Below are 41,498 nucleotides of genomic sequence, written 5' to 3'. Positions count from 1 at the left end.
TTTAATGCGTGTTGTAGCAGGCTCATACAGCAAAAAAGGGAACATGATGAACATGTTCCCTTTTACTGGATTTGCAGTCGCAAGTCTTAACTGACTGGCATTAGCCCGGTTGGGCGGTTTTCTTATTTGACGACGGGCAGCTGGCTGCTGTGGCTGGCTTCTTCCAGCCCGCCCAGGTTTTGCAGCCGGGTATAGCCCAGCTGTTGCAGCGCTTCCAGCGCCAGCGCCGAGCGGCGACCGCTGCGGCAGTACAGGCGGATCGGCGTGTGCTTGTCCGGTACCCGGGCGGCGATTTCCTGTGCGACGCGGTCTACCGGCAGCAGCAGCGCACCTTGCAGATGGCCGCTGGCGTACTCCTCCGCCGTGCGCACGTCGATCAGTACACCCGGCTGGCTGACGGCCGCTGCCGCCTTGACGGGCGGTGTCGCCAGCACAGGCATAGCTGCTGTCAGCAGCAGGCCCAGTGCGGCGGCGCTCAGCAGCGTTTTCATGCTCAGCAGCCCTGGCTCAGCGCGATGTCCAGCGCCAGCGCTTGGTGCTGGGCGGCCTTGTCGGCTTTGTCCAGCTTGCCGAACAGCTTGGATAGCTCGGCGTGGGCGCACAGCGTGGGTTGCAGCGATACGCTGGCTTCCAGATAGCTTTGCGCTTTGCCCCACAGCTGTTCGGCCAGTGCCAGCCGGCCCAACGCCAGCAGCAGCATGTGGTCGCGCGGGCGCGATTTCAGCCAGTTTTCGGCGTCGCGCATCAGCGCCAGGCGGCGCGGGCTATCGATATGCTCGGCCAGCATGCCCAATTCGCGTGCCAGCTCCGGTGTAGCCTGCTCTTCGTCTGCCAACGCTGCTGCAATCAGTTCCGCGGCCAACGGGTAGGTATCCAGCGCGATCAGGTGGCGCGAAATGTCCACCACCAGGTCGGGGTTCTGCTTTTCCACGCCGGGGATGCGTTTCAGCCAGTCGCGCACTTCGCGCTCGCTGCCCAGCCCAACCAGCTGCTGGCGGTAGGCGGCCAGGCGGTAGCGGCGGGCCTGGTCGGCTTCCAGGGCATCGGCCTTCAGCAGCTTTTCGGTGAGTTGCAGCACCTGCTCCGGCTGCTTCAGCAGCAGGCGGATTTTCAGCTCCAGCCGCAGGGCGGAGGTGAGGTTGCTGCTGATGCCGCGGGCGCGTTCGATGGCAGCCAGCGCTTCCAGCGGCTGCTTGGCGTCCATGCGGATCTGGGCTTCCACCATGTGGCGCGCCAGCTGGATGCGTTCCGGCATGCTTTCCAGCCGCGACAGGTAGCCGTCGCGCTTGGCGTTGTCGCCCACGCTGGCGGCGGAGCGGGCCGCGATCATCAGTGCCAGCGCGCGGTTTTCGTCGGCGTACTCGTCGTCGATGGATTTCAGCGCTTCGCGCTCGGCACGCTGGTAGCGGCCTTCAAACATCGAGATGGCGGCCTCGCGCAGCGCATGGCGGGCGGCGCGCAGCTTTTTCTGGCGCTGGAAGGCGCGCACTTCATGCGGCAGGTTGGCCGCAATGCCCAGCAGGCGCAGCACGCCGTAGGCCAGCAGGATCAGCACCACCACGGCGATGATCAGCAGGTTGAACGACACTTCCATGCGGTACGGCGGCACGAACAGGATGGCGTAGCCGGTATTCAGCGTCGACGCCAGGCCAATCAGCACCGCCAGGGCAAACAGCCCGACAATCCAGAACACGAATCTCACGGCTTACTCCACGGTGTTGCCTTGCGCGTCGCGCACGGCTTTCAGGCTGGCAGACAGGTCGGGCAGGCTCACTTCCAGACGCGCTGCGGCCAACTCGGCCAGCGTGGCTTGCCATTTCTGCGTGGCTGGGGCGTCGCGGTCGAAGTAGCGGGCGCCGTACTGGGCGGCGGCAGCCAGGTCGGCCTGGTAGGTGGCGCCGTCGCGTTGGGTCAGCGCCAGGCGCGCATCCAGCAGGCGCAGCTTGATGTTTTCACGCAGGAAGAAGGCCTGCTCCGGCGACAGTAACAGTGCTTCCGGTTTGTCCATGCGGCGGATGCGTACCATCTCGCCCAGGCTCTGCGTCACGTCGGCCAGCAGACGTTCCCACCACGGTGCGCTGGCCGGCAGTGCCGGGCGGGCGCTGGTGGTGGCCAGGCGGTGATGGTCGATTACCAGTGGCAGTGTTTCGGCGCCCAGCATCAGGCTGTCCAGTTTCAGCGTCAGGCCTACGGTGTCGAGATAGGGCAGGGCTTTCAGTGTTTCCAGGTCTTTGGCGACGGCTTTTTTCACCGGAATCAGTGCCGGGTTGTCGAAGCGCGACAGGCGGTTGTCCACCATTTCCAGCGCGGTGATGGCACCGCTGACGTTACCGGCCAGTTGAAGCTGCTGGCTAGCTACGGCTAGCGTGTGTTCTACCTCGGACAGCAGCCAGTCGCTGCGGTTTTTGGTGAGCTCCTGATACATGGCGCCCAGCGTGGCGTACTGACCGGCCGATTCGTTGACGCGTGCTTCCAGCAGCGCCAGCTTGGCTTCGGCGGCGCGGGTAGCAGCGAGTGCCTGTTCGGCTTGGGTCTGGATGGCTTTGGTGCTGCCGCCGTTTTCGGCCAGGCGGGTAGCCAGCGCCTGTTTGGCGTCGTTCAGTTGCTGGCGGCTGTCCAGGTAGTGCCAGCCGGTCACGCCCAGCGCGATCAGGGAAACAATCAGCGCGAGGTTGACGGATTTCTTGGCAGGCAGCGCGCTGCCCTTGTCGACTGGAGTGGCTTCGCTCATGGGATGTCGTGTCACCGCAAGGTTGCCGCATTATGGCGGCAGGGTTGCTGGAGCCGGCGTCAGGCGCCGTAACTTGAAAGGCATTGTAACGTTCTGTCGATGGGGCTGCCAGCCGCTTGACGCCACATGTCGCCTTGCCCGGCAAGGCAAGTGGCCATACAGCATGCCCCGACAGGGATGTCCGGGTAGACCTGGCGCGGGGAGCTCAGTTCGCCAGCATGGCCGCCAGCGCGCCGGCGCTGCCGTCGCACAGCGCCAGGTTGGCCACGCCGTGCTGGCGCAGGCGCAGCGCGATGCGTGGGTGCAGCGTAAAGAACGGCAGGCTGCGCAGCAGCGTAGCCTGCTCGGGGCTGGCCTGGGCAAACAGCGCGTCGGCAATGTCGCTGGAGGTCACCACCAGGCCGGCCAGGCCGCCGCTGCGCAGCAGGGCAATCAGCCGTGCCCAGTCCGGCTGCCGTGGCTCGCGCCGGTAGACGTCGGCGTGGCGCGGTAGCGCACCGCGCGCGGCGAGGGTTTCCCCGAGCTGGGCGCGTCCGTCGTGGCCGCGCACAATCAGGATGCGTTGGCCGGCTACCTGCTGCATCGGCGCCAGTGCCAGCAGCGCGTCGCTGTCGTTGCCATCGTCCGGGTACAGCACGCCGCGGCCACTGACGGCTTGCAGCTTCTGGCCACTGCCGCGGCCAACGGCCGCCAGCTTGACGCCGGGGGGTAGCTTGTCGGCCAGCACCGGCCAGGCGATGTCGATGGCCGACGGGCTGACAAAGACCAGCCAGTGGCTGACGCGCGCCAGCGCCGGCAAGGCGGCCAGGCCGTCGGCGTCGGCCACGGTGTCCAGCACGCAGAACGGCTCGGACGCCACGCCCAGCGACGCCAGCGCCGTCTGCAGGCGGGCAGCCTGGGCCGGCGGGCGCAGCAGCAGCAGGGTGCCGGCCATGGTTTAGCGGTCTGCCTGCTCGGCCACCACCGCTTCGATCAGCTCGGCGGCGTTCTGGTCCAGCAGCTTCTTGGCGACGGCGCGGCCCAGCGCGTCGGCGTATTCGCGCGGTGCGCTGGCGCTGGCGGTCAGCATTTCGGAGCCGTCCGGGTGGGCAACAAAGCCGCCCAGCGTGATCAGGTTGTCGGTAATGGTGGCAAAACCGCCGATCGGAATCTGGCAGCTGCCGCCCAGCACGCGCGAGAACGCGCGTTCGGCGGTGACGCAGGCGTGGGTGTCGGCGTCGTTCAGCGGCGCCAGCAGCGTGTACAGGTCGGCGCGGTCGGCGCGGATTTCAATGCCTAGCGCGCCCTGGCCCACGGCCGGCAGGCTTTCCGACGGCGCCAGCTCCTGGCGGATGCGCTCGCCTAGGCCCAGGCGTTTCAGGCCGGCGGCGGCCAGGATGATGGCGTCGAACTCGCCGTCGTCCAGCTTGCGCAGGCGGGTTTGCACGTTGCCGCGCAGCGGCTTGATCACCAGGTGCGGAAAGCGGGCGCGCAGTTGCGATTCGCGGCGCAGGCTGGAAGTGCCCACCACGGCGCCGTGCGGCAGCTCGTGCAGGCTGGCGTAGCGGTTGGATACCAGCGCGTCGCGCGGGTCTTCGCGTTCGCAGATGGCGGCCAGGGCAAAGCCTTCCGGCAGGTTCATCGGCACGTCCTTGATGGAGTGCACGGCGATGTCGGCGCGGCCTTCTTGCAGGGCCAGCTCCAGCTCTTTCACGAACAGGCCCTTGCCGCCGATTTTGGACAGCGTTTTGTCGAGGATCTGGTCGCCCTGGGTGGTCATGCCCAGGATCTCCACCGTGAGCTGCGGGTACAGCGCCTCGAGGCGGGCTTTGATGTGTTCGGCCTGCCACATGGCGAGTTTGCTTTCGCGGCTGGCGATGACGAGCTTGTTCATGAACGGGTCCTGCACGAAGAAAAGGATGGCCGGCATTCTAGCACGCACACGGCGGCCAACCTTGATACAGGGCAGGGTGTGTGTAGCTGCAACATTACCTTGTAGTTTAACTACACGGTACGCCGCTTTTGCGGCAGGATTACAGCAATAAAACCAGCAGTAGCGGCATGGTCAGCATGGCCGCCAGCGTCGAGGTGGTCACCACTGCGGCGGCCAGTTCGCCGTCGCCTTGCATGCGCACGGCCAGGATGTAGGCCGAGGTGGCGGTGGGCAGCATGCTCATCACCAGCGCGGCCTGGCGATAAATACCGCTGACGCCCAGCAGGCCGGTGGCCAGCACGGCGATGGCCGGCAACAGCAGCAGCTTGATGGCGTTCCAGTACAGCAAGGGGCCGGCGTGGCGGCGCAACACGGCAAAGCGCAGCCCGGCGCCCACGGTAATCAGCCCCAGCGGCAGCGCCGCTGCGGCAAGGTGGTCGATGGCGGCAAACAGTGGCCCGGGGATGGACAGACCGCTGAGGTTGGCCGCCAGCCCGCTGCAGATGCCCCAGATGATGGGGTTGCGCAGCAGCTCGTACAGCATGCCGCGCTCGCTGCCGTGCGCCAGCTGGCCCACCGCCATCACGTTGACTACCGGCACCATGCTGCCGCACAGCAGCGCGATGGTGGCAATGCCCGGCTCGCCGGCCAGCGTGCCCATGACCGCAAAGCCAACATAGGTGTTGAAGCGGTAGGCGCCCTGGTTGCCGGCGGCAAAGCTGGGCTGCGGCAGCCGGAACAGCGGCTTGGCCGCGCTGCCCAGCACAAAGGCACAGGCGGTAAACAGCAAGCCTGCGGCCAACATCGGCAGGCTGGCGGCCAGGTCCAGCTGCGCCCGCGCCAGCGCGCGGAATAGCAGTGGCGGGAACAGTACGAAGTAAACGAATTTCTCGGCCTCGCCCCAGAACGCCGGCGCCAGCCAGCCGCTGCGCCGCAGCGCGAAGCCGAACAGGATGAGCAGGAAATCGGGAATGAGGATCAGGGCGGTGTCCATGCCGGCCATCTTCGCAGTGTTTGTCACAATAAAATATTAGGGAAATAGCGTATGAGCGATCAGGACAAGGATTTACCGCTGCGTGAAGACCTGGCACGGCTTAACCGCCTGCTGGAAGCGCTGCTGCTGGAACAGGAAGGCGCCGAGGTGGTGGACGAGATCCGCGCCATCCCCAGCGGTGCCCAGCGCCACGACGCCGCCGCCGACGCGCTGGTGGAGCGGCTGTCACCGGCCACCACCACGGCACTGGTGCGCGCCTGTGGTTTGTATTCGCAGCTGTTCAATATTGCCGAAGACCTGCACCACGCCCGCCGCCGCCGCGCCCACCAGCGTGCCGGCAGCGCCCCGCAGCGTGGCAGCCTGTCGCGTGCGCTCACCAGCCTGCACGATAGCGGCGTGGACTTTGCCAGCCTGAACGCTGCGCTACAAGAAGCCAGCGTCAGCGCCGTGCTCACCGCCCATCCCACCGAAGTGCAGCGCCAGAGCGTGCTGGACGGCCACCGTGCGGTGCGCAAGTTCTTGCAGCAGCTGTCGTCACCCGACATCACCCCGGAAGAAGAAGCCGAAGTCGAGGCCAAGCTGCAGCGCGTCATCCACACGCTGTGGCAAACCACCGAAATTCGCCCGTTCAAGATGACGGTGGCCGACGAGATCGAAAACGGCGTCGCCTACCACCCGCTGTCGTTCTTCCAGGCCATTCCCGCGCTGTATGAGCGCCTGGGCCGCCAGATGCGCGAGCTGTGGGGCCAGGACGCGGCGATACCGTCCTTCCTGCGCGTCGGCAGCTGGATTGGCGGCGACCGCGACGGCAACCCCAATGTGGACGCCAGCGTGCTGCGCCACGCCATTACCCGCCAGGCCGAGGTGGCGTTCAAGCACTACTTCTACGAGCTGGCCGGCCTGTACCGCGAGCTGTCGCTGTCGTCGCGCCACATCCGCGTGTCGCCCGCTGTGGCCGCGTTGGCCGCCGCTTCGCCCGATAGCGCCATCAGCCGCCGCGAAGAGCCGTACCGTCTGGCGCTGGCCACCATCGAAGGCCGCCTGTCGGCCACTGCGGCCAACCTGGGCCTGCCGCTGCGCGGCCGCTGGACCGCCGGCGACGCCTACCCCGACACCGACGCGCTGCAGGCCGATCTGGCCGCGCTGCGCGACTCGCTGGCCGCCAACGGCAGCGCCTTGCTGGTGTACGGCCGGCTGGGCAAGCTGGCGCGCGCGGTGGACGTGTTCGGCTTCTACCTGATGCCGCTGGACCTGCGCCAGCACGCCGAAAAACACGCCGCCGTGGTGGGCGAGCTGTTCGCCCACGCCAACCTGGAGCACTACGCCGCGCTGGACGAAGCCGCCCGCGTGCGCGTGCTGCTGCGCGAGCTGGCCACGCCGCGTCTGCTGTACTCGCCGTTCCTCAGCTACAGCGCCGACAGCGAAAAAGAGCTGGCCATCTTCCGCGAGGCGGCCCGCGTACAGCAGCAGTTCGGCCAGGGCGCCATCGCCCAATGCATCATTTCCAACTGCGCCAGCGTGTCCGACATCCTGGCGCTGGCGCTGCTGGCCAAGGAAAGCGGCCTGCTGCGGCTGGACGGCGGCGTGCCGGCCATCAGCCTGAACCTGGTGCCGCTGTTCGAAACCATTGCCGACCTGGACGCCGCCGCCGGCATCATGCAGCAGCTGTTTGCGCTGCCTTGGTACCAGCAGCTGCTGAAGAGCCGCAACGGCGTGCAGGAAGTGATGCTGGGCTACTCCGACAGCAACAAGGACGGCGGCTACCTCACCAGCCAGTGGGAGCTGTACCAGGCCGAGCAGCGCCTGGTGCGCGTGTTCGACGCCGCCGGCGTCAAGATGCGCCTGTTCCACGGCCGGGGCGGTTCGGTTGGCCGCGGCGGTGGCCCGTCGTACGAAGCCATCATGGCGCAGCCGGCCGGCACCGTGGTGGGCCGCATCCGCATTACCGAGCAGGGCGAGATCATCACCGCCAAGTTTGCCGACCCGGACAACGCCACCCGCAACCTGGAAGCGCTGGTGGCCGCCACGCTGGAAGCCACCCTCAGCCAGGGCAGCCAGCAGGATACCGACGAGAGCGTGCTGGCCGAGCTGTCCGGCCACGCCTACCGTACCTACCGTGCGCTGGTGGAATCGGACGGCTTCATGCAGTACTTCATGGAAGCCACGCCGATCAGCGCCATCGCCAAACTCAACATCGGCAGCCGCCCGGCCTCGCGCAAGGCGCTGGCCAGCATCAAAGACCTGCGCGCCATTCCGTGGGTGTTCTCGTGGTCGCAATCGCGGGTGATGCTGCCGGGCTGGTACGGCTTTGGCAGCGCGGTGTCGGCCTTCCTGGCCGCACACGGTAACGACGCCGGCTTGGCCCAGTTGCAGGCGCTGTACCGCCAGTCGCCGTTCTTCCAGGTGATGCTGTCCAATATGGAACAGGTACTGGCCAAGGCCGACCTGCAGATCGCGCGCCGCTACGCCGCGCTGGTGGGCGACGCGGCGCTGGCCGACCGCCTGTTCGGCGGCCTGCAGGCCGAGTTCGACAAGACGCTGGCCGCGTTCTTCGCCATCACCGGTCAGGACAAGCTGCTGCAGGGCAACCCCACGCTGGCGCGCAGCCTGGATACCCGCCTGCCCTACCTGGACGCGCTGAACCTGCTGCAGGTGAAACTGCTGCAGCGCCTGCGCCAGGAGCCGGACGACGAGGCAGCGCTGTACGCCATCCACCTCACCATCAACGGCATCTCCGCCGGCCTGCGCAACAGCGGCTAAGGTTGGCCGCAGGGCAAGAGCAAGCCGGTCCGCGTGTGCGGGCCGGCTTGTTATGTACTGGCCTGCCAGGTATGAGTGGCTGTAGCGGCTAGCTGGCCGCAGGCCGTCATTTGCGGCACTATCACCGGGTATTCACTCGGGATTCGATATGACCACCCCTCAGGCGCCGTCCGGGCGCGGTATTGCGCTGTCGATCAGCGCGTCACTGCTGTTTTCGCTGTTGCCGGCTTACGTTACCCAGCTGCGGCCGCTGGATGGCCTGGGCATCTTTGCCTGGCGTGTCCTGTGCACGCTGCCGGGTGTGTTGCTGATCGTGCTGCTTACCGGCAAGCGCCAGGCGTTTGCCGACAGCTGGCAGCGCATGTGGCGGCAGCCGTCGTTGCTGGCCGCCGTGGCTGGCATGGCCGCGCTGATGGGCGTGCAGCTGTGGCTGTTCCTGTGGGCGCCGCTGCACGGCCAGGTGATGGCGGTATCGATGGGTTACTTCCTGTCGCCGCTGGTGATGGTGCTGGTGGGCCGCCTGCTGTACGGCGAACGGCTGTACCGGCTACAGGCCATTGCCGTGGGCCTGGCCATGCTGGGGGTGCTGCACGAGCTGTGGCTGACGCGGGCCATCGCCTGGCCCACGCTGCTGGTGGTGTTGGGCTACCCGCCGTATTTCGTGCTGCGACGCAAGAGCGGGCTGGACCCGGTGTGCGGCTTTGCGCTGGAAATGGCGCTGATGTTCCCGGTGGCGCTGGCCATGCTGCTATGGCTGGGGCCGGCTGGCTGGGGCGTGCTGGACGAGGCGCGCTTTTGGTGGCTGTTGCCCGGCCTGGGCCTGCTCAGTTCGGTGGCCCTGCTGTGCAATATTGCCGCCAGCCACTTGCTGCCGATGGGGCTGTGGGGCTTGCTGGGCTATGTGGAGCCGGCGCTGCTGTTCGTGCTGGCCATCACCGTGCTGGGCGAGCCGCTGGGCGCGGACGGGCTGCTCACCTACGGGCCGATCTGGGGCGCCATCGTACTGACTGGCATCCATACCCTGCGCCAGCAACGCAAGCTGGCGCTGTCTGCCAGGAGTGAAGCATGAAACGGATTTTGCTGGCGCTGGCCACGGTGGCCACAACCTTGGCCGCCACCGCGCAAACCACGATGTCGGTACCGGTGCGCCAGGGCTGGTTTGACGGCCAGCCGGTGTGGTACCTCACCACCGACGCCTCGCGCGCCGACGCCGCCATCGACAACGCGGCCAACCTGGTGCCCCGCTTGGCCAATGCGCTGCCCTTGAGCCGGCAGGCGCCCAACCCGCGCTCGGTGCTGGACCGCATCTACAAGTTTGCCGCCCAGCCCAGCGTGTTGCCGTCGGTGCCGCAGCCTGTGGGCGCGGCCAACCGTGATGCGGCCTACTCGCCGCTATGGGACGTGATCATGGTGCACTGGCAGCCGGGCCGTAGCGTGCGCGAGTTGCGTTCGGTGGACGAGGTGCTGGCGGCAGAGGATGCCGGCGACGTGCGGCTGCAGCCGCTGGAGCTGGTGGTGAATTGCCCGGTGCTGCAGGTTGGCCGCCAGGCGCTGCCGGGGGTGACGCCGCTGCCACCGCCATGACGTGCCTGTTGCTGGCGCTGGCAGGTATCAGGTCTGCCAGCCGTCCGGTACCCGGCCAAAGCGTAATTGCGGCGTGCCGTGCCAGTCGGCGCACTGCTGTAGCGCCTTCAGAATGTCCTGCTGCAGGCGCTTGCCCGGCTTGATGCCTGGCTCCAGGTACAGCGCCTTTACCTCGAACACGCCTTGCGCACGGTGCGCCTTGGCGTCCAGCCGCCCCACCAGTTGGCCGCGCACCAGCAGCGGCAGCACGAAGTAGCCGTACTGGCGCTTGGGCGCCGGGGTATAGCACTCGATGCGGTAGTCGAAGCCGAACAGCTGGCTGGCGCGCGCGCGGTGCCACACCACCGGGTCGAACGGCGACAGCACGCTGCAGGCGCTGGCTTTCAGCTGGCCGCCTGCGGCCAACCTGAGTGCGTCTTGCAGGCTGTGGTACACGTAGCTGTCGCCCTTCAGTCCTTCTACCTGTACCGGCAGCAGTTCGCCGCTGTCGATCAGTGGCGTCAGCTCGGCAGCGCTGACCTTGCCGCGCAGCCGGTAGTAGTCGCCCACCCAGCCGGCTTGCACTAGGCCCAGCGCGCGGCAGCTGGCGCGGATCATGTCGTGGCGGGCGGCAGCCGGCGCGGGCAGGTGCTGCGCGTCGTCCCAGTGCGGCAGCACGCGCTCGGCCAGGTCGTACACGCGCTGGAAGTTTTCACGTTCACGCACCATCAGTTGGCCGCTGGTGAATAGCACCTCCAGGTGGCGTTTTTCCGGTTTCCAGTCCCACCAGCCATTGCCCTTGCCGCCCTGGCGCGCAAAGTCGCGCGAGCGTACCGGGCCGTGCTGGCGGATGTGCGCCAGCATCCGTTCGATGTCAGCGTGGTGCTGCTGCATCCAGCGTACCGAGTACTTCCAGCCCATGGCCGCCGGGTCCAGCATGCGGTGGCGCAGCAGGCGGTAGTCTTCCACCGGTACGAAGCAGGCCTCGTGCGCCCAGTACTCGAACAGCGCGCCGTCGGCCAGCAGGCTGTCCAGCCAGGCCGGGTCGTAGTGGCCCAGGCGGCTGTACAGCACCAGGTAGGGGCTGCGCGCCACCACGCTGATGGTGTCGATCTGCAGCAGCGCCATGCGGCGGATGGCGGCCAGTACGTCGTCGCGGGTGGCCTTGCGGCGCGGCGGGGTGAGCAGGCCCTGGGCGGCGAGGTGCAGCGCGCGGGCGTCGGCAAGCGACAGGTGGGGAATGGTCATGGCAATAAAATGACAGCGTGAACAGTGTGTACAGCATAGCCGTTCGCCAGCCGGCGCGGGCTGCGGGTAGAATGCCGGCGGCCCTGTCTTCACGGGCAGTTTCCCGCATGGCATGCTTTGTGCCATGGTGTGGATGCGGCAGCTGCGTGGCTGCCGTGTCTTTGTTCTTTAGGCGACGCTGTGCCGGCGACGAATGCCGGCGCGTGACGCAATGTGGGCCTGTGGCCCGTAAACCTGAACCGTAGCGGCCACCCCGCAACGGCAAGGAGCGATCTTTATGTTGTTTTCCTGGTTTGAACGCCGGGTAGATGCCTACCCGGATACCCCGCCCCCGCAACCCCCGAAGGGGTTTTTCCCGTTTGTCTGGTCGGCCACCGCCGGCATGCGCGGCCTGATCCTGGCCATGGCGCTGCTGACGGCGGCGATCGGTGCCTTTGAAGCGCTGCTGTTTTCCATGCTGGGCTCGATTGTGGACTGGCTCAGCCACGTGCCGCCGGCGCAGCTGTGGGACAAGGAGCGCGACAACCTGCTGCTCTTGGGCGCCATCCTGCTGGCCAGCCCGCTGCTGATTGCGCTGCAGGCCATGGCCAAGTACCAAGGCCTGTTCGGCAACTTCCCGATGCGCCTGCGCTGGCATTTTCACCGCCACCTGCTCAACCAGAGCATGGCGTTTTATCAGGACGAGTTTGCCGGCCGCGTGTCGGCCAAGGTGATGCAAACCGCGCTGGCGGTGCGCGACACGGTGCTGATCATCACCGACATCATGGTGTTCGTGGTGATCTACTTCATCACCATGGTGGCGGTGGTGGGCAGCTTCGACGCGGTGCTGCTGTGGCCGTTCCTGGCCTGGCTGGCGCTGTACGTGCTGACGCTGCGTTTCTTCGTGCCGCGCCTGGGCAAGGCCGCCAGCGAGCAGGCCGACGCGCGCAGCCTGATGACCGGGCGCATTACCGACGCCTACACCAATATCGCCACCGTCAAACTGTTCTCGCAGGGTAACCACGAGGCACGCTTTGCCAAGGGCGCGATGCAGGAGTTCATGCACACCGCCTACCGCCAGATGCGGCTGGTGAGCGGCTTCGAGATTGTTAACCACATCCTCAGCATGGGCCTGATTGCCAGCACCGCCGGTGCCACGCTGTGGCTGTGGAGCCAGGGCGAGGTGGGCGTGGGGGCAGTCGCCGCCGCTACCGCCATGGCGCTGCGCCTGAACGGCGTGTCGCACTGGATCATGTGGGAGATGTCCAGCCTGTTCGAGAACATCGGCACGGTGCAGGACGGCATTACCACGCTGTCGCGCCCGATTGCCATCCACGACGCGCCGGGCGCGCGCCCGCTGCAGGTTGGCCGCGGCGAGCTGCGTTTCGACAACGTGCGCTTCAGCTACGGCGGCGAAAAAGTGGTGATCGACGGTCTGAACCTCACCATCCGCCCCGGCGAGAAGATCGGCCTGGTTGGCCGCAGCGGCGCCGGCAAGTCCACCATCGTCAACCTGCTGCTGCGGTTTTACGAGCTGGAAAGCGGCCGCATCCTGATTGACGGCCAGGACATCCGCCAGGTGACGCAGGACAGCCTGCGCGCGCAGGTGGGCATGGTGACGCAGGACACCTCGCTGCTGCACCGCTCGGTGCGCGACAACCTGTGTTACGGCCGCATGGACGCCAGCGACGCCGACATGATCGCGGCAGCGCAGAAGGCCGAGGCACACGAGTTCATCCTGCAGCTGACCGACCCCAAGGGCCGCACCGGCTACGACGCCCACGTCGGCGAGCGCGGCGTCAAGCTGTCCGGCGGCCAGCGCCAGCGCGTGGCCATCGCCCGCGTGATGCTGAAGGACGCGCCTATCCTGCTGCTGGACGAAGCCACCAGCGCGCTGGACTCGGAAGTAGAAGCCGCCATCCAGAGCAGCCTGTACCGGCTGATGGAAGGCAAGACCGTGGTGGCCATCGCCCACCGCCTGTCCACCATCGCCGCCATGGACCGGCTGATCGTGCTGGACAAGGGCCGGGTGGTGGAAGAGGGCAGCCACGAGCAGCTGCTGGCCAGGGGCGGCCTGTACGCCCGGCTGTGGGCGCACCAGAGCGGCGGTTTCCTCGGCGAGGAGATCGACCCCGACGAAGAAGCCGCGCTGGCGGCCGGCTAAGGTTGGCCGCAGGCTGACGACAGCCCCCTTCTACGGAAGGGGGCTTTTTCTTGCGGCGGGTGTGGCGCAATAAAGTAGTGATGGCACTACGCCTTGCTATCGATCAGCCAGCAGTTTGCGATCTTTACGCAACAAAAAGGCGTGACGCATCCCTAAATTGTGATGGCGTTTGCGTTAAAACAGACAGGGTTGTACCTCATTGACTACAGCTGCGCGATAATGCCGCAGCCCCCTCAGGGCGGCCTACCAGACCCGCCCGGCCTTCGGGACGGGGGCGGGTTTTGTCGGCTGCTCTGCCCAACTCATGACGAGGTAGACATGACCCTGCAAGCCCCAAGCTTTGTTCGCCACCAGAAACTGATCGACTGGGTAGCCGAAGTGGCCGCCCTCACCAAACCGGCTGCCATCCACTGGGTAGACGGCTCCGAAGCGGAAAACCAGCAGCTGCTGGCCAAGATGGTGGCCGCCGGCACCCTGACCGCGCTGAACCCGGAAAAACGCCCCAACTCCTACGCCGCCTTCTCCGACCCGTCCGACGTGGCCCGCGTGGAAGACCGCACCTTTGTGTGCAGCGCCCGCCGCGAAGACGCCGGCCCCAACAACAACTGGATGGACCCGGCCGAAATGCGCAGCACGCTGCACGGCCTGTTCGACGGCTGCATGGCCGGCCGCACCCTGTACGTGATTCCGTTCAGCATGGGCCCGCTGGGCTCGCCGATTGCGCATGTGGGCATCGAGCTGACCGACTCGCCGTACGTGGTGGCCTCGATGCGCATCATGACCCGCATGGGCCGCAATGTGTACGAAGTGCTGGGCGAAGACGGCCCGTTTGTGCCCTGCGTGCACTCGGTGGGCGCACCGTTGGCCGCAGGCGAGGCCGACAAGCCGTGGCCGTGCAACCCGGACACCAAGTACATCGTGCATTACCCGGAAACCCGCGAGATCTGGTCGTATGGTTCCGGCTACGGCGGCAACGCGCTGCTGGGCAAGAAGTGCTTCGCGCTGCGCATCGCCTCCACCATGGGCCGCGACCAGGGCTGGCTGGCCGAACACATGCTGATCCTGGGCGTGGAAAGCCCGCAAGGCGACAAGCGCTACGTGGCCGCCGCCTTCCCCAGCGCCTGTGGCAAGACCAACTTCGCGATGCTGATTCCGCCGAAAACCTACGACGGCTGGAAAGTCACCACCGTGGGCGACGACATCGCCTGGATCAAACCGGGTGCCGACGGCCAGCTGTACGCCATCAACCCGGAAAACGGCTACTTCGGCGTGGCGCCGGGCACCTCGGTGAAATCCAACCCCAACGCCATGGCGATGCTGAACGAAGGCGTGATCTTCACTAATGTGGCGCTGACCGACGACGGCGACGTGTGGTGGGAAGGCATGAGCAAGGACATCCCGGCACACCTGACCGACTGGCAGGGCAAGGACTGGACGCCGGAGATTGCCAAGGAAACCGGCCGCAAGGCGGCGCACCCTAACGCGCGCTTTACCGTGCCGGCGGCCAAGTGCCCGTCGCTGGACCCGGCGTGGAACGACCCGGCCGGCGTGCCGATCTCGGCTTTCATCTTCGGTGGCCGTCGCTCGTCCACCGTGCCGCTGGTGTTTGAAGCCGCCAGCTGGGAAGACGGCGTGTACATGGCTGCCACCATGGGTTCGGAAACCACCGCGGCGGCGTTTGGCGCGCAGGGCGTGGTACGCCGCGACCCGTTCGCCATGCTGCCGTTCTGCGGCTACCACATGGGCGACTACTTCCAGCACTGGCTGGGTATGGCCGACAAGGTGAGCAAGCTGCCGCGCATCTTCTGCGTCAACTGGTTCCGTACCGACGCCGACGGCAAGTTCATCTGGCCGGGTTTTGGCGACAACATGCGCGTGCTGGAATGGATTGTCGGTCGCGTACAAGGCACCGCCCAGGCCGAAGACAGCCCTCTGGGCAAGGTGCCGGCCTATGCGCACCTGAACTGGACCGGTCTGGACAGCTTTACCGAGCAGCACTTCCAGCAGCTGATGGTGCTGGACGAGGCCGCCTGGCGTCAGGAACTGGCTGCCCACGACGAGTGGTTTGCCAAACTGGCCGACGCCCTGCCGGCCAGCCTGGCCGCCCGCCGCAGCAAGCTGGCCGAGGCGCTGGGGGTGTAAACCCGGTATGCGAGTAAGACAAAGCCTGCCGCATGGCATGATGCCATTCGGTTGGGCGAATATGCTTGGCCGTCAAGTAGAAGGGCGTGAGTGTAGCGCCCCATCCCGTTGGCGCGAGCCGGGCAAAATGGTGCGCCCCAGGTTTTAAGACGCCGATTTGTTTGAGCCCCGAGCCGTTAGCGAGGGGCGAGTTCGGCGGCGCCTGGGGCGTGCCATTTTGAACGGGGTTTCGAGCAGCCCCGGGTTGCGGGGGAATGAAAAGGGGGCGGCAATCCGCCCCCTTTCCCGTCTGCCGGGCGGAACCGGCATCTAGATTATTGTCCGCATCGCGGACACAACAGCACTCCTGAACGCAGCAAACCCCAAGCCAAAAAGACGCCAGTCAGCATTAACTGACCGGCATTAGCCGCATGGCAGGCTTTTTTCATGCTGCGTGCGGCCAACCTTGCCGGCTTGGCCGCACCTTATTACGGCAGCAGGATCAGCGAGCCGGTGGTGCGGCGCGCTTCCAGGTCGCGGTGCGCTTGCGCGGCGTCGGCCAGCGCGTAGCGCGCCGACGGCTGCACCTTCACCGTACCGTTGGCCACCTGTTCGAACACCGCGCCGGCCAGCGCTTCCAGCTCGGCGCGGGTGGCAATGTAGTCGTGCAGGCGCGGGCGGGTAAAGAACAGCGAGCCTTTCTGCGCCAGCAGCAGCGGCGAAAAGTCCGGCACTGCCCCGCTGGCGTTGCCAAAGCTGACCAGCATGCCGCGCGGCGCCAGGCTGTTCAGCGACATCTCGAAGGTGTCCTTGCCGACACTGTCGTACACCACCGGCACGCCAGCGCCGCCGGTCAGTTCACGCACGCGTGCCGGCACGTCTTCTTCGCGGTAGTTGATGACGTGGGCGCAGCCCAATGCGCGCGCCAGCGCGGCTTTGTCGGCGCTGCCCACGGTGCCGATCACCGTCACGCCCAGCGCCGACAGCCATTGCACCGCAATCTGGCCTACGCCGCCGGCAGCAGCGTGCCACAGCACGGTCTGGCCCGGTTGTACACGGTAGGTATGCAGGATCAGGTAGGCAACGGTCATGCCCTGCAGCATCAGGCAGGCGGCGGTGTCGTCGCTGACGCTGTCCGGCAGTGTCACCAGGTGTTGCGCCGGTATCACCCGCTGCTGGCTGTAGGCACCCAGCGGGCCACCGGCGTAGGCGACGCGGTCGCCCACAGCCACGTGGCCGACGCCTTCGCCCACCGCCAGCACCACGCCGGCGGCTTCGCTACCCAGACCGGATGGCAGCGGCAACGGGTACAGGCCGCTGCGGTGATAGGTGTCGATGAAGTTGACGCCGATGGCAGTGTGTCGCAACAGCACCTCGCCGGGACCGGGTTGGCCGCAATCGACGTGTTCGGTTTGCAATACGTCAGGGCCGCCGCTAATGTCAAATCGTACGCGCAAATTCATGGTCTTCCTTATCGAATGTATCGCCAAATACTGCGGCACTTGCCATCACTACGGTGCCGTTGCTTACCCCGCATTGTGCAGGGCTATTTGGCGCCGGTTGCGAGTGGTACTGCTGTGCCGATAGTGCATCAAAGTGGTTTGCCGCAGGATAAACAGATTGTTCAGTGCGGTTCCTGAAAGGGGAGGCATATGAAAGGTGTGGTGTTTACCGAATTTCTCGGCTTGGTGGAGCAGAAGTTTTCTGCCGACATGGTGGACGACATCATCGACGATGCCGATCTGCCGCATGGCGGGGCCTATACCGCGGTGGGGACCTACCCGTTTCCGGAGATGGTCAGCCTGATCGTAGCGCTGTCCAAGCGTAGCGGTATCGAGGTGCCGGTGCTGATCCACGCCTTCGGCCAGTACCTGTTTGGCCGCTTCTTCGTGCTGTACCCCGCTTTCATCAACGCTTGCGACAGCACTATCCAGCTGGTCAGCCACATCGAGCAGGTTATCCATACCGAAGTGCGCAAGCTATACCCCGATGCCGAGCTACCGTCGTTTGAGGTGGAATCGCATACCGCGCAACGTCTGGCGGTGGTGTACCGTTCGCCGCGTTGCTTGGCCGACCTGGCAGTGGGGCTGATCGATGGTGCCATAGCGCATTATGGCGAGCAGGGGCGTGTCCGCCTGCTGCGTGAGCCGCTGGACGCTGATGGCAAGGTGGTGCGTTTTGTGCTGGAAAAAACATGAGCGACGAAGACATCATCCAGCGCCTGGAGAAGCGGCTGGCGCGTGAGAAGGCTGCCCGCCAGGAGGCCGAACGCCTGTTGGAAGCCAAAAGCCTGGAACTTTATACCGCTAATTGCGAACTGGCCGCAGCGGCGCACCTGCTGGAGGAAAAGGTCGCCGAGCGTACGCTGGAGCTAAGCCAAGCACTGGCGCTGGCCGAGGCTGGCATGCGTGCCAAGACTGAATTTCTGGCAGTGATGAGCCACGAGCTGCGTACCCCGATGAATGGTGTGATGGGCATGGCAGAGCTGCTCTCTGGTACGCCGCTATCGGCTGCACAGCATGATCTGTTGCAGACATTGCAGCAAAGCGCCGAAGCACAAATGGTGTTGATCAACGATATCTTGGACTTGTCCAGTATTGAAAACGGTAATCTCAGCCTGCGTCGCGACATGGTAGACATGCTGGCGTTGCTGGACGGTGTCGCGGCGCAATACCGCACTCGCGCTAATGCCAAGGGCCTGAGCTTGTGGCTTGACCGCCCTGAGGCGCTGCCATGGCTGCGCGGCGACGCCGACCGCATCCGCCAGGTGCTGGGTAATCTGTTGTCCAATGCGCTGAAGTTCACCGAGGAGGGCCAGATCAGCTTGCAGGTATCGCTGCAGAAGCAGCAGGATGGCCATGCCTGCTGGCAAGTAGCGGTACGTGATACCGGCATCGGCATGAGCTTGGCGCAGCAAGGGCGGCTGTTCCGCGCTTTCGAGATGGCCGACAGTTCGGCTACACGCCGACATGGCGGTACCGGGGTAGGCTTGGCCATCAGCCGGCGGTTGGCGCTGGCGATGAGTGGCGATATCCACGTGCAGAGTCAACCCGGCGCCGGGAGCTGTTTTACTTTCAGCTGGCGTGCCGAAACAGTCGCGGCACCCGTATTGGCGGGCGCTATCACGCAAGATGTGAGCTTGCCCGAGGCGGCACGTACCCTGCGCGTGCTGGTAGCAGAGGATAATCCGATCAACCAGAAGCTGATCGTGAAGATGCTACAGCGCCTGGGGCTTAGCCGCCTGACGCTCGCCGACGATGGCGTGCAGGCGTTGCAGCAGATGCGCCAGGGTAATGTCGATCTGGTGCTGATTGATATGCAGATGCCCAATATGAGCGGCGTGGAAGCCACCGAGGCCATACGGGGGCATGACCTGCCGGCACAGCCTGACATCGTGGCGCTGACTGCCAATGCTTTTGACGAAGATCGTCAGGCTTGCCTGGCGGCCGGTATGGATGACTTTCTGACCAAGCCGATACGGCTGGAACTGTTGGCGACTGTACTCTGCCATGCAGCCCGTGGTGATTACGCCATGTTGCGAGACCGTGAAGCCTTGACCTTGCAGGTTTCGGGCCCGGCCTGAGCATGGCCCAGTACTATATCGTTGGCTGTCGCCCCGGTATTGTCAGCAGCTGTCCCAGGCATTGTGGCCAACCTTGCAGCCGGTGGTCGTCACCGTTCAGCACCGTGGTGGCCGCGCCGCGGTAGTAGCGTACCGCCTGGCGCCAGTCCAGCACTTCATCTGCCGTTCCCAGCACCAGCCAGTAGTTGGCCGCCGTCAGCCGCGGTGGCCGCAGCGCCAGCAGCTCGTCCATGTGTTGCCAGCCCAGCGTGTAGTGCTCGCCGGTGTACGGGTTGTGCAGCGGGCCGATGAAGCGCGCCAGGTCGTCTTCCGGGCGGATGGCTGGGTTGATCAGCACCGCCGGCAGGGCAAAGCGTTCTGCCAGCCAGGTGGCGTAATAGCCGCCCAGCGAGCTGCCGATCAGCACCACCGGCTGCGTCAGGCCGGCGATGTACTCAGTCATCTGTGCTATCGCCTGCGCCGGGTAGGGCGATAGCTGCGGGCTGTCGAAGGTAGCCTCTGGTGCGATGGCGTGCAGGTAGGCAGCGGTTTCACGAGCCTTGAGTGATTGTGGGCCGGACTGGAAGCCGTGCAGGTACAGGTAGTGGGTCATGGCTTGGGCTTTGCAAACGCAACACGCCGTCAGCATAGCCATGCCGGACGGCGCGTCAAGGTCGTGGCGGCAGATGCTAGCGGGTTTTCCAGCGGTAGCGCTGCAGGATACGGTTAAGTTCGCCTTGCTTTTCCAACTGGGCGATGCCCTCATTCAGCACGGCAACGCTGTATTTGCCGCCCGGTGCCACCGCACATTTTGTTGGCATCACCGATACCACCCACGGTTGCATACGTAGCTGCTGGCCAGCTTGCGGGTTTTGCTTGACCCAGGCAGCCAACTCCAGCTCCGAACTGACCACCGCGTCGGCCATGCCCAGCCCCAGCGCCTTCAGGCTGGAATCCAGATGCGGATGGTTGGCCCGCTCCGCACGCTGGCTTTGCCAAAGCGGCTCCAGCGTGGGGTAGTGGTAGCCGCGGATGACGCCGATGCGCAGCGCGGCAAGCTCGTCGCTGCTATTGATGGTACGCGGGTGGGTTTTGAGGGTAACGATGCGTTCGATCTGCGGGTAAAAGTCGCGGGTCCAGCCATAACGGCTGCTGTTGGCAAACCAGGCCGGGTTAGAGTTGCAGATCAGGTCTACCTTGCCGCTTTGTAGCGCTGGCTCTACCCGGTTACGCGACAATACGGTAAAGCTGGCGCGGGTGGACAGCGCACGGGCTAGTGCGTCACCCAAGTCCTTGGACAGGCCACTGGCCAGCTGGCGTTGAGCATTCAGCACCACAATGGGCGCAGCGTCTGACTCTGCCACGCCTATGCGTAGTGGTGGTGTCGCATGGACGGTACCGCAGCACGCAACCAGCAGGTAGCCAAGGCGTTGTGCAGTAGACATATTCGGCTCCCCGGGCAATGTTATGCCCTCTTGTTCTAAAGGATGGTCGGTTGAGGCCGGAAGGCGATGATAAGATGAGGCTTTGCCTTCACCGTCTGTCTGTTTACAGAAAAGCCACACTCAACATGCCAAAGCCGACTTCTCACCCTGTTTACGACCTGCTTGCCCGCCGCATCCTCATTCTGGATGGTGGCATGGGGACCATGATTCAGCAGTACAAGCTGACCGAGGCACAGTACCGGGGTGAACGGTTTGCCAACTGGCCGGTGGACCTCAAGGGCAATAACGACCTGTTGGTACTGACCCAGCCGCAGATCATTGCCGAGATTCACCAAGCATACCTTGATGCTGGTGCCGATATTATCGAAACCAACAGCTTCAACGCTACTGCCATCGCCATGGCCGACTACGACATGCAGTCGCTGGTGTGGGAGCTGAACTTTGCCGCCGCCAAGCTGGTAAAAGACCTGTGCGTAGCGCAGACTGCCGCCACCCCCGACAAACCGCGCTTCTGTGCCGGCGTGCTGGGCCCCACCAGCCGCACCTGTAGCATCAGCCCGGACGTAAACGACCCCGGCTACCGCAACGTTACCTTTGACGAGCTGGTAGACACCTACACCACCGCCATCGACGGCCTGGTGCAGGGCGGCGCCGACTTCCTGCTGGTGGAAACCATTTTCGACACCCTGAACGCCAAGGCGGCGGTGTTTGCCATCCACCAGTACTTCGACACGCGGCCAACCGTGCCCCGCTTGCCGATCATGATTTCCGGTACCATCACCGACCAGTCCGGCCGCACGCTGACCGGCCAGACCACCGAAGCCTTCTATAACAGCCTGTCGCACGCCGACGCGCTGAGCTTCGGCCTGAACTGTGCGCTGGGGCCGGACCTGCTGCGCCCGTACGTGGAAGAGATGTCGCGCATCGCCAACAGCTTCGTGTCGGTACACGCCAACGCCGGCCTGCCCAACCCGCTGGCGCCCACCGGCTACGACCTGTTGCCGGAAGACATGGCGCCGCAGATCCGCGAATGGGCCGAGTCGGGCTTGGTCAACATCATCGGCGGCTGTTGCGGCACCACGCCGGGCCACATCAAGGCCATCTACGAGGCGGTGAAAGACCTGCCGCCGCGCCCGCTGCCGCAGATCGAGCCCAAGTGCCGCTTGTCCGGCCTGGAGCCTTTCAACATCGGCGACAAGGACCTGTTCGTCAACGTCGGCGAACGTACCAACGTGACCGGTTCGCGCGCGTTTGCCAAGCTCATCCTCAACGGTGACTACGCCACGGCGCTGGACGTGGCGCGCCAGCAGGTAGAAAACGGCGCCCAGATCATCGACATCAACATGGATGAGGGCATGCTGGACGCCAAGGCGGCCATGGTGCGCTTTCTCAACCTGATCGCCGCCGAACCCGACATCGCGCGGGTGCCGATCATGATCGACAGCTCGAAATGGGATGTGATCGAAGCCGGCCTCAAGTGCATCCAGGGCAAGGGCATCGTCAACTCCATCTCGCTGAAAGAGGGCAAGGACAAGTTTGTCGAGCAGGCGCGCCTGCTGCGCCGCTACGGCGCGGCGGTGATCGTGATGGCCTTCGACGAAGCCGGCCAGGCCGACACCTTCGCCCGCAAGGTGGAAATCTGCGAGAAGAGCTACCGCGTGCTGGTAGACGAAGTGGGCTACCCGCCGGAAGACATCATTTTCGACCCCAACATCTTTGCCGTGGCCACCGGTATCGAGGAACACGCCCGCTACGGCCTGGACTTCATCGAGGCCACCGGCTGGATCAAGCAGCATCTGCCGCACGCCAAGATCTCCGGCGGCGTGTCCAACGTGTCGTTCAGCTTCCGCGGCAACAACAAGGTACGCGAGGCCATCCACGCCGTGTTCCTGTACCACGCCATCCAGCGCGGCATGACCATGGGTATCGTCAACGCCGGCGCGCTGGAGGTGTACGACGAGGTAGACCCGGTGCTGCGCGAGCGCATCGAGGACGTGGTGCTGATGCGTGGCGACGATGCCATGGCGGCCACCGAGGCGCTGATCGCGCTGGCGGAAAGCTTCCGTGGCGACGCCAAGGAAGCCAAGGGTGAAGACCTGGCCTGGCGCAGCCAACCGGTAGAAAAACGGCTGGAATACGCGCTGGTGAAGGGCATCACCACCTTCATCGTCGAAGACACCGAAGAGGTGCGCCTGAAGTGCGAGCGCCCGATCCACGTGATCGAAGGCCCGCTGATGGACGGCATGAACGTGGTGGGCGACCTGTTTGGCGCCGGCAAGATGTTCCTGCCGCAGGTGGTGAAATCTGCCCGCGTGATGAAGGCCGCGGTGGCGCACCTGGAGCCGTTCATCGAGGAAGAAAAAATCCGCATGGGCCTGCAGGACGCGCCGGCCAAGGGCGTGATCATCATGGCCACGGTGAAGGGCGACGTGCACGATATCGGCAAGAACATTGTCGGCGTGGTGCTGCGCTGTAACAACTACAAGGTGATCGACCTGGGCGTGATGGTGCCGTGCCAGACCATTCTGGACGCCGCCCGCGAACACAAGGCCGACATCATCGGCCTGTCCGGCCTGATTACCCCCAGCCTGGAAGAAATGGCGCACGTGGCGAAAGAAATGCAGCGCCAGGGCTTCGACATCCCGCTGCTGATCGGTGGCGCCACCACCAGCCGCGTGCACACCGCGGTGAAGATCGCCCCGCACTACAGCGGCCCGGTGATTTACGTGCCGGACGCCAGCCGTGCCGTCGGGGTGTGTTCCAACCTGCTGTCCGACACCTTGCGCGACGGTTTCGTGCAGGAAGTGGCCGACGACTACGCCAAGGCGCGTGCCATTTTTGAAGGCCGTGGCGACGCCAAGCTGCTGCCGCTGGCCAAGGCGCGCGAGGCGCGTCACCGCATCGACTGGGCCGGCTACGTGCCGCCGGCGCCGAAGTGGCAGGGTGTGCGCCGCTTCGAGCGCTACGACCTGGCCGAGATCGCCCGCTTCATCGACTGGACGCCGTTTTTCCAGAGCTGGGAGCTGGCCGGCCGCTTCCCGGCCATTCTGGACGACGAGATTGTCGGCGAATCCGCCCGCGGCCTGTGGGCCGACGCGCAGACCATGCTGCAGCAGATCATCGACGAGAAATGGCTGCAGGCCAACGCGGTGATCGGCCTGTTCCCGGCGCGTAGCGTGGACGTGGACGATATCGAAATCCTGTCGCCGGACAACGGCGCACCGCTGATGACCTGGGTAGGCCTGCGCCAGCAGCTGGAAAAAGCCACCAAGGACGGCTCGGCGGCCAACCCCGACTGGGCGCTGGCCGATTTCATCGCCCCTGCCGACAGTGGCGTGCAGGACTACATCGGCGCCTTTGCCGTCACCGCCGGTCTGGGCATCGACCCCCACGTGGCGCGCTTCGAGGCTGCCAACGACGACTACAGCGCCATCCTGCTCAAGGCACTGGCCGACCGCCTGGCCGAAGCCTTTGCCGAGCTGATGCACCACCGCGTGCGCACCGAGTTCTGGGGCTACGCCGCCGGTGAAGACCTGGACAACGAGGCGCTGATCGACGAGCAGTACGTCGGTATCCGTCCGGCGCCGGGCTACCCGGCCTGCCCGGACCACACTGTGAAGCGCGAGCTGTTCGAGCTGTTGAACGCGCCGGCCATCGGCATGACGCTGACCGAGGGCTACGCCATGCTGCCGACGGCGGCGGTGTCCGGCTTCTACTTCAGCCACCCCGACAGCCGCTACTTCGGCGTGGGCAAAATTGCCCGCGACCAGGTGGAGAGCTACGCTACCCGGCGTGGCGTTAGCGTGGCGCAGGCCGAGCGCGACCTGGCGCCCAACCTGGGTTACAACGCGTAAAGCCTGCGGCCAACGTTGGCTGCAACCGGTATTCATCCCCTCTGTCGCTGGCGGCAGGGGGGATTTTTACTGTCAGGCCGTTTGGGTAGCAGCATGGTTTGCATTATCGAATGTGCTGTTAGCCTGATAGTTAGGCCACGATATGCAGCATGGCTGACCGTCTGCGCTGTATAGAACCCTGCCCGTCATGCCATCCCGAATACAGCAGCCCCGCCGGGGCTGCCTGTTCACGGGAGCGCATCATGGACGAATTACTGGGGGTGATTTCGGCAGAAGGCTATGTCTGCAAGATCTGGCAGGACGCCAGCGACCGCGTCTACTTCATGGCCGACGCCGATATCGATGCCGATGGCGCCAACGGCCAGCACGGGTCGCTGGCGGCCTACCGCGAGGATGACCAAGGCCTGGAGTCGCTGGCCAACGGCGGCATGCGCCGCATCAATGGCAAGGTGATCTGCCTGCACGAGTGGGCGCGCGATATCGTGATTCTGGATAACGACAACGAACCGCGGGTGTTGCCCGACGGCACCATTCCGTCGATGACCTGGTACCGCCACCCCGGCATGGCGGCGGATGACCCGGCGGCGTATGTCGATGCCGCCACCGAGCCTTACATCGTGGTGCCGCCGCTGGTGATCCAGCGCACCAAGGGCGTGGTGCGCGGTTGTCTGGCGCGGGTAACCTGGCAGGGCAAGAGCGTGGACTGCGTGGTGGCAGACCGCGGCCCGAGCAACCGGGTGGGCGAGCTGAGCGTGGCGGCGGCGATGATGCTGGGCATTCCGGCCAGCCCGCGCCACGGCGGCCTCACCAAACCGCAGGTGCTGTACGAGCTGTGGCCGGGCATTCCGGCGCCGGGCTATGTGTTACAGCCGGCTTAAGCATTGCTTATCAGTACCGCTAATGATCGACGCGTTTTTCTTGTTGGTCAGTGGATGCAGATCTGTCCTATGATATTGCCATTCTATATGTCGCCCTATCCTTTGGTTGCCAACGCGGCCGCTGTGATAGGGCGATTGCTGTATGCAGCCTCGGCTGTGGCCGCTTAAATTTGTATTTCGGAGCGTTACGAATACCAGCATGTTTGCCTTTCGTCCTTTATTGCCGGTTGATCAGCCCGGTTTGCATACGTGGTGGACGCTGAGTACCTGGCCTCATCCTGATGCTGGGCCGCCTGCGTGTACGGCCTTGGTCGATGACTGGGGTTCGCCATTTGATCTGGGGCTGGTGGCACAGAAGGCCGGCCGTGACGTTGGCGCAGGCTGGTTGCGCTTGTTGCCGGAAAGTATTGGCCTGGCTTTTGTCGATATCTTTACGCCGCAATTACGTATGGCACTGCTGCCGGATGTGCGCGGCAAGGGCTTGGGCCGTCAGTTGCTGAATACGCTGTTACACCGTGCGGCCAACCAGGGGTATAGCCAGGTGTCGCTGGCCGTGCATCCGGACAGCCCAGCCTTGCGTTTTTATCAGCAACAGGGCTTTCGTACCGTAGGCTTGCGTCAACATCATCATGTGATGGTGACCACGCTGGCCTGAGACCAAGCCAGAAGTACAGGCTGCTGAACAGCGTTTTCTGCTGTGGCATCTTGTTTTTGTCATGGGCTGCAGGCAAGGTCACAGCCTTGACTGGAACCCGCCATGACCGACTCTTCCCACCAGCTAAAGCTGTTTGCTGCTTTCTTTGCCCTGTACGTGATCTGGGGCTCTACCTACTTTGCCATCCGTATCGGTGTCGAATACTGGCCGCCGTTCATGATGGCCGGCGTGCGCTTTCTGGCCGCCGGCAGCCTGATGTACGCCTGGCTGCGCTGGCGTGGCGAGGCCAACCCTACATGGCAGGAGCTGCGTAGCTGCGCCATCCTCGGCGTGCTGATGCCGGCCATCGGCAACGGCTTTGTCACGCTGGCCGAGAAGGACGTGTCGTCCGGCGTGGCGGCACTGGTGGTGGCCACGGTGCCGCTGTTCGCCACCCTGTTTGCCCGTTTCTTTGGCCACGTGCCGCGCAAGATGGAAGTGGCCGGCATTCTGCTGGGCATTGTCGGCATGGTGGTATTGAACATGGGGGCCAACCTGCAGGCGTCGCCGGCTGGCGCCGCCGCGCTGCTGTTTGCCTCTGCCGGCTGGGCGTTCGGCTCGGCGTGGAGCAAGCACCTGGTGCAACCCAAAGGTCTGATGTCCAGTGCGGTAATGATGATCTGTGGCGGTTTGGCACTGCTGCTGGGCAGTGCCGCCGCCGGTGAGCAGCTGGCGGCCAACCCGCCACTGGCCGGCTGGCTGGCAGTGGCCTACCTGGCGTTTTTTGGTTCCATGGTGGCGTATACCGCCTACCTGTTCCTGCTGAAGAACGTCAGCGCCGCGGCGGCCACCAGCTACGCCTACGTCAACCCGGTGATCGCCGTCCTGCTGGGTGTCTGGCTGCTGGACGAGCACGTCGGCCTGCACGAAATGGGGGCGATGGCCATCATTATCCTGGCGGTAGTGCTGATCGGCTGGCGCCCCAAGGCCCGTCGCGACGGCTGATACCTGTCGCGCTTATGCCAAAGCCCGCGTGTTGCGGGCTTTTTTTGTGGCCGGATTTGCAAGCCAGATTAATACCACTTTTAGGTCATAAAAATGCCATTAACTGGCATTTGCATGGCATTTTGCACTGCGGCATAAGCGATAAGGCTTGAATGCAAGGCATTTCAAGGTGTTGCATTTCTTGTATCTGCCCTGGTATTTGATAGATTGGTATTGACGTGGTGTTTTAGTGGTATTACTTTTGCGGTTGTGCAAAGTCATGTTCCGCATCGGCAGCAAATGGGCGGGGTTCTACAATGGCGCCTTTGAATCACCATTTGCAGGGTAGCCCTATGGATAGCCGCTGGGATGCATTGAAACCGGAAGAGACTTCCACCACCCCGCTGTACTTGCAGTTTGCACGCAAGCTGGCCGAGGCGATTCACGCCGGCTGGTGGCAGGCCGACGAGGCACTGCCTTCGGAGCGTACCTTTTCCGAAGAGCTGGGCATTTCGCGCGTTACCGCGCGCAAGGCACTGGATGTACTGCTGGAGCAAGGCCTGATTCGCCGCCGTCATGGCTCGGGAACCTTCATTACCCCGCGCCTGGAACAGCCGCTGTCGCGCCTGACCAGTTTTACCGAAATGTTGAAGATGAAGGGCTTCGAGCCGTCATCGGTATGGCTGTCGCGCACGGTGGCGGCGGCAACGCACGAAGAAGTGATCAAGCTGGGCCTGTCGCCCAATGCGCAAGTGGCGCGCCTGAAGCGCCAGCGCCTGGCCGACGGGGTGGTGATGGCCATCGAGCAGAGTTCGCTGCCGCTGGCCTACCTGCCCGAGCCGCAAGCGGTAGGCGCTTCGCTGTACGCCTACCTGGACAAGGCCGGTCACCCCATCGTGCGCGCGCTGCAGCACATCCGCGCCGTGAACGCCGGGCCCGAGCTGGCCGCCACCGCCGGTATCAAGCCGGGCGAGGCGATGCTGCTGATTACCCGTATCGGCTACACGGCAGAAAACGTGGCCATCGAGCTGACCGACACCTGGTGTCGCAACGATTACTACGACTTTGTCGCTGAACTGAGACGATGAACGCAACACGAGTTTTGCAAGGCCGCATGCTGACCACCGCCGGCTGGATGGACGGTGAGCTGCAGCTGGGTGACGACGGCAGGATCGCTGCCATCAGCGGCAGGTTGGCCGCCGCCGGCGACGCCGAGCGCTACATCCTGCCGGGTTTCATCGACCTGCACGTCCACGGTGGCGGCGGTGTCGACATCATGGAAGCGGGCCGCGCGGCCCAGCACGTGGCCAGTACCCACGCCCGCTTCGGTACCACCTCGCTGCTGGCCACCACCATGACGGCCCCGCGCGAGGCGCTGGAAACGGTACTGACTGCGCTGGGCGACGCCAGCCGCAGCCGGCAGCCGGGTAGCGCACGCATTCTTGGCGTGCATCTGGAAGGCCCGTACATCAACAAGGGCAAGCTGGGTGCGCAGCCGGACAACGCGGTGGAAGCCGCGATGGCAGAAATCAACCACTACCGGTCGCTCGCCCCGATCAGCCTGGTTACCCTCGCGCCCGAAGTGGCCGGTCACATGGAAGTGATCCGCGAGTTGAGCCGGCAGGGCGTACGCGTACAGCTGGGCCATACGTTGGGCAGCTACGAAGACGGAGTGACGGCGCTGGAAAACGGCGCCAGCGGGTTTACCCATTTGTTTAACGCGATGACCGGCTTGCACCACCGCGAGCCGGGCATGGTAGGGGCGGCACTGGCACACGCCGAGTACGCCGAGCTGATACCGGACCTGCTGCACGTCCACCCGGGGGCCATCCGCGCCGCGATGCGTGCCATCCCCCGCCTGTTCTGCGTCACCGACTCCACGGCTGCGGCCGGCATGCCGGACGGCCAGTACAAGCTGGGCTCGCAGACGGTCACCAAGTGCCTGGGCGGAGTGCGCCTGGCCGACGGTACGCTGGCAGGCAGCACCCTTACCATGGATCAGGCCCTGCGCAACCTGGTGCAGATCGGTGTGCCGCTGGCCACCGCCAGCAACCGCTTGTCGCTGTACCCCGCCGATTACCTGGGCGTACACGACCGCGGCCGGCTGCAGGAAGGCGCGTGGGCTGACATCGTGGTGATGGATTCAAACCTGCAGTTGCAACGCGTATTCGTAGAAGGAGAGTGTCTTGAGCTCGTTAATGCTTGATGAAGCCCTGTTTGCCGCCCAGGCGGTGTCTGCCCAGCATATGTATGCCGATGAAGGGCTGGCCGTCTTGGCGCGCGAACTGGCGAAAGCGCCGCCGCAGTTGGCTTTGACTGTGGCGCGCGGCAGCTCGGATCATGCGGCCAACTATTTCGCCTACCTGGCGATGCAGCGCACCGGCACGCCGGTGGTATCGCTGCCGATGTCGCTGCTGACGCTGCATCAAGCACCGCTCAACGTGAAGGGGCAACTGGCCGTGGCGCTGTCGCAGTCTGGCCGCAGCCCCGACCTGATCGACACCATGGCCGCCCTGGGCCAGGCCGGCGCCCGCACCGTGGCGCTGGTCAACAAACCCGACTCCCCGCTGGCAGCTGCCTGCGAATGGTCGGTACCGCTGTGTGCCGGCGAAGAAAAAAGCGTCGCCGCCACCAAGAGCTATATCGCCACCCTGTCTGCCGTAGCACGCCTGGTAGCGCACTGGCAGAACGACACCGCCCTGCTGGGCGCGCTGAACGACCTGCCCGATCACCTCACCGACGCCACCCGTCAGGACTGGAGCAGCGCGCTGGACGTGCTGGTGCCGGCCGAGCGCATCATGGTGGTGGGCCGCGGCCTCGGCTTTGCCGTAGCGCTGGAAGCGGCACTGAAATTCAAGGAAACCTGCGTCATCCAGGCCGAAGCGTTCTCCGGCGCCGAAATCAAGCACGGCCCGATGGCGCTGGTGGACGACGGTTACCCGCTGCTGATTTTTGCCCCGCGTGGCCCGGAACAAGCCGGCCTGGTGGCACTGGCCGACGAAATGCGCGGCCGCGGTGCCAACGTGCTGCTGGCAGCGCCGGCCGACGTGGCCAGCCGTAACCTCACCCTTGCTACTGCCGGCGACGAAGCACTGGACCCGCTGCTGGCGATCCAGAGCTTCTACCTGATGGCGGCGCGCCTGTCCGAGGCGCGCGGACTCAACCCGGACACCCCGCGTCACCTGAAAAAAGAAACCCTGACTGTCTAAGTCGACCGGCCGGCAGCCACGGCTGCCGGCAGCAGGCCGACCACAAAGCGATGCCGCGGCCAAGACCGACGGCACTGAAACCAGCATGACTTGAGCGCATCGCTGCGGGGCAGCGTGCGCGCTTCAGAGAAGGAAACCCGATGTCTGCAACCGTTACCCTGCACGCGCCGCTGGCCGGCGTGGTCCTGCCGCTGAGCGCGGTGCCCGACCCGGTATTTGCCGGTGGCCTGATGGGCCAGGGCCTCGCCATCGAGCCGCTGTCTTCCACCCTGCTGGCGCCGTGCGACGGCGAGATCAGTCAGGTGTCCAACACCGGCCACGCCGTCACCGTGCGTGCGGCCAACGGTGCCGAGATCCTGCTGCACATCGGCATCGACACCGTGAAGCTGGGCGGCCACGGCTTTGCCACCCGCGTACAGAAGGGCGACCGCGTGCAGCGCGGCCAACCTTTGGTGGATATCGACATCGACAGCGTGGCGCGTCGCGCGCCGTCCCTCATTACCGTCGTGGTGGTCACCAACAGCGACGACATGGCTCTCTCCCTCGACGCGTCCGGCCTTGTGGAAGCCGGCGCGCCGGGTTTTCTGACCGTGACGGCCCAGGGTGCCATCTCCCACCCTGGCGCCGTCCACGGCGCAGAATCCTCCGCCCTCACCGCCAGCGCGGTGGTGGCACACGAAGGCGGCTTGCACGCACGGCCGTGTGCGCTGCTGCAATCGGTGGCGCGCCGCTACCCCTGCCAGATCGATATCCACTTTGCCGGCCAGCACGCCAACGCGCGTAGCGTGGTGGCGGTGATGGGCCTGGGCGTTGGTGAAGGCGATAGCGTCAGCGTGCACGCCAGCGGCGAACAAGCTGCCGAGGCGCTGGCCGCCGTGGTGGCCGCGCTGCAAACCGCCAGCCACGCCGGCCACGCTGCCGTGGCCGCACCCGTGCCGGTGCAGGCCCGTGACGACGGCAAGCTGGGCGGTGTGTGCGCCGCGCCGGGCCTGGCCGTCGGCACCCTGGTCTTGCTGGCCGAACAGGAACGCACGGTGCCGGAACGCGGCCACGGCGTAGAGCCGGAGTTGGCCGCGCTGAACGCTGCGCTGCAAAAAGTGCGCGACCGAGTGGCCGCCGACGTGGCGCAGGCCGACAAGCGTGGCGCCCACGCCGAAAGCGACATCTTCGGCGCCCATCTGGCGCTGCTGGAAGATCCGGAACTGGCGCAAGCCGCCGAACGTTACATTCTGGATGGCCGCAGCGCCGCCTACGCCTACCGCAGCGCCATCCGCGCGCAGAGCGAGGTGCTGTTGGGGCTGGGCAATGCGCTGCTGGCCGAGCGTGTGGCCGACCTGAAAGACCTGGAACGCCGCGTGCTGGATGTACTGCTGGGCGGCGAAGAAGCCGCACCGCAGCTGCCGGCGCAGGCCATTGTGGTAGCCGACGACCTGACCCCGTCGCAGCTGACCCGCCTGCCGCGCGAACAGCTGGCCGGCGTGGTGCTGGCGCGCGGCGGCGCCACCAACCACGTGGCCATCCTGTGCCGTGCGCTGGCCATCCCGGCGCTGGTGGCGTGCGGCCCGGCCGCGCTGGCGCTGGCTGCCGGCGGCGAGGCACTGCTGAACGCCGGCGAAGGCTGGCTGGATGCGCACGCCGACGCCGCCACGCTGGATGCGGCCCGCCAGGACATCGCCCAGCGCGAACAGCGTCGCCGCACGCTGCGCGAGCAGTCTGCCGGCCAGGCGCGTACCCGCGACGGCGTGGCCATCGAGGTGGCGGCCAACATCGCCAACGCGGCCGAAGCGCGTGACGCGGTGCTGAACGGCGCCGACGGCGTGGGCCTGCTGCGTACTGAATTCCTGTTTATCGACCGTCACGACGCCCCTACCGAAGACGAGCAGCGCGCCGCCTGCCAGGACGTGCTGGACGCGCTGGAAGGCCGCACCGCCATCATCCGTACGCTGGACGCCGGTGGCGACAAGGACGTGCCATACCTGTCGCTGCCGCCGGAAGACAACCCGGCGCTGGGCCTGCGCGGCATCCGCACCGGCTTTGCCATGCCGGCGGTGCTGGACGCGCAGCTGCGCGCGTTGCTGCAGCTGAAGCCGCTGTCGCGCCTGCGCATCCTGCTGCCGATGGTGGCCGACGTGGCCGACCTGCAGCGCGTGCGCCAGCGCCTGGACGAGCTGGCCGCCGAGCTGGGCGTCAGCGAACGCCCGCAGCTGGGGGTGATGATCGAGGTACCGTCGGCTGCCTTGCTGGCCGACCAGCTGGCCGAGCACGCCGACTTCCTGTCCATCGGCACCAACGACCTCACCCAGTACACGCTGGCGATGGACCGCTGCCACCCGGCGCTGGCGGCCAACCTTGACGCGCTGCACCCGTCGCTGTTGCGCCTGATCGCGCTGACCGTGCACGGCGCCGCCAAGCACGGCAAGTGGGTAGGGGTATGCGGCGCGCTGGCGTCCGACCCGCAGGCCACGCCGGTATTGGTGGGCCTGGGTGTTACCGAGCTGTCGGTCAGCCCGTCGCTTGTGCCGGAAATCAAGGATACCGTCCGCCGTCTGGACAGCAGTGCCTGCCAGCAACTGGCGCTGGACCTGCAGTCGCTGAATTCGGCGCAACAAGTGCGGGCGCGGTTACAAGCCGACGCTGCGGCCCTGCTGCGTTGATCTGGTCAGGCCGTCGCATCCTCCCAACTGGCGGCCTGCATTAAAACGAAGAGGAGAAACACAGTGAGTACTTCAAGCAAGTTCGCCGGCGTACAGCAGCTGGGCCGTGCCCTGATGCTGCCGATCGCCGTCCTGCCGGTGGCAGGCCTGCTGTTGCGTCTGGGCCAGCCGGACCTGATGGGCATTCCGGTGATGGCGCAAGCCGGGGATGCCATCTTCGGCAACCTGGCGCTGCTGTTCGCCATCGGCGTGGCCGTGGGGTTTGCCAAGGACAACAACGGTGCGTCCGGCCTGGCCGGCGCCATCGGTTACCTGGTGCTGACCGCAGTACTGAAAGTGATCGACGCCAAGATCAACATGGGCGTGCTGGCCGGCATTACCGCCGGCATCAGCGCCGGCCTGCTGTACAACCGCTACAAGGACATCGCGCTGCCGTCCTACCTGGCCTTCTTTGGCGGCCGCCGCTTCGTGCCGATCGCTACCGGTTTTGCCATGCTGCTGGCCGGCGTGGTGCTGGGCTATATCTGGCCGCCGATCCAGCAGGGCATCGACGCCGTTGGCCACTGGGTGATTGGCGCCGGCGAGTTCGGCCTGTTCGTGTACGGCGTGCTCAACCGCATCCTGATCGTTACCGGCCTGCACCACATCATCAATACCTTTGCCTGGTTCCAGCTGGGTGATTTCACCGATGCCGCCGGCAAGCTGGTACACGGCGACCTCAGCCGCTTCTTTGCCGGCGACAAGAGCGCTGGCATGTTCATGTCCGGCTTCTTCCCGGTGATGATGTTCGGCCTGCCGGCTGCGTGCCTGGCGATGTACCGTGCCGCGCGTCCGGAAAACAAGGCCGCGGTAGGCGGCGTGCTGCTGTCGATGGGCCTGACCGCCGCGCTGACCGGCGTCACCGAGCCGGTCGAGTTTGCCTTCATGTTCCTGGCCCCGGCGCTGTACGCCATCCACGCGGTGCTGACCGGCATCTCGATGGCGCTGATGCACGCGCTGGGCGTGAAACTGGGCTTCGGTTTCTCTGCCGGCCTGTTCGACTACCTGCTGAACTTCGGCATCGCGCAAAAGCCGCTGCTGCTGATTCCGGTGGGCCTGGCCTACTTTGCCGTGTACTACGTGCTGTTCACCTTCTTCATCAAGAAATTCAACCTGATGACCATGGGCCGCGAAGAAGTGGCCGCCGGTAGCAGCGCCGCCGCCTCGCTGGGCAGCAAGGGCAGCGACCGTGCGCGTGGCTTTATCGGCGCGCTGGGCGGTGCGGCCAACCTGAAGAGCGTGGACGCGTGCACCACCCGCCTGCGCCTGCAAGTGGCCAGCAACGACGCGATCGACGAAGCTGCCCTGAAGGCGCTGGGTTCGCGCGGCATGATCAAGCCGGCGGCCGGTAGCGTACAGGTGGTACTGGGCCCCGAGGCCGAGCTGATTGCCGATGAAATCCGCGCCGCGCTGGCCAACCCGCAAGCCGCCGCTGCCGATGGTGGCGCACTGAAAGCCGCGCTGGGCGGTAGCGACAACATCCGCGCCGTGGAAGTGGTGGCCGGTAGCCGCCTGCGCGTGGAGTTGGCCGACGCCAGCCGCATCAACGAAGGCAATCTGAAAGCACTGGGCGTGAGCGGCGTGATGGCCATGCCCGGCAATCTGGTTCACCTGGTGGTGGAAGGCGGCGACCCGTCGCAGTTTGCCAGCCAGCTGAAGTAAGCGACCGGGTGTTTGCACCCTGAGGCTTTGCTCTCCTTCGACCCCGGCGTATAGCCGGGGTCTTTTTTCGGCTATAGTGGAATCGATACCACTTTGTGGCCACGCAGTAACCCAAGGTTGGCCGCAAGGCAAGGCTGTTTTGCCGGCAGCGCGCGCGACGGTGGCGATGTTCGCCGGAAAGTGTTGGTAATTTGCACACTACAAAGCTGTAAGGCATTGAGTACAAGCAGGATTGGGAGAACGATGTTCCCATCGCAAGCGTGCTGCTGGCACGCAAGATTCACCCGAATAAAGGAGACACAACATGGCACTGAAACTCGCCATCAACGGGTACGGCCGCATCGGCCGCATGGTATTGCGCGCCTGGCAGGAACGTTTTGCCGACAAGGATATTGAAATCGTTGCCATCAACGATCTGGGCAAGCCGGAACTGCACGAGCACCTGACCAAGTACGACTCCATCCACGGCCCGTTCCCGGGTACCGTGGCGCTGGAAGGCGACAAACTGGTGGTTAACGGCAAGCCGATCCAGCTGCTGTCGGTGCGCAACCCGGCCGAACTGCCGTGGGGCGACATGGGCGTGGACATCGTGCTGGAATGTACCGGCATCTTCACCAAACGCGACAAGGCGGGCCTGCACCTGCAAGCTGGTGCCAAGAAAGTGCTGATCTCCGCGCCGGCCGACGATGCCGACGCCACCATCGTGTACGGCGTGAACCACGACATTCTGCGTGCCGACATGAACATCGTGTCCAACGCCAGCTGCACCACCAACTGCCTGGCGCCGCTGGTGAAACCGCTGAACGACGCCATCGGCGTGGCGCACGGCCTGATGACTACCGTGCACTCCTACACTAACGACCAGGTGCTGCTGGACACCGAGCACAGCGACCTGCGCCGTGCCCGCTCCGCCGCGCTGTCGATGATCCCGACCAAGACCGGTGCTGCCGCCGCCGTCGGCCTGGTGCTGCCGCAACTGAAAGGCAAGCTGGATGGCTTTGCCGTGCGCGTGCCCACCGCCAACGTGTCGCTGGTTGACCTCACCTTCACCGCGCAGCGCGATACCACCGTGGCCGAAGTGAACGAGCTGGTCACCGCCGCGGCCAACGGCCCGCTGAAAGGCGTGCTGGCGGTGAACACCCTGCCGTTGGTATCGATCGACTTCATGCACAACCCGGCGTCCAGCGTGTTTGACGCCACCCTGACCCGCGTCATCGAAGGCCGTCAGGTGAAAGTGCTGTCGTGGTACGACAACGAATGGGGCTTCTCCAACCGCATGCTGGATACCGCCCAGGCCTGGATGGCCGCCAAGTAAGGCTGGTCTCGCGATCAAGTGGTTGCGAGACGAGCAGCACGGCGGGTGTGCCCGCCGTGCTGATTGCCCGGTGCCCGTGTGGAGACGGGCGCCTCGTTCTTTAGGTGTATTCTGTTGCTTCTTTGTGCATAGTTCAGGCCTGCCCATACCCGGGCAGGCCGTTTTTTTGCCTGCCAACGACAAAGGTTGGCCGCAGTCGGGCCGTGTTGATCTGCATCAGGTAAGGCGCGGCTACATCGCGCACGGCGATGTAGCCGGCGTACTACAGCGCTGGCAGATGCCGGTTGATGAAGCGGGCCATGATGGCCAGCGCCTCGTCTGCCGCCTGCAACAGGCCGGGGGTATTGGGGAACACGTGCGGCATGCCGTCCCAGACGTGTAGCGAGACATCCACCCCGGCGTCACTGGCACGCTCGGCATAGCGCAGGCTGTCGTCCAGCAGGATCTCGTCGCGGCCAACGTGCAATTGCAGCGGTGGCAGGCCGTGCACGTCGGCATACAGCGGCGAGGCACCGCCATCTTGCGCGGCGGTCTGGCCCAGATACATGGCGGCGCAGGCATTCACCATGGTATTGCTCAGGTACAGCTCGGCGTCGTGGCGGCTGCGGTGGCTGTCGCCCTGATTGCTCAGATCGGTCCATGGCGACATGGCGATGGCCGCTACCGGCTGTACGATGTGACCCAGCGTATGCAGCCGTGACAGTAGCGATAGCGTCAGGCCGCCACCGGCCGAATCGCCCATCACCAGCAGCCGTTGCCGGCCGCTTGCCTGCAGGCCTTGATAAGCTGCGACCGCATCTTCCAGTGCCGCAGGGTAAGGGTGTTCCGGTGCCAGCCTATAGTTGGCAACAAACACCGCCTTGCCGCTCAGGCGGGCAAAGTGGCCGGCAAAGTGGCAGTAAGCCCGCGCCGAGCCCATGACGTAGCCCCCGCCGTGCAGGAACAAGATGGCACGGTCGGTGGCGGCCTGCGCCGGCAAACACCAGTAACCGTTGACGCCGCCAACACAGTCGGCTTGATAGTGAATGCCTGCCGGCTCGGCAACGGCGTGCATGATGTCATCGTAAGGTGCTCGGCCGTCGGGGCCGAAAACGGCGCCTTTGAAAGCGGCGGTCTGTGCCCGCAGCGCCAGCATGGTGCTGGCATCGCTGGCTGATAGCGGGTGGGTTTGGGGAATGAAGGACATGGCGGGCTCCTGGGCTTGCCACCAGTTTGGTGGTTGCCGCAGCTTAGCCAAAGGCGCAGACGCATAGCGCTCGTGGCTGGCCGGTCATGGTTTTATGTCATCGAATGATGGCGATGATTGGTGCGGTAAAGTTATCGAACGCGTCGTATTTCTGCGACGGGCACCGCAGTGTCTTTGCCCGGTGCGGTGTTGCCGAACCGAGGGGGCACGACGCGCTAGTCTTCTTCCGGCAACGGCGGCAGGCGGTGGCTGATGGGGGTGTCGATCACCATCGAGGTCTTGGTATCGCCGTACTGCATCAGGCGGGCGATCAGCGCCTGCAGCGTGCCCATGCTGTCCACCGCGACTCGGATCATCAGCCCGCTGCTGCCGGTGATGGAGTCGCAATGCACGATCTCCGGCATGGCTTTGAGTAGCTCCAGTACCGTGTAGTACTCCTGGTTTTTTACCGTCAGCTCGATCAGGCATTGTATCGGGCAACCCAGCGCTTCCGGGCGGATGATTGCGCGATAACCGGCTATCACGCCCGATCGTTCCAGCTTTTCCACGCGGTCGGCAACGGCGGGCGCAGACAGGTTTACGCGGCGGGCCAGTTCGGCAAAGCTCAGGCGGCCGTTTTCGTGCAGTGCAGCGATGATCTTGCGGTCAAACTTGTCCATTTTTCGATTCGAAGGTGAAAGTGGCGTAAATACATTGTATACAAAGTTCAGGCGGCAAATAAGCTTCGAATGCCTATTAATAAGCCCCGTTAACATCCGTACAATTCGCCCCGTGTTGAAGCAGCCGGGTCCGCGCCCGACGGCTTTGACTTCTGGATCCGTTATGAGGGTGCCTGAGCAATCGGCATCTTTGGAACTGTTCTGGTGATCTCTTTGTCCCTGGTCTTAAGTGTTCTTGGCCCCCATGTGCGGCCGGGAACCGACCCTTAGTGGCCTGTCCCCAACCGGACAGGCCTTTTTTTGTCCGTTTTTCGGGCGTCAGGCTTTATAGGTGGACAGCAGCAGGCTGGTTTCGGTGGCGGCAATGCCGGGAATCAGCCGGATACGGCCCAGCACGCGGTCGAACTGCTCCAGCGAGTCGGCGCGCAATTCGGCCACGATGTCCCAGCGGCCGTTGGTGGAGTGCAGCGCGTACACGTGCGGCTCGCCGCGTAGCGCCTGCAGTACGGCCGGCGCCCGCGGGCCTTCCACGGCCACGCTCATCCAGGCGCGGATGCGTTGCGCCTCGGCTTCCGGTTTCAGCCGCACGGTATAGCCGACGATGATGCCGGCCTGCTCCAGCTTGTCGATATGCTTCTGCACCGTGGCGCGCGATACGCGCAGTGTGGCGGCCAGCTCGGTGACCGGGGTGCGGGCGTTGTCGCGCAGCAGGGCAATCAGCTGCCGATCGGTGTCGTTGAGGTGCATATTGCTGGCCATATTTATCAATATGTACAGCATAACGATAAAAATGCCCAGTGTGCCAACTGCAAAGTGTCAGCCCCGGCCGCCACACTATCCCGGCAAACCACCCACCGGGAGAAACCATGTCCACCCTTGCCTCACAGGTTTTGATGGTGCGGCCCAGCCGCTTCCGTGCCAACCCGCAGACGCTGGGCAGCAACCATTTCCAGCAGCCGGTGCCGGATGCCGGCGCCCATCACACGCTGCTGGCGCAGCAGGCGTTTGATGGCTACGTGGCCGCCTTGCGCGCGGCCGGCGTGCAGGTGCAGGTGTTTGCCCAGACGCGGCCGGATACGCCGGACGCCTTGTTCCCCAATAACTGGTTTTCCACCCACGCCGACGGCACGCTGGTGCTGTACCCGATGGCGGCGGCCAACCGCCGGCTGGAGCGTCGCGACGACATCGTGGCCTGGCTGCAGCAGCAGGGGGTTGGCCGCACGCTGCTGGACCTGAGCGCGCACGAGCAGCATGGGCAGTACCTGGAAGGCACTGGCGCCATCGTGTTCGATCACGCCGCGCGCCGCGCCTGGTTGTGCCGTTCCGGCCGTAGCCAGCCGGCCTTGCTGCAGCCGCTGGCGGCCCGGCTGGGCTATCGCTGCGAGGTGTTTGACGCGGTGGATGCGGCCGGCCGCGCCATCTACCACAGCAATGTGATGATGGCGATCGGGCCGGATTTTGCGGTGGTCTGTCTGCCGGCGATTGCCGACGTGGGCGAGCGCCAGCGCGTGCGCAGCCGCCTGCGCCGCGACGGCAAGACGGTGATCAGCATCAGCCAGGCGCAGATGGCCAGCTTCTGCGGCAACATCATCGCGCTGCGTGGCGGCGACGGCGGCACGGTGATTGCCATGTCCAGCCGCGCCTGGGCGGCGTTTACCCCGGCGCAGCAAGCCACGTTGGCCGCGCACGGCCGCATTGTGCACGCGCCGCTGGACATCATCGAAGACCTGGGCGGCGGCGGCGCGCGTTGCATGGTGGCGGAGGTGTTCAGCCCGGATGCGCCGGCGCACTGCTCAGCAGCTGGCCGTGCTGTTGCCATTGCAGGCTGAGGTAGCGTTCGTACTGTTTCAGCACGTCGGCGATGATCTCGCTGCGGCGCAGATAGCGGATGTCGTAGCCCTCGCGGCCGTCGGCAAAATCGGTTTGCGCCAGGTACTGGTATACGCCGTCGTCGGCCCGCGCCGGCAGGAACGCCGGTTGCGGCTGGCCGTGGCAGTACACGCGGTAGACGAAGTCGCGGGCGCCGGGCTGGTCGATACGCAGTAGCACGCTGCCGTCGTCGCGGCGTTGCACGCCAGCGCTGACGCCGTTTTGGCTGAGCTCGTCGGCTACGGTGCGCAGCGCCGGCTGCACTTCGGTGTCGATGAACTGCTGCACGGTGGCGGCGTCCGGGCGCTGCACCAGCTGGCGCAGGCGTTGCTGCCAGTGGTGGCCGCTCCAGAACTGTGTGGCCGGCGCCGGTTGCTGCGTCTGGTGGCAATGGTCGGACTGCAGACCGCGCCACAGGCTGTAGCACAGCAACAGCATGATGGCGGTAAACGGCAGCGCGCTCACCAGCGTCATCGCCTGTAGCGCCTTCAGGCCGCCTGCGGTGAGCAGTACGCCGGCGGTGACGCCCAGCAATAGCGCCCAGAACAGGCGCTGCCACAACGGCGACGCGGTATCGCCGCCGCTGGCAATGCTGTCCAGCACCATGGCGCCGGAGTCGGCCGAGGTAACGAAGAACACTGCAATCAGGAGCATGGCCACGCTGCCGCTTAGCAGCGGGAACGGCAGGTAGTCGAAGAAGCGGAACAGCAGGCTGTCCACGTTGGCCGCCGCGCTGCCTAGCGCGCCAGCCGCGACGTGCATATCCAGCCAGATGGCGCTGTTACCGAACACCGTCATCCACAGGAAGTTGAACAGCGTGGGCACCAGCAGCACGCCGACAATGAATTCACGCAGCGTGCGCCCGCGCGAGATACGGGCGATGAACAGGCCGACAAACGGCGACCACGACACCCACCACGCCCAGTACAGCAGCGTCCAGCCGGACAGCCATTGTTGCTGCGCGTCGCTGCCGTAGCTGAAGGTGCGGAAGGTGAGGTCCACCATGCCGGACAAGTAGCTGCCCAGGTTGTCGCTGAACGTCATCAGCAGGTAAACGGTAGGGCCGGCACACAGCACGAACAGCAGCAATAGCAGCGCCAGGCCGAGGTTCAGCTCGCTCAGGCGGCGCACGCCTTTGTCGAGGCCGGTGGCGGCCGACAGCCCGGCCAGCCCCATCACCCCCGCGATCAGCCCCAGCTTGAAGCCATCGCTAGTGGTGTCGATGCCGGCCAGTTGCTGCAGGCCGGCGGCCAACTGCATCACGCCGAAACCCAGCGTGGTGGCGATGCCGAACACGGTGGAAACCAGCGCGAACACGTCCACCGCGTGGCCCCACGGCCCGTGGATGCGTTCACCCAGAATCGGGTACAGGCCGGCGCGCAGCGTCAGTGGCAGCCGGTAACGGAAGCCGAAGTAGGCCAGCACCAGCCCCACCACGCCGTAAATGGCCCACGCGTGCAGGCCCCAGTGGTGGAAGGTGAGGTTCATCGCCTGCTGCGCGGCCGCTTGCGGATTGGCCGCGGCCAACGGTGGTGACAGATAGTGCTGCAGCGGTTCGCCGACGCCGAAGTACATCAGGCCGATGCCCATGCCGGCGGCAAACAGCATGGCCAGCCACGATGGCAGGCTGAACGCTGGCGTGGCGTCATCCGGCCCCAGTTTGATGTCGCCGTAGCGGCTGACGGCAATGCCCAGCAGCGTCAGCAGGAACACGGCGACCGCCAGGATGTAAAACCAGCCGAATTGCTGGCTGACGGTGCGCTGGGCGGCGCCCAGCAAGGCTTCGGCGGAAGCCGGGGCCAGCGTGGCCCAGGCCAGGATCAGGCCGATCAGCAGCAGGCCGGGCACGAATACCGGCCAGCTGAGGGTAGTGCGGAAGGAACGGACGGAGGCCATGCTTTCCCTTTCTTGGTCGTCGGGTACTGCCGTCTGACGTATGGTCGTGCCAGCGCGCTGGCAAAGCCGCCGGCGCGGGCAGGGTCTTGGGCAGCCCTGAAGGTGGGCAGGGGTTCCGGGTTGGCCGCAGGGGAGGAGGGTGGCGTGCGTTGCGCGGTGACGGCCAGGCCGGAACGGAAA

The 41,498-nt window shown here is 65.3% G+C and carries 32 protein-coding genes; 18 read left to right on the top strand and 14 right to left on the bottom strand.

The window, feature by feature from the left end; translation table 11 throughout:
* Positions 1-122 precede the first annotated feature (122 nt).
* From ACK4FZ_RS16155 to ACK4FZ_RS16130, 6 genes are all read right to left on the bottom strand, one after another.
* Positions 123-491, bottom strand: a complete 369-nt coding sequence (locus tag ACK4FZ_RS16155) for a rhodanese-like domain-containing protein (protein WP_409822630.1) — start codon at positions 489-491, stop codon at positions 123-125.
* Between the two features lie 2 nt (positions 492-493).
* Positions 494-1,702 carry a heme biosynthesis HemY N-terminal domain-containing protein gene (locus ACK4FZ_RS16150; RefSeq protein ID WP_409822627.1) on the bottom strand — a complete coding sequence of 403 codons (1,209 nt, stop codon included), beginning with the start codon at positions 1,700-1,702 and terminating at the stop codon, positions 494-496.
* Positions 1,703-1,705: 3 nt separating this feature from the next.
* The gene (locus ACK4FZ_RS16145; protein WP_409822624.1) at positions 1,706-2,731 is read right to left on the bottom strand and encodes a uroporphyrinogen-III C-methyltransferase; all 1,026 of its coding nucleotides are present in this window, start codon (positions 2,729-2,731) and stop codon (positions 1,706-1,708) included.
* 205 nt (positions 2,732-2,936) lie between these two features.
* Positions 2,937-3,665: a uroporphyrinogen-III synthase gene (locus ACK4FZ_RS16140; RefSeq protein WP_409822621.1), complete on the bottom strand. Its 729-nt coding sequence runs from the start codon at positions 3,663-3,665 to the stop codon at positions 2,937-2,939.
* A 3-nt stretch (positions 3,666-3,668) separates the two neighbouring features.
* On the bottom strand, positions 3,669-4,604 hold the full coding sequence (gene hemC / locus ACK4FZ_RS16135) for a hydroxymethylbilane synthase (RefSeq protein ID WP_144370760.1): 936 nt from the start codon (positions 4,602-4,604) through the stop codon (positions 3,669-3,671).
* Between the two features lie 139 nt (positions 4,605-4,743).
* Positions 4,744-5,637 carry an AEC family transporter gene (locus ACK4FZ_RS16130; RefSeq protein WP_409822617.1) on the bottom strand — a complete coding sequence of 298 codons (894 nt, stop codon included), beginning with the start codon at positions 5,635-5,637 and terminating at the stop codon, positions 4,744-4,746.
* Positions 5,638-5,688: 51 nt separating this feature from the next.
* Between ACK4FZ_RS16130 and ppc the strand changes: the two genes are divergently transcribed.
* The 3 genes from ppc to ACK4FZ_RS16115 all read left to right on the top strand — a co-directional run bounded on the left by ppc (position 5,689) and on the right by ACK4FZ_RS16115 (position 9,981).
* Positions 5,689-8,397, top strand: a complete 2,709-nt coding sequence (gene ppc / locus ACK4FZ_RS16125) for a phosphoenolpyruvate carboxylase (protein WP_409822614.1) — start codon at positions 5,689-5,691, stop codon at positions 8,395-8,397.
* Positions 8,398-8,545: 148 nt separating this feature from the next.
* A complete protein-coding gene (gene rarD / locus ACK4FZ_RS16120) occupies positions 8,546-9,466 on the top strand; it encodes an EamA family transporter RarD (RefSeq protein WP_409822611.1) in 921 nt (306 codons plus the stop codon).
* Positions 9,463-9,981 carry a hypothetical protein gene (locus ACK4FZ_RS16115; RefSeq protein ID WP_409822608.1) on the top strand — a complete coding sequence of 173 codons (519 nt, stop codon included), beginning with the start codon at positions 9,463-9,465 and terminating at the stop codon, positions 9,979-9,981. The genes rarD and ACK4FZ_RS16115 overlap by 4 nt, the downstream gene beginning before the upstream one ends.
* A 27-nt stretch (positions 9,982-10,008) precedes the next feature.
* On the opposite strand, the gene ACK4FZ_RS16110 is transcribed toward ACK4FZ_RS16115, so the two are convergent.
* A complete protein-coding gene (locus ACK4FZ_RS16110; protein ID WP_409822605.1) occupies positions 10,009-11,208 on the bottom strand; it encodes a winged helix-turn-helix domain-containing protein in 1,200 nt (399 codons plus the stop codon).
* Positions 11,209-11,485: 277 nt separating this feature from the next.
* On the opposite strand from ACK4FZ_RS16110, the gene ACK4FZ_RS16105 reads away from it, so the two are divergent.
* Both ACK4FZ_RS16105 and ACK4FZ_RS16100 read left to right on the top strand, forming a co-directional pair.
* Positions 11,486-13,351 carry an ABC transporter ATP-binding protein gene (locus ACK4FZ_RS16105; protein WP_409822602.1) on the top strand — a complete coding sequence of 622 codons (1,866 nt, stop codon included), beginning with the start codon at positions 11,486-11,488 and terminating at the stop codon, positions 13,349-13,351.
* Positions 13,352-13,669: 318 nt separating this feature from the next.
* Complete coding sequence (locus ACK4FZ_RS16100; protein WP_409822599.1) at positions 13,670-15,493, top strand: phosphoenolpyruvate carboxykinase (GTP); 1,824 nt, start codon at positions 13,670-13,672, stop codon at positions 15,491-15,493.
* Positions 15,494-15,960: 467 nt separating this feature from the next.
* Here ACK4FZ_RS16100 and ACK4FZ_RS16095 read toward each other — a convergent pair whose 3' ends face one another.
* Positions 15,961-16,935, bottom strand: coding sequence for a quinone oxidoreductase family protein (locus ACK4FZ_RS16095; RefSeq protein ID WP_409822597.1), 975 nt, complete (start codon positions 16,933-16,935; stop codon positions 15,961-15,963).
* A gap of 189 nt (positions 16,936-17,124) precedes the next feature.
* Between ACK4FZ_RS16095 and ACK4FZ_RS16090 the strand changes: the two genes are divergently transcribed.
* Both ACK4FZ_RS16090 and ACK4FZ_RS16085 read left to right on the top strand, forming a co-directional pair.
* Positions 17,125-17,670 carry a heme NO-binding domain-containing protein gene (locus tag ACK4FZ_RS16090; protein ID WP_409822594.1) on the top strand — a complete coding sequence of 182 codons (546 nt, stop codon included), beginning with the start codon at positions 17,125-17,127 and terminating at the stop codon, positions 17,668-17,670.
* A complete protein-coding gene (locus ACK4FZ_RS16085) occupies positions 17,667-19,055 on the top strand; it encodes a response regulator (protein ID WP_409822591.1) in 1,389 nt (462 codons plus the stop codon). Before ACK4FZ_RS16090 ends, ACK4FZ_RS16085 begins: the two co-directional genes overlap by 4 nt.
* 13 nt (positions 19,056-19,068) lie before the next feature.
* On the opposite strand, the gene ACK4FZ_RS16080 is transcribed toward ACK4FZ_RS16085, so the two are convergent.
* A complete protein-coding gene (locus ACK4FZ_RS16080) occupies positions 19,069-19,647 on the bottom strand; it encodes a YqiA/YcfP family alpha/beta fold hydrolase (RefSeq protein ID WP_409822588.1) in 579 nt (192 codons plus the stop codon).
* A 76-nt stretch (positions 19,648-19,723) separates the two neighbouring features.
* Positions 19,724-20,479 carry a substrate-binding periplasmic protein gene (locus ACK4FZ_RS16075; RefSeq protein WP_409822585.1) on the bottom strand — a complete coding sequence of 252 codons (756 nt, stop codon included), beginning with the start codon at positions 20,477-20,479 and terminating at the stop codon, positions 19,724-19,726.
* Positions 20,480-20,604: 125 nt separating this feature from the next.
* On the opposite strand from ACK4FZ_RS16075, the gene metH reads away from it, so the two are divergent.
* The 10 genes from metH (at position 20,605) to gap (ending at position 35,708) form a co-directional block, all read left to right on the top strand.
* The gene (gene metH, locus ACK4FZ_RS16070; RefSeq protein ID WP_409822581.1) at positions 20,605-24,333 is read left to right on the top strand and encodes a methionine synthase; all 3,729 of its coding nucleotides are present in this window, start codon (positions 20,605-20,607) and stop codon (positions 24,331-24,333) included.
* Positions 24,334-24,575: 242 nt separating this feature from the next.
* Positions 24,576-25,211 carry a hypothetical protein gene (locus ACK4FZ_RS16065; RefSeq protein WP_409822578.1) on the top strand — a complete coding sequence of 212 codons (636 nt, stop codon included), beginning with the start codon at positions 24,576-24,578 and terminating at the stop codon, positions 25,209-25,211.
* A gap of 142 nt (positions 25,212-25,353) precedes the next feature.
* On the top strand, positions 25,354-25,866 hold the full coding sequence (locus ACK4FZ_RS16060) for an N-acetyltransferase family protein (protein ID WP_409822575.1): 513 nt from the start codon (positions 25,354-25,356) through the stop codon (positions 25,864-25,866).
* A 102-nt stretch (positions 25,867-25,968) separates the two neighbouring features.
* Positions 25,969-26,850, top strand: a complete 882-nt coding sequence (gene yedA, locus ACK4FZ_RS16055; RefSeq protein WP_409822573.1) for a drug/metabolite exporter YedA — start codon at positions 25,969-25,971, stop codon at positions 26,848-26,850.
* A 332-nt stretch (positions 26,851-27,182) separates the two neighbouring features.
* The gene (locus tag ACK4FZ_RS16050; RefSeq protein WP_409822570.1) at positions 27,183-27,917 is read left to right on the top strand and encodes a GntR family transcriptional regulator; all 735 of its coding nucleotides are present in this window, start codon (positions 27,183-27,185) and stop codon (positions 27,915-27,917) included.
* Between the two features lie 26 nt (positions 27,918-27,943).
* Positions 27,944-29,035, top strand: coding sequence for an N-acetylglucosamine-6-phosphate deacetylase (gene nagA, locus ACK4FZ_RS16045; RefSeq protein WP_144370784.1), 1,092 nt, complete (start codon positions 27,944-27,946; stop codon positions 29,033-29,035).
* Positions 29,016-30,038 (top strand): SIS domain-containing protein, encoded by a 1,023-nt coding sequence (locus ACK4FZ_RS16040; protein WP_240802276.1) that lies wholly within the window; start codon positions 29,016-29,018, stop codon positions 30,036-30,038. Before nagA ends, ACK4FZ_RS16040 begins: the two co-directional genes overlap by 20 nt.
* A 140-nt stretch (positions 30,039-30,178) precedes the next feature.
* On the top strand, positions 30,179-32,692 hold the full coding sequence (ptsP, locus tag ACK4FZ_RS16035; RefSeq protein ID WP_409822567.1) for a phosphoenolpyruvate--protein phosphotransferase: 2,514 nt from the start codon (positions 30,179-30,181) through the stop codon (positions 32,690-32,692).
* A gap of 63 nt (positions 32,693-32,755) precedes the next feature.
* Positions 32,756-34,393, top strand: coding sequence for an N-acetylglucosamine-specific PTS transporter subunit IIBC (gene nagE / locus ACK4FZ_RS16030; protein ID WP_409822564.1), 1,638 nt, complete (start codon positions 32,756-32,758; stop codon positions 34,391-34,393).
* A 304-nt stretch (positions 34,394-34,697) separates the two neighbouring features.
* Positions 34,698-35,708, top strand: a complete 1,011-nt coding sequence (gene gap / locus ACK4FZ_RS16025) for a type I glyceraldehyde-3-phosphate dehydrogenase (RefSeq protein ID WP_144370787.1) — start codon at positions 34,698-34,700, stop codon at positions 35,706-35,708.
* A 262-nt stretch (positions 35,709-35,970) separates the two neighbouring features.
* On the opposite strand, the gene ACK4FZ_RS16020 is transcribed toward gap, so the two are convergent.
* The 3 genes from ACK4FZ_RS16020 to ACK4FZ_RS16010 all read right to left on the bottom strand — a co-directional run bounded on the left by ACK4FZ_RS16020 (position 35,971) and on the right by ACK4FZ_RS16010 (position 38,300).
* Positions 35,971-36,894 (bottom strand): alpha/beta hydrolase, encoded by a 924-nt coding sequence (locus ACK4FZ_RS16020; protein ID WP_409822561.1) that lies wholly within the window; start codon positions 36,892-36,894, stop codon positions 35,971-35,973.
* A gap of 215 nt (positions 36,895-37,109) precedes the next feature.
* Positions 37,110-37,553 carry an Lrp/AsnC family transcriptional regulator gene (locus ACK4FZ_RS16015; protein ID WP_144370789.1) on the bottom strand — a complete coding sequence of 148 codons (444 nt, stop codon included), beginning with the start codon at positions 37,551-37,553 and terminating at the stop codon, positions 37,110-37,112.
* Between the two features lie 318 nt (positions 37,554-37,871).
* The gene (locus ACK4FZ_RS16010) at positions 37,872-38,300 is read right to left on the bottom strand and encodes an Lrp/AsnC family transcriptional regulator (protein ID WP_144370790.1); all 429 of its coding nucleotides are present in this window, start codon (positions 38,298-38,300) and stop codon (positions 37,872-37,874) included.
* Positions 38,301-38,419: 119 nt separating this feature from the next.
* Here ACK4FZ_RS16010 and ctlX point away from each other — a divergent pair, with 119 nt between their 5' ends.
* Positions 38,420-39,382 carry a citrulline utilization hydrolase CtlX gene (gene ctlX / locus ACK4FZ_RS16005; protein ID WP_409822557.1) on the top strand — a complete coding sequence of 321 codons (963 nt, stop codon included), beginning with the start codon at positions 38,420-38,422 and terminating at the stop codon, positions 39,380-39,382.
* Here the strand turns inward: ctlX and ACK4FZ_RS16000 are convergent.
* On the bottom strand, positions 39,321-41,318 hold the full coding sequence (locus ACK4FZ_RS16000) for a BCCT family transporter (RefSeq protein ID WP_409822554.1): 1,998 nt from the start codon (positions 41,316-41,318) through the stop codon (positions 39,321-39,323). The two genes, ctlX and ACK4FZ_RS16000, sit on opposite strands and share 62 nt — an antisense overlap.
* Positions 41,319-41,498 lie beyond the last annotated feature (180 nt).

Source organism: Vogesella sp. (genome assembly GCF_046297735.1).
Classification (GTDB): Bacteria; Pseudomonadota; Gammaproteobacteria; order Burkholderiales; family Chromobacteriaceae; genus Vogesella; species Vogesella urethralis.
This window is presented reverse-complemented; position numbering and strand designations above follow the sequence as displayed.

Coding starts and splice junctions, on each gene's coding strand:
- ACK4FZ_RS16155 (WP_409822630.1), bottom strand. CDS start 491: ATGAAAACGCTGCTGAGCGCCGCCGCACTGGGCCTGCTGCTGACAGCA.
- ACK4FZ_RS16145 (WP_409822624.1), bottom strand. CDS start 2,731: ATGAGCGAAGCCACTCCAGTCGACAAGGGCAGCGCGCTGCCTGCCAAG.
- ACK4FZ_RS16140 (WP_409822621.1), bottom strand. CDS start 3,665: ATGGCCGGCACCCTGCTGCTGCTGCGCCCGCCGGCCCAGGCTGCCCGC.
- hemC (WP_144370760.1), bottom strand. CDS start 4,604: ATGAACAAGCTCGTCATCGCCAGCCGCGAAAGCAAACTCGCCATGTGG.
- ACK4FZ_RS16130 (WP_409822617.1), bottom strand. CDS start 5,637: ATGGACACCGCCCTGATCCTCATTCCCGATTTCCTGCTCATCCTGTTC.
- ppc (WP_409822614.1), top strand. CDS start 5,689: ATGAGCGATCAGGACAAGGATTTACCGCTGCGTGAAGACCTGGCACGG.
- rarD (WP_409822611.1), top strand. CDS start 8,546: ATGACCACCCCTCAGGCGCCGTCCGGGCGCGGTATTGCGCTGTCGATC.
- ACK4FZ_RS16115 (WP_409822608.1), top strand. CDS start 9,463: ATGAAACGGATTTTGCTGGCGCTGGCCACGGTGGCCACAACCTTGGCC.
- ACK4FZ_RS16110 (WP_409822605.1), bottom strand. CDS start 11,208: ATGACCATTCCCCACCTGTCGCTTGCCGACGCCCGCGCGCTGCACCTC.
- ACK4FZ_RS16105 (WP_409822602.1), top strand. CDS start 11,486: ATGTTGTTTTCCTGGTTTGAACGCCGGGTAGATGCCTACCCGGATACC.
- ACK4FZ_RS16100 (WP_409822599.1), top strand. CDS start 13,670: ATGACCCTGCAAGCCCCAAGCTTTGTTCGCCACCAGAAACTGATCGAC.
- ACK4FZ_RS16095 (WP_409822597.1), bottom strand. CDS start 16,935: ATGAATTTGCGCGTACGATTTGACATTAGCGGCGGCCCTGACGTATTG.
- ACK4FZ_RS16090 (WP_409822594.1), top strand. CDS start 17,125: ATGAAAGGTGTGGTGTTTACCGAATTTCTCGGCTTGGTGGAGCAGAAG.
- ACK4FZ_RS16085 (WP_409822591.1), top strand. CDS start 17,667: ATGAGCGACGAAGACATCATCCAGCGCCTGGAGAAGCGGCTGGCGCGT.
- ACK4FZ_RS16080 (WP_409822588.1), bottom strand. CDS start 19,647: ATGACCCACTACCTGTACCTGCACGGCTTCCAGTCCGGCCCACAATCA.
- ACK4FZ_RS16075 (WP_409822585.1), bottom strand. CDS start 20,479: ATGTCTACTGCACAACGCCTTGGCTACCTGCTGGTTGCGTGCTGCGGT.
- metH (WP_409822581.1), top strand. CDS start 20,605: ATGCCAAAGCCGACTTCTCACCCTGTTTACGACCTGCTTGCCCGCCGC.
- ACK4FZ_RS16065 (WP_409822578.1), top strand. CDS start 24,576: ATGGACGAATTACTGGGGGTGATTTCGGCAGAAGGCTATGTCTGCAAG.
- ACK4FZ_RS16060 (WP_409822575.1), top strand. CDS start 25,354: ATGCAGCCTCGGCTGTGGCCGCTTAAATTTGTATTTCGGAGCGTTACG.
- yedA (WP_409822573.1), top strand. CDS start 25,969: ATGACCGACTCTTCCCACCAGCTAAAGCTGTTTGCTGCTTTCTTTGCC.
- ACK4FZ_RS16050 (WP_409822570.1), top strand. CDS start 27,183: ATGGATAGCCGCTGGGATGCATTGAAACCGGAAGAGACTTCCACCACC.
- nagA (WP_144370784.1), top strand. CDS start 27,944: ATGCTGACCACCGCCGGCTGGATGGACGGTGAGCTGCAGCTGGGTGAC.
- ptsP (WP_409822567.1), top strand. CDS start 30,179: ATGTCTGCAACCGTTACCCTGCACGCGCCGCTGGCCGGCGTGGTCCTG.
- gap (WP_144370787.1), top strand. CDS start 34,698: ATGGCACTGAAACTCGCCATCAACGGGTACGGCCGCATCGGCCGCATG.
- ACK4FZ_RS16020 (WP_409822561.1), bottom strand. CDS start 36,894: ATGTCCTTCATTCCCCAAACCCACCCGCTATCAGCCAGCGATGCCAGC.
- ACK4FZ_RS16015 (WP_144370789.1), bottom strand. CDS start 37,553: ATGGACAAGTTTGACCGCAAGATCATCGCTGCACTGCACGAAAACGGC.
- ACK4FZ_RS16010 (WP_144370790.1), bottom strand. CDS start 38,300: ATGCACCTCAACGACACCGATCGGCAGCTGATTGCCCTGCTGCGCGAC.
- ctlX (WP_409822557.1), top strand. CDS start 38,420: ATGTCCACCCTTGCCTCACAGGTTTTGATGGTGCGGCCCAGCCGCTTC.
- ACK4FZ_RS16000 (WP_409822554.1), bottom strand. CDS start 41,318: ATGGCCTCCGTCCGTTCCTTCCGCACTACCCTCAGCTGGCCGGTATTC.